Source organism: Nocardioides sp. NPDC058538, from assembly GCF_042719275.1.
Lineage (GTDB): Bacteria > Actinomycetota > Actinomycetes > Propionibacteriales > Nocardioidaceae > Nocardioides.
Window position 1 is genome coordinate 183558 of sequence record NZ_JBHXNY010000003.1, and the last position, 56983, is coordinate 240540.

At 69.1% G+C, this 56983-nt stretch carries 45 protein-coding genes; 11 read left to right on the forward strand and 34 right to left on the reverse strand.

Translation table 11 applies throughout. The features are described 5' to 3' along the window. Positions 1 to 53: 53 nt before the first annotated feature. From ACFWQC_RS04295 to ACFWQC_RS04330, 8 genes are all read right to left on the reverse strand, one after another. Positions 54 to 674, reverse strand: coding sequence for a maleylpyruvate isomerase family mycothiol-dependent enzyme (locus ACFWQC_RS04295; protein WP_378673540.1), 621 nt, complete (start codon positions 672 to 674; stop codon positions 54 to 56). 130 nt (positions 675 to 804) lie between these two features. Continuing rightward, positions 805 to 3960 carry a glycosyltransferase gene (locus ACFWQC_RS04300; protein ID WP_378673543.1) on the reverse strand — a complete coding sequence of 1052 codons (3156 nt, stop codon included), beginning with the start codon at positions 3958 to 3960 and terminating at the stop codon, positions 805 to 807. A gap of 118 nt (positions 3961 to 4078) precedes the next feature. Continuing rightward, positions 4079 to 4531 carry a thioesterase family protein gene (locus ACFWQC_RS04305; protein ID WP_350834662.1) on the reverse strand — a complete coding sequence of 151 codons (453 nt, stop codon included), beginning with the start codon at positions 4529 to 4531 and terminating at the stop codon, positions 4079 to 4081. 18 nt (positions 4532 to 4549) lie between these two features. Further along, a complete protein-coding gene (locus ACFWQC_RS04310; protein ID WP_378673546.1) occupies positions 4550 to 6619 on the reverse strand; it encodes an acyltransferase family protein in 2070 nt (689 codons plus the stop codon). Further along, positions 6616 to 8382: a glycosyltransferase family 2 protein gene (locus ACFWQC_RS04315; RefSeq protein WP_378673549.1), complete on the reverse strand. Its 1767-nt coding sequence runs from the start codon at positions 8380 to 8382 to the stop codon at positions 6616 to 6618. Before ACFWQC_RS04315 ends, ACFWQC_RS04310 begins: the two co-directional genes overlap by 4 nt. Then, entirely contained in the window at positions 8379 to 9479 is a 1101-nt protein-coding gene (locus ACFWQC_RS04320; protein ID WP_378673552.1) for a glycosyltransferase, read from the reverse strand. The genes ACFWQC_RS04315 and ACFWQC_RS04320 overlap by 4 nt, the downstream gene beginning before the upstream one ends. A 214-nt stretch (positions 9480 to 9693) precedes the next feature. Continuing rightward, positions 9694 to 10644, reverse strand: coding sequence for an ATP-binding protein (locus tag ACFWQC_RS04325; RefSeq protein WP_378673554.1), 951 nt, complete (start codon positions 10642 to 10644; stop codon positions 9694 to 9696). Positions 10645 to 10697: 53 nt separating this feature from the next. Continuing rightward, positions 10698 to 11246, reverse strand: a complete 549-nt coding sequence (locus tag ACFWQC_RS04330) for a CGNR zinc finger domain-containing protein (RefSeq protein WP_378673557.1) — start codon at positions 11244 to 11246, stop codon at positions 10698 to 10700. A 26-nt stretch (positions 11247 to 11272) separates the two neighbouring features. On the opposite strand from ACFWQC_RS04330, the gene ACFWQC_RS04335 reads away from it, so the two are divergent. Beyond that, positions 11273 to 11467 (forward strand): hypothetical protein, encoded by a 195-nt coding sequence (locus tag ACFWQC_RS04335; protein WP_378673560.1) that lies wholly within the window; start codon positions 11273 to 11275, stop codon positions 11465 to 11467. Between the two features lie 57 nt (positions 11468 to 11524). Here the strand turns inward: ACFWQC_RS04335 and ACFWQC_RS04340 are convergent, their stop codons facing one another. The 18 genes from ACFWQC_RS04340 to ACFWQC_RS04425 form a co-directional block, all read right to left on the reverse strand. Continuing rightward, the gene (locus ACFWQC_RS04340; protein ID WP_378673562.1) at positions 11525 to 12253 is read right to left on the reverse strand and encodes an AraC family transcriptional regulator; all 729 of its coding nucleotides are present in this window, start codon (positions 12251 to 12253) and stop codon (positions 11525 to 11527) included. 64 nt (positions 12254 to 12317) lie between these two features. Continuing rightward, positions 12318 to 12617, reverse strand: a complete 300-nt coding sequence (locus ACFWQC_RS04345) for a putative quinol monooxygenase (protein ID WP_378673565.1) — start codon at positions 12615 to 12617, stop codon at positions 12318 to 12320. Positions 12618 to 12801: 184 nt separating this feature from the next. Then, entirely contained in the window at positions 12802 to 13566 is a 765-nt protein-coding gene (locus ACFWQC_RS04350; protein WP_378673568.1) for a hypothetical protein, read from the reverse strand. Positions 13567 to 13717: 151 nt separating this feature from the next. Next, entirely contained in the window at positions 13718 to 17257 is a 3540-nt protein-coding gene (gene smc, locus ACFWQC_RS04355) for a chromosome segregation protein SMC (protein WP_378673571.1), read from the reverse strand. Positions 17258 to 17428: 171 nt separating this feature from the next. Beyond that, positions 17429 to 18544 (reverse strand): polysaccharide pyruvyl transferase family protein, encoded by a 1116-nt coding sequence (locus ACFWQC_RS04360; RefSeq protein WP_378673574.1) that lies wholly within the window; start codon positions 18542 to 18544, stop codon positions 17429 to 17431. Positions 18545 to 18807: 263 nt separating this feature from the next. Further along, complete coding sequence (locus ACFWQC_RS04365; RefSeq protein ID WP_141803713.1) at positions 18808 to 19005, reverse strand: hypothetical protein; 198 nt, start codon at positions 19003 to 19005, stop codon at positions 18808 to 18810. Between the two features lie 182 nt (positions 19006 to 19187). Beyond that, positions 19188 to 19991 carry a DUF6576 domain-containing protein gene (locus tag ACFWQC_RS04370; protein WP_378673578.1) on the reverse strand — a complete coding sequence of 268 codons (804 nt, stop codon included), beginning with the start codon at positions 19989 to 19991 and terminating at the stop codon, positions 19188 to 19190. A gap of 85 nt (positions 19992 to 20076) precedes the next feature. Then, positions 20077 to 21276 (reverse strand): glycosyltransferase family 2 protein, encoded by a 1200-nt coding sequence (locus ACFWQC_RS04375; RefSeq protein ID WP_378673581.1) that lies wholly within the window; start codon positions 21274 to 21276, stop codon positions 20077 to 20079. A gap of 38 nt (positions 21277 to 21314) precedes the next feature. Then, on the reverse strand, positions 21315 to 22163 hold the full coding sequence (locus ACFWQC_RS04380) for an FkbM family methyltransferase (RefSeq protein WP_378673584.1): 849 nt from the start codon (positions 22161 to 22163) through the stop codon (positions 21315 to 21317). After that, entirely contained in the window at positions 22160 to 24298 is a 2139-nt protein-coding gene (locus tag ACFWQC_RS04385) for an acyltransferase family protein (protein WP_378673587.1), read from the reverse strand. Before ACFWQC_RS04385 ends, ACFWQC_RS04380 begins: the two co-directional genes overlap by 4 nt. A 17-nt stretch (positions 24299 to 24315) precedes the next feature. Then, positions 24316 to 28452 carry a glycosyltransferase gene (locus ACFWQC_RS04390; RefSeq protein ID WP_378673590.1) on the reverse strand — a complete coding sequence of 1379 codons (4137 nt, stop codon included), beginning with the start codon at positions 28450 to 28452 and terminating at the stop codon, positions 24316 to 24318. Between the two features lie 99 nt (positions 28453 to 28551). Continuing rightward, positions 28552 to 29625 (reverse strand): glycosyltransferase family 8 protein, encoded by a 1074-nt coding sequence (locus ACFWQC_RS04395; protein WP_378673592.1) that lies wholly within the window; start codon positions 29623 to 29625, stop codon positions 28552 to 28554. Positions 29626 to 30069: 444 nt separating this feature from the next. Continuing rightward, the gene (gene mutM, locus ACFWQC_RS04400) at positions 30070 to 30936 is read right to left on the reverse strand and encodes a bifunctional DNA-formamidopyrimidine glycosylase/DNA-(apurinic or apyrimidinic site) lyase (protein ID WP_378673595.1); all 867 of its coding nucleotides are present in this window, start codon (positions 30934 to 30936) and stop codon (positions 30070 to 30072) included. Beyond that, positions 30937 to 31632, reverse strand: coding sequence for a ribonuclease III (gene rnc / locus ACFWQC_RS04405; protein WP_378673771.1), 696 nt, complete (start codon positions 31630 to 31632; stop codon positions 30937 to 30939). Positions 31633 to 31652: 20 nt separating this feature from the next. Further along, positions 31653 to 31838 (reverse strand): 50S ribosomal protein L32, encoded by a 186-nt coding sequence (gene rpmF / locus ACFWQC_RS04410; RefSeq protein WP_008358292.1) that lies wholly within the window; start codon positions 31836 to 31838, stop codon positions 31653 to 31655. 66 nt (positions 31839 to 31904) lie between these two features. Then, positions 31905 to 32459: a YceD family protein gene (locus tag ACFWQC_RS04415; protein WP_378673599.1), complete on the reverse strand. Its 555-nt coding sequence runs from the start codon at positions 32457 to 32459 to the stop codon at positions 31905 to 31907. A gap of 41 nt (positions 32460 to 32500) precedes the next feature. Then, positions 32501 to 33886, reverse strand: coding sequence for a hypothetical protein (locus tag ACFWQC_RS04420; protein ID WP_378673602.1), 1386 nt, complete (start codon positions 33884 to 33886; stop codon positions 32501 to 32503). Beyond that, positions 33838 to 34842, reverse strand: a complete 1005-nt coding sequence (locus tag ACFWQC_RS04425) for a lysylphosphatidylglycerol synthase domain-containing protein (RefSeq protein WP_378673605.1) — start codon at positions 34840 to 34842, stop codon at positions 33838 to 33840. Before ACFWQC_RS04425 ends, ACFWQC_RS04420 begins: the two co-directional genes overlap by 49 nt. Positions 34843 to 34936: 94 nt before the next feature. On the opposite strand from ACFWQC_RS04425, the gene ACFWQC_RS04430 reads away from it, so the two are divergent. The 6 genes from ACFWQC_RS04430 to ACFWQC_RS04455 all read left to right on the forward strand — a co-directional run bounded on the left by ACFWQC_RS04430 (position 34937) and on the right by ACFWQC_RS04455 (position 43627). After that, positions 34937 to 36043, forward strand: coding sequence for a glycosyltransferase (locus ACFWQC_RS04430; RefSeq protein WP_378673608.1), 1107 nt, complete (start codon positions 34937 to 34939; stop codon positions 36041 to 36043). 53 nt (positions 36044 to 36096) lie between these two features. After that, a complete protein-coding gene (locus tag ACFWQC_RS04435) occupies positions 36097 to 36852 on the forward strand; it encodes a class I SAM-dependent methyltransferase (RefSeq protein WP_378673611.1) in 756 nt (251 codons plus the stop codon). A gap of 106 nt (positions 36853 to 36958) precedes the next feature. Further along, entirely contained in the window at positions 36959 to 39739 is a 2781-nt protein-coding gene (locus ACFWQC_RS04440; RefSeq protein ID WP_378673614.1) for a YfhO family protein, read from the forward strand. Positions 39740 to 39804: 65 nt separating this feature from the next. After that, positions 39805 to 41418 carry an acyl-CoA synthetase gene (locus ACFWQC_RS04445; RefSeq protein ID WP_378673617.1) on the forward strand — a complete coding sequence of 538 codons (1614 nt, stop codon included), beginning with the start codon at positions 39805 to 39807 and terminating at the stop codon, positions 41416 to 41418. Between the two features lie 185 nt (positions 41419 to 41603). After that, a complete protein-coding gene (locus tag ACFWQC_RS04450) occupies positions 41604 to 42659 on the forward strand; it encodes a glycosyltransferase family 2 protein (protein WP_378673620.1) in 1056 nt (351 codons plus the stop codon). Beyond that, positions 42656 to 43627 carry a lysylphosphatidylglycerol synthase domain-containing protein gene (locus ACFWQC_RS04455; RefSeq protein WP_378673623.1) on the forward strand — a complete coding sequence of 324 codons (972 nt, stop codon included), beginning with the start codon at positions 42656 to 42658 and terminating at the stop codon, positions 43625 to 43627. The genes ACFWQC_RS04450 and ACFWQC_RS04455 overlap by 4 nt, the downstream gene beginning before the upstream one ends. On the opposite strand, the gene ACFWQC_RS04460 is transcribed toward ACFWQC_RS04455, so the two are convergent. The 7 genes from ACFWQC_RS04460 to ACFWQC_RS04490 form a co-directional block, all read right to left on the reverse strand. After that, the gene (locus tag ACFWQC_RS04460) at positions 43536 to 45080 is read right to left on the reverse strand and encodes a phospholipid carrier-dependent glycosyltransferase (RefSeq protein ID WP_378673626.1); all 1545 of its coding nucleotides are present in this window, start codon (positions 45078 to 45080) and stop codon (positions 43536 to 43538) included. The two genes, ACFWQC_RS04455 and ACFWQC_RS04460, sit on opposite strands and share 92 nt — an antisense overlap. Before the next feature lie 194 nt (positions 45081 to 45274). After that, complete coding sequence (locus ACFWQC_RS04465; RefSeq protein ID WP_378673629.1) at positions 45275 to 47005, reverse strand: hypothetical protein; 1731 nt, start codon at positions 47003 to 47005, stop codon at positions 45275 to 45277. 15 nt (positions 47006 to 47020) lie between these two features. Continuing rightward, positions 47021 to 47719 (reverse strand): class I SAM-dependent methyltransferase, encoded by a 699-nt coding sequence (locus ACFWQC_RS04470; protein ID WP_378673631.1) that lies wholly within the window; start codon positions 47717 to 47719, stop codon positions 47021 to 47023. Between the two features lie 106 nt (positions 47720 to 47825). Further along, on the reverse strand, positions 47826 to 48317 hold the full coding sequence (coaD, locus tag ACFWQC_RS04475) for a pantetheine-phosphate adenylyltransferase (protein ID WP_378673634.1): 492 nt from the start codon (positions 48315 to 48317) through the stop codon (positions 47826 to 47828). Positions 48318 to 48337: 20 nt separating this feature from the next. After that, the gene (gene rsmD, locus ACFWQC_RS04480; RefSeq protein WP_160024539.1) at positions 48338 to 48901 is read right to left on the reverse strand and encodes a 16S rRNA (guanine(966)-N(2))-methyltransferase RsmD; all 564 of its coding nucleotides are present in this window, start codon (positions 48899 to 48901) and stop codon (positions 48338 to 48340) included. Positions 48902 to 48910: 9 nt separating this feature from the next. After that, positions 48911 to 51175, reverse strand: coding sequence for an ATP-dependent DNA helicase RecG (locus tag ACFWQC_RS04485; protein ID WP_378673637.1), 2265 nt, complete (start codon positions 51173 to 51175; stop codon positions 48911 to 48913). 13 nt (positions 51176 to 51188) lie between these two features. Continuing rightward, a complete protein-coding gene (locus tag ACFWQC_RS04490; protein ID WP_378673640.1) occupies positions 51189 to 52832 on the reverse strand; it encodes a DAK2 domain-containing protein in 1644 nt (547 codons plus the stop codon). 238 nt (positions 52833 to 53070) lie between these two features. Here ACFWQC_RS04490 and ACFWQC_RS04495 point away from each other — a divergent pair, with 238 nt between their 5' ends. Both ACFWQC_RS04495 and rpmB read left to right on the forward strand, forming a co-directional pair. Beyond that, on the forward strand, positions 53071 to 54099 hold the full coding sequence (locus ACFWQC_RS04495; protein WP_378673642.1) for a methyltransferase domain-containing protein: 1029 nt from the start codon (positions 53071 to 53073) through the stop codon (positions 54097 to 54099). A gap of 125 nt (positions 54100 to 54224) precedes the next feature. Then, positions 54225 to 54410: a 50S ribosomal protein L28 gene (gene rpmB / locus ACFWQC_RS04500; protein ID WP_141803692.1), complete on the forward strand. Its 186-nt coding sequence runs from the start codon at positions 54225 to 54227 to the stop codon at positions 54408 to 54410. 58 nt (positions 54411 to 54468) lie between these two features. Here rpmB and ACFWQC_RS04505 read toward each other — a convergent pair whose 3' ends face one another. After that, a complete protein-coding gene (locus ACFWQC_RS04505) occupies positions 54469 to 55425 on the reverse strand; it encodes a thiamine-phosphate kinase (RefSeq protein WP_378673645.1) in 957 nt (318 codons plus the stop codon). A 187-nt stretch (positions 55426 to 55612) separates the two neighbouring features. Between ACFWQC_RS04505 and ACFWQC_RS04510 the strand changes: the two genes are divergently transcribed. Next, entirely contained in the window at positions 55613 to 55849 is a 237-nt protein-coding gene (locus ACFWQC_RS04510; RefSeq protein ID WP_091049571.1) for an Lrp/AsnC family transcriptional regulator, read from the forward strand. A gap of 39 nt (positions 55850 to 55888) precedes the next feature. Continuing rightward, positions 55889 to 56845 (forward strand): D-alanine--D-alanine ligase, encoded by a 957-nt coding sequence (locus tag ACFWQC_RS04515; protein ID WP_378673649.1) that lies wholly within the window; start codon positions 55889 to 55891, stop codon positions 56843 to 56845. The last annotated feature ends 138 nt before the right edge of the window (positions 56846 to 56983 follow it).

Genomic DNA, 56983 nt, shown 5'->3' on the forward strand with positions numbered 1-56983 from the left:
GTCGGTTACCAGCCGGTAGAGCGACGGAAACTCCCTGGACTACCCGGCAGGGTTCAGCTCAGCCGGCCGAGAAGCACAGCGACACCGTCTCCGTCCAGGTCCGCCACCACCTCGCGCCGACCGGCCATCGCCATGATCAGGTCGAGCAGGCGGCCGCTGACCTCGGGACCTTCCCCGGCCGCGAAGTCGGTGTCGACCGCGCGGAGCCGAAGCCCCTCGACCAGCGACTTGCTGTTGACCGCGAAGTCCTTGGTGGCGAAGAACCTGGCGACCGCAGCGAGCCCTTCGGGGTCGGGGTCGTGCCGGATGCCGAGGGGCCGCCGGATGTCCTCGCTGTGCACGATCATCTCCCCGAGCCCGCCGACGCTCTCCTTCCGCGGCAGCCCGATGGGTCCGATCCCGGCGTACATCTCGAGCGTCTCCTCCGGCGAGGATCCGCGGAACTCCTCGAGCCGCCTGCGGTTGTGTACGTCCGGATCGAACCGCGCCCCGATCATGCTGCGCAGCCAGGCCGGGAACGAGAGTCGGGAGGCGGCGCCGAGGTGCGCCACGACCTCCTCAGCGTCCCACTCGCCACAGAGCGTGGCCGAGCGCCACTGTTCGGGCGAGAGCGACCTCAGGTCATCGACCAACGCGTCCCGCTCGCGCAGCTGGATCACCGACAGCTTCGTCATGCGCATACTCTGACAGGTTCGTGCGCCGCGAGCAGTGACGCCTCGGCCGACGTACGTGACGCCTCGACCGACGTACGTGACGCCTCGACCGACGTACGTGACGGCTCGACCGACGTACGTGACGGCTCGGCTAGGGGCGGTCGCGCTTGGCGCGCTCCTCGAGAGCGATGTCGAGGAGGGAGCGGGCGCGGGCGTCGAAACCGTGGTCGCGGTGGATGCGGGCCGCCTCGGCGCGGATGTGCTCGTCGGTGCCGAAGACGACCGAGGGGTCGGGCATCGAGGACCTTTTCACCAGGTCCTCGGGGGTCTCATAGACCTGCACGGTGTCACCGAAGACGTCGCGGAGGCCGACGACGTCGTCGGAGATGACCCGGGCACCGGAGGCGACGGCGTCGAAGAGCCGGTTGGAGATAAAGCCGTAGTCGCGCATGTCTGCCCAGTGGTCGTTGAGCACGACCCCGGCGGCCCGGTACTCGGCACCGAGGCGGGTGTTGGACATGTGCTGGGCCTTGACGTAGTGGCGCGGGATGTAGGGCTCCCAGCCGTGGCCGTAGACCGACAGCGGCAGTCCTGCCGAGACCGCGTCGTGGATGATCGGGCGCTCGACGTCGCGCGAGGTGCCGACGAAGAGCACCGCGTGACCGGAGTCGGGCAGCGCCCGGTCGGGGTTGAACAGCTCGGGGTCGGTGGCCTGCAGCAGCGGGTCGATGCGGATGCCCCACCGTGCCGACATCCGCTCGGCCCAGATCGGCCCGGCTGCCAGCAGCCGGTCGAACGAGGCCGCCTCGGCGCGGGTGACCGCGTCGGGGTGGGAGATCACCCAGCCGATGTTGATCCGGCCGTCGGGCGCGGGGAAGTAGCGCGAGAGACCGCGCAGGGTGACCACGACCTCGTCGTCGAGCGCGCTCGGCCGCTCCCACTCGTAGTGGTGGTCGACGACCGCCGACTGGCCGAGCCTACGCAGCGATCGGGCCAGCGCGCGGGCGAAGTGGGTGTCGCCCCACCGCTCGCCCTCCGGCGCCCCGGGCGCGGAGATCTTGATCGACCAGCGGAGCTGCGGGATGCCCTCGACGACCGAGGCGCGCGGCATCGGGGCGAGGATCGGGCGGGTGGCGGCGTACGTCTTAGCAGGGCCGGTCGGGTTCCCGGCCGCCGTGCGGCCGACGACCTGGTAGCCACAGGCCGCCCAGGCGGCTACGTCGTCGCGAGGCTCGGTGCGCCCGGCCCAGCGGTCGAGGTAGATCAACCGGTTGCGCGGGGCGCGGGCGAAACGACCCTTCGACTTCGACTCGTGGTGGACGACCTCGGCGGAGGTCACGACCCGGAACGCTCCCGGTCGCAGCGCGGCGAGCCGGTGGCACAGGTCGACGTCCTCCATGCCGTTGGTGAAGATCGGGTCGAACCCCTCACACGCGACGACGTCGCGGTAGCGCATCACCAGCGCCGCGCCGGTGAGCGCGGAGAACGGGTGACCCTCGAGGCCGGCGGCGTCCTCGGGCGGGTACTCGGCGAGCATGTTGTAGGGCAGCCCGCCGTAGGGCGGGAAGACGACCCCGGCCGATTGCACCGACCCGCTCGGGTAGAGCAGAAGCGGCTGCGCCGCGAGCACCTCGGGGTCCTCGAGAGCCGAGACCAGCGGCTCCAGCCAGCCGGCCAGGGCCGTGGTGTCGTTGTTGAGGAAGACCACGGTCTCCCCTGTGACGTACGGGATGGCGAGGTTGTTGCCGAGCGCGAAGTTGTGGTTGACGGTGCTGTGGACCACCTTCACCTCGGGGAACCGCAGCGGCAGCGAGTCGAGCACCGCCGAGACGCGGGCCGAGGAGCCGTTGTCCCAGACCACGATCTCGAGCCGCTTCTCCCCCGCGCCGTGCTCCATCACGGCCTCGACCGCACCCACGGTCAGCAGCGAGTCGTCGTAGGTGGGGATGACCACCGAGACCACGTCCGGGTCAGGGGTGCGCGAGCCGAGCGCGGCCCAGTCGATGAAGGTCCGGTTGCGTACGACGTCCTCCCACGACTCGAGGTCGAAGGGGTCGAGCGGGAGCCGGTCCTGGCGCGGACGGCGCGGGTTGATGCCCTGACGGCGCTCGACGCCGACCTCGGGCACGACCTCGACCACCGCCCGGGAGGTCAGCCGCAGCACGAGGTCGTAGGCCCAGCCGAAGCCGATGTCGTCACGGGGACCGCCGACATCTTTCAGCAGCGGCACCGAGATCAGCAGTCGCGAGAGCAGGGTCCGCATCAGCGGACCGGGCACGTCAGTCCCCGGCGAGGCCGGAGGTACGTCGACGGCGAACCGTTGCTCAGCCTGCCAGGGACGCTCCAGCACGTCGGCGACCAGCGGCTTCCCGGCCGCCTCGGCCACCGAGACCAGCCGCGCGAGACGGCCGGGCGTCCAGACGTCTCCCCCCGCGACGTACGCGACGAAGTCGCCGCTCACCTGCGAGAACGCCGCGACCACGCCGGGCTCACCGCGATCCGGGTCGCCGAGCACCACCCGGGCGCCAGGGGTGACCTCGAGGATGACCTCGGCCACCGACGGGGTCAGGCCGCGGTCGATGACGATGACCTCGGTGCTCACCCCGGTCTGGGCGGCGACGCTGTCGAGCGTCGCCCGGGCGAGCTCGTCGGAGGCGCCCAGATCGACGATGACGCTGACCGTGCCCGCCGGCTCACGACCGGCGAGGGCGGCAGAGGCGGCCGGGGCGCGGTCGATGTCCGGCCGCCAGGTCTTCGGGACGCCCTGCCGGGCCTGCCACTCCGCGCGCCGGTCGCGGATCCAGTCGCGCAGATCGGGGAACCGGCCGTCGACCTGCTCCAGCCAGTCGTTGGCGCGGCGTCCGTTGCGGGCGCCACGGTCGACGTAGTGACCGATCGCACCGCCGTAGAAGTTCTCGGTCTTGCGCCGCTCGGTGTAGCCGTCGGTATCGAAGAGCGGATGCGTCGGCTGCAGCCACAGCTCGGCGCGCAGCCAGTAGAGGAACGGGTCCTGGTCGCCCATCTGCTTGCGCAGCCGCGGGGTCAGCCGCGCGAGGAAGAACTCCGGGTCGAAGAGCGGGCTGGGCTGCGCCAGCGGCTTGGCCGGGTCCTGCTCGAGATAGTGCCGGGCGGCCCGTTTGCGGTCGAGGCGCTGGCCGACCTGCTCGGCGTACCACTCGTGGTCGAACAGCGGGCAGTCGACGAGCAGACGTACGTCGTCGGCCCGGCTGTAGAGGGGCGAGTCGTTGTAGACCTTGCGAGCAAGGTCTCGCCCCCTGCGCAGTCCGCCACGTGCGATGCGCTTCAACTCTTCGTCCACAGAGGTCCCCCAAGACGCTCTAGATCGTGCTACGGCGGTGGATCAGCCTGTCACAGTGCCGGACAACGGTGAATGGCGCCACGCAAGATTTAGCCAGGCGTCACGGTCAGTTCTGCCGCCACAGCGGCAGGACCGCCTCCCGGATCTCGTCGGGCATCGGTGTCACCGGACGTGACGGGTCGGTGTTGTCGACGTAGACGTGCACGAACCGGCCCTCCGCCGCGGCCTCCTCGCCCGGCCCCTGGAAGAGCCCGATCCGGTAGATCACCGACGAGCTCCCGACCTTGTCGACGACCAGCCCGGCCTCGACCGGCTCGGGGAACCCGATCTCGCGCAGGTAGCGGCACGAGGTCTCCGCGACGATCCCGATCTTCGGCAGCTTCCGCACGTTCACGCCGGTCGTCTCGAACAGGTAGGCGTTGACGGCGGTGTCGAAGTACTCGTAGTAGGTCGCGTTGTTGAGGTGACCGTAGGCGTCGTCATCGCGCCAGCGGGTGGTGATCGTGCGCCAGTGCACATAGTCGGCGCGGGTCGGGGCCTTGCGGTCAGGAGTGCTCATCGCGGCTGATCTTAGATCCTAGAGCTCGTCCTCGACCGCACGGACCAGATAGGGCGCCAGCGTCATCGAGAAGGTCGCGGTGATGTGGCTCCGGTCGCGATAGGCCTGCACGTGGCCGACCACCAGGGGACACCGGTCCTCGTCGCAGTAGGCCGCAGAGAGGTCTATCAGGGAAGCGCCCGGCCCAGCCAGGCGGACCGCCTCGGCGAGCGGGTCAGAGGTGGCGTACGCCTCCTGGCGGGTCATCTCGCACGCGCCGGCGTCCGCGAGCGTCTCGATCTCGTCGAGACAGGTCGCCGCCTCGGGGGTGAGGTACGGGTTGTCGGCGAGCGCGACGATCTTCGTGCCCCGCTCGAGGATCGGCTTCCAGGCCTGGGCGAGCTGGTCGGCGACCGGGTCCGGCTCGCCGGCCGCGAGGTTCGGATTGCGGCGTTGGGTGACCAGCACGACGTCGTACGCCTCCTGGTCGAGCTGCTCGATCAGCGCCTCGCGGTAGGCGCGGCGCGGGTCACCCGCGGTGGCCGGGAGCAGCCCTCCGCCGTTGGCGACCAACGTGTCGACCGACCATCCTGAGCTCTCGGCGACCCGGGTCAGGCCGGGGATCAGCGAAGCACCGTGCGAGTCACCGACCAGCGCGACCCGGAGCGCATCCGGGTCGTCGGAGCCGAGGTGGCAGACCTTGGGGCGGGCGTCGGCGGCGTACGTCTTGATCTCGGGGAGATAGCAACGGTAGGCCCGGCCGGTGTCATCCTTGCGGGCGATCGGCGCAGGGAGAAGTACGCCGTCGAGCTCCGGGTTCCGGCACCCCTCCATCAGGGCGGCGGCGCCGAAGCACTCGGTGTCTCCCGATGCGAGCGCCTCAGCCTGGCCGCGACTCTCCTCGACCAGGTTGCGTCCATGCAGGATCCCCGGGACCGCGGCGGCGACGACCAGGGCCGCTCCGAGCACCCCGAAGAGGAAGGCCCGCGGGGTGCTCCCCAGGATCGGTCCGGTGCGGAACGGCGTCTCCACGAACCGGTAGGTCAGGGCCGCGAGGCCGATGGTGACCAGGAGGATCAGCGGCTCGCGGAGCCAGGTGCCGAGCACGGGGCCGGTCTCGGGGAGCACGACCACGAGCGGCCAGTGCCACAGATAGAGCGAGTAGGAGATCGTCCCGATCCACTGCACGACCGGATGGCCGACGACCCGAAGCCCGAGGCCGCGTGGCGCGCCCGCCCAGATGACCAGCGCGGTGCCGACGACCGGCAGCAGCGCCACCCAGCCAGGGAACGGCAGCGAGTCGTTGAAGAGCAGCAGCGCGCCGAGCACCCCGAGCCAGCCGGCCACTGCTGCGTACGGCGCCCAGCGCCCGGGAACGCGCTTGAAGGAGAGCGGCAGCACAGCGATGAGACCGCCGACCGCGAACTCCCAGGCGCGCGCGTAGGTGACGAAGTAGGAGTCGGCGCCGTCCGCCGCGGTGACATAGACCGAGGCCACGAAGCTGACCACGAAGACGGCGAGGAAGACCGCCCGGATCGCCGTCAGCCGCACCGTGGGCCGTCGCCGGGTCAGGAGCGCAACCGCGGCGATCAGCAGCGGCCAGATGAAGTAGAACTGCTCCTCGACCGAGAGGGACCAGTAGTGCTGCACTGGCGATGGCGGGTCCTCGGCGGCGAGGTAGTCGACCGCCGCCCAGGACAGCTGCCAGTTCTCCACGTAGAACGCGGCCGCGACCGTCTCTCGCAGGAACTGCTGCCACAGCGCCTCCGGCACCAGGACGTACGTCGCCCCCGCACTACACACGAGCACCAGCAGCGCCGCGGGGAGCAGCCGCCGGATCCGGCGGGCCCAGAATGTGCCCAGCCGCACCCCGCCGGGCTTGGCGGCCTCGCGCACCAGGTGGGAGGTGATCAGGAAGCCCGAGATCACGAAGAAGACGTCGACGCCTGCGTAGCCGCCCCGGATCGCCCCCGGCCAGAGGTGGAAGAGCACAACTCCCAGCACCGCGGCCGTACGCAGGGCCTGGATCTCCAGCCGCTTGTCCCGCACCGGCTGCCCGGTCTGCGCGGGCTGCCCGTCCGTGGCGGGCGCGACCGCGACAGCGGTCACCTGCGCACCCGGCGGACGATCCCGCCCGCCACCCGGCGGGCCTTGCGGACGCCGCGCTCGCCGAAGCTCAGCGGGATCTCGATCCCGTGGCGCGGGCGACCGTCGAGCTGGACGATCTGCGCCCCCTCGCCGATCCGCTCGCCGATGACGTCCTCGTGGATGATCACCGGCCCGGCGAACTCGCCCAGCGCGTCGCGGCCCTCGAACCGCATCCGCCAGCGACCACCCGAGAGCGCGGCGGTCGGCAGCGCGACCTCGAGGCTGCCGGAGGCGAGCTCGGTGGCGTCGTAGTCCAGCGTCCGGCGCCGGCGGTCGTGGAGAAACACGACGCGGAGCCTAGCGGGCCCGACCATCGTATGGGCCAGGTGGAGGCGCGCGCGGCCGTCGACGAGCGAGAGCGAGGTCGCGGTCACCGGGTCGGTGGCGCCGGAGACCACCCGGCGCAGCAGCTCGGGGCCGTCCTCGAGGGCGGCCATGATGCGGGCGAGCCGCCAGCCCGGCGCCGCGCCCGCCTCCCCCGCTTCGCCGGTCTCGCCCGTCACGACCGCCTCGGCGACCGCGGTGAACAGGTCACGGTGCTTGAGCACCAGGTCGGCGAGGTCGTCCCCGACGAGCGTCTCGTCGCCCAGCGAGATCGTCGCGACGGCGTTGACCAGCGGCCGCTGGAGCGTACGCAGCGGCACCACGCCGCTGTCGGCGACCAGCTGCAGCGTCTCCAGGATGTCGGCGACCGTCCGATCGCCCCAGCGGACGTCGTCACCGATCAGCCGGGCGGCGGTCGCCCACTGGCCCGACTCGACCAGGCGCCAACCCCACCGCTTGTCGCGCTCCAGGTCGTCGACCAGGTCGTCGATGCCGGCGTCGCCGAAGAGGGCGATCAGCTCGGCGATCAGCGCCCGCGCCGGCTCCAGCGCCACCGGATCGATCACGGACATGCCACGCAACGCGCGGACGATCGCCATCCAGCCGTCGGCGTCGAAGATCAGCGAGGCATACTCCGCGCGCACATCCGGGTCGCCGAGCGCGACGATCCGGCGGGCACAGCGCAGCTCCTGCTCCAGGTAGCTGATGATCCCCGCCGGCGAGTGCGACTTCGCCGTCATCGACCCCGGTCCGGGCCGGTCGCGATAGACGTAGACCGTATCGGTCACGATGTCGAAGCGGGCCGTGGTCAGTGCGTGCACCATCGGCTCGATGTCGTTGGACCGCGAGGCGTCGGGGAACGAGATCTGGGCCGTGTCCCAGAAGTCGCGCCGGAAGACCCGGTTCCAGCAGGCCCGGTTGCGCAGGGCCGACGGCGCGTCGGCCAGCCTCACCAGGGTGCGCTCCTCGTCGAACGCCGGCCACGCCCGCACCGGCCACCAGACCCGGTCGCTGAAGAGCTTGAAGAACCGGCCGACGACCATGTCCGAGCCGGTCTCCTGCGTCTTGCACAGCATCGCGGCGTACGCCCCGCGGGGCACCAGGTCGTCGCCGTCCGCGAACGCGAGGAAGCGGCCCCGCGCCAGCGAGACACCGTGGTTGCGCGCCTGTCCCCCGCCCTTTCCGGGCGAGCGGACCACCTTCAGGCGCGGGTCGCGGGCGGCGTACGCCTCGGCGATCTCGAACGTCTCGTCGCTCGAGGCGTCATCGACGACGATGACCTCCATGTCGACCGGATCGGCAGGCGTGGACTGGTCCTCGAGGATGGAGGAGAGAAGCTCGCCGACCCACAGGCCGACATCGTGCGTCGGGACGACGACGGAGAGCTCAGGTGTGGTCATCGGGCTGCACTCTCCAGGTCGCCGGCCAGATCGCTTGCCAGCCCATCAAGCAGCCGCAGGTAGTCGCGCGACATGTCATAGGGCGTGTACGCACGGGTGAACTCCTGAGCAGCCCGGTGCCGCGACTCCTGCCCGACCAGGGCCTCCAGGATCGCCGCCGCTAGCGCCACCGGCTCATCAGGCTCCGGCGCGTACGTCACCACCCACGGCTGATTGGCGAACTGCCGCGCGACGGGCGTGTCCGCCGGGATCAGGGCGGTGCGGCCGAAGGTGCCGGCGGCCAGCAGCGATCCGGAGTTGAGGATGCGCCGGTACGGCAGCGCCACGACGTCGCTGGCCCGCATCCAGTCGGAGAAGTCGGCCGTCTCGACGAACCCGAGCCGCTTGACGATGTTGGGTGCCGAGAGCATCTCCTCGACCGTCTCCACGTCGGAGACGGGCACCACCTTGCCGGCCACGACGAAGGTCAGGTCGGGCACCTCCTCGGCCGCGATCTCCACCGCCCGGCAGAGCACGTCGAGGCCCTTGTACGCCCGGATCTGACCGATGAAGCCAACCGTCGGCACCCCCTGCGGGACCCCGATGCGTTCGCGCGAGGCGGCGTCGTCACCGCCGTCGGGGTAGACGCCGAGGTAGGACGAGTGCGGCAGGTCGACGACCTTGTCCGGCGGGAGCGCGTAGTACGCCGCGGTCTCCTCGACGGTCGCCGGGTTGAGCTGGATGATCCGGGTCGCGTAGCTCGCCAGCGCCTTGGCGACCGCGAGCTCGACATCGACGTAGTCGGCCTCGTGGGCGATCGAGTTGTGCACCGTCCACAGCACCTCGGCGCCACGGTCGCGCAGGCCGCTCAGCACGTCCTCGAACCGGGCGGCGCTGGCCCACGCGTCCTCGCGGCTCTCGCAGCCGGCGGTCACCGGCGAGGTCCAGTGGACGTGGAGCACGTCTCCCCGCCCCATGTGCTCCACCCGCGCCTCGAGCCGGTGCAGCCCCTGCACTCCCTCGACGACGTCCCAGCCCGCCGCCCGCGGTGCCACGGTGAGCATCGTGAGGTAGGGGTTGCTCCGGTAGTAGGGGAACGACAGCAGGGTCGAAGGCATGTGGGGGGTCCTCAAAGTACTTAACCGTGACGATCCCCCGAACGCCGAGACCACGTCTCGCCGGTGCCCCGGTTGGCCGGTGACCGGAGGATTCTAGGCAGGCAAAAGAACCCACTTTGACCACTCAGAAGGCTTCCCCGCATGCCTTCATCACGGGTTCATCGATGGTTCATCGAACCCACCCCCGCTGGTGGTCAAGCCTCTCGAGAACCCGTCACCCAGCGCCGTCTCTCGCCTTCACCCAGTCGTCGTACGGCACCGGGTCGGCGTCGTTCTCCGCCTGGCCGACGATGCTCTCGGTGAACCAGGTCCGTAGCGACACCATCTCCGGTGTGGAGCGCAGGGTGAGCAGCTGGTGGGTCTCGCTGACCTCGTCGGCCAGGTTGTCGGCGGCCAGCAGCTCACGCAGCATCGGGGCCATCTCACGGGGAAGGGTCATCTCGATGTCGACGTACGCCAGCCCCGCCGCGGCCGCGTCCATAGCGGTCCGACGACCCATGTGGCGTGCGAAGGCCGGCCGGGTCACCAGCCGCTCGATGAGCTGGCCGAGCTCACGCGGAGGGGTCGGGCCGTCGTCGGAGTCGATGAGCTGGAGCTCACGGACCAGGTCGTCGAGACGCTGGTCGATCTGGAGCCCGAGATACACCGGGCACCGGGGCAGCTGGACGGTGACCCAATGCGAGGGCAGGACCACCGGCTCCGGCATCCCCTGCTCGCCGTACCCCACGATGGGAGGTCGTACGTCGTGTTCGACGCCGTCACCGACGAGGTCTGCCCAGATACGCCGGCCGTCGCCGCGCTCCTCGATCCCCCATGACTTCGCCAGCACCGACACGATCGCCAGCCCGCGCCCGGTGGTGCCCTGGCTCTCGACGGAAGGCGGGGCGACGGCGGGGAGCGGGATCAGCGCGCCGTCGTCCTCGACACTGAGCCGTACGCCCGGCTCGAGGTCGCTCATCCGAACCTGCATGTAGGGGCTGCCGCTGTGGAGGGCGGAGTTCGCCGCCATCTCGGTGATACACAGGGCGGCATCGTCGACGAGATGCTCGCGACCCCACTCCCGGAGCCCGTCGCTCACGAACCGGCGCGCACCTGGCACGCTGGCGGCCTCGGCGGCGAGGCGCACCCGCAGCTCAGGACGGCCTCTGTCGGGCACAGAGATCATGGGTCCAGTCTGCCCCGCGTCTCGCCCGCCCGTGACCGAACGCGGCAGGCCGGTCAGTCAGCGGTGATGGAGCGCCGGGCCCGGTGCCGGCGGACCGCAGCCCGGTTGGCGCAGCGGACCGAGCAGTAGCGCTGCCGTCCGTTGCGGGTGACGTCCACGACCACGGCGGAGCAAGGGTCCCCCTCCACCCTCCCCGCTTCGCACCGACCCAGCCGATGGATGCCCCGAGTGGTCAGGTGCAGCGCCGTACCCACGCTGATCACCGCGCGCAGCACGTCGGAAAGCGAGTCGTTGGCGTCGTCGCGGAAGTGGAGATGCCACCCTTCCTGGTCGTGGTCGGTCAGCCTCGGATATGCGGTCGCCTGCGCCATCAGATCGTTGAGCAATCTCGCCCGTTCCGCGGGCTCCGGCGCATCGACGACGCGAAGCCACTCATCGATCACCCGCCGGGTGCGCGCGTGGTCGTCCGGAGACTCGGCGAAGTCCATCGTCATCCCGAACTCCCGGGTCCGAGCCTCGATGCCGACCCGGTCCGCAGGCCAGTCGTCGGCGAGCGAAGCAGCCAGGAGCACGGCGTACTCGCCGTAAGGGTTGAGATGCATAAGACCATTACAACAGAGTGGCGACCATGACCGACAGCGCAACAGAGGAGTCCCGGCGCGTGGGCGCCACCCACGACCACGGCTGGCTCACCGAGTCCAGCCATCAGACCTCGGAGGGCCTCGTCCTCTATGTGCGCTGCGCGCGGTGCGGCGTACGTCGCGTCGACCTCATGCCTCATCCGCTCCTACCGCCGCGGGCGCTGAGCCGCGAGCAGCGGTGAGCGGAGAGCGTCACTTCACCGCGCCCAGGTCCTGATGCCCGCGCGCAGTCCGACCGGTCAGGGACGGAAGGTCGTGCGGTACTGCGTCGGGGTGTGACCGGTCAGGTCGCGGAAGCCGGCGTTGAACGCTGACAGCGAGGTGTACCCGATGCTGTGCGCGATGGTCGCGACGGAGTCCTCACCGGCAGCAAGTTCTTCGATCGCGCGCACCACCCGCATCCGCCGCAACACCGCAGTCCAGGTCATCCCGCACTCGGTCTCGAACCGGCGGGCCAGCGACCGCGGCGCCAGTCCCACGTCGCGGGCGATGTCCTCGAACCGGACGTCCTCGGCCAGCCGGTCGTTGGTCACGGCCAACGCCCGACGCAGCTCCGGTGACCGGCCGGCGGGCACCTTGACGGGGCTGGGATTCTGCGCCAGCCGCCACGCCACCGCAGCCAGCGCGCCGAACATGCTGCGTGCATACGATGACAGCGGCTCGGCAGCGTCGGGCCAATCGACGCATTCCGACACCAGGGCCCGGCCCAAGGGGCTGAGGTCGAACACGGTCAGCGGCGCGGGCGGCGGCGAGGTAAAGCCGACGTCGAACAGCACGGAGGACGTCTTCACCGGTTGCGGGATGGCGACCGAGATCGGCTCGTCCGCAGCAATGAGCGCGGCCCGTGCAGGAGGCAGCACCCACGAGCTGCCGTGCGCCTCCAGCCGCAAGGCGCCCCGGGAGGCACAGAGCAGATAGTGCCGGTCGACGCGAAGCTCGGCTGCCGGTGCTGCCGCGAAGTCCCGCACGAACGCGTACGCCTCGCGTGTCAAGAACGGCCTCGCACACGCTCACCCTAGACCACGATGCCGGTCAGACGGTCTCGAGAAGAGTGGCCCGAAACCGGCGACTCACCGGAGGCGCGGAAAGCAACGGACGGATCACCGTGCCGGATCGATCGAACACATCAGTGGCGAGGTAGTCGGCGAAGGACGACTCGTCGTCCCATTCGTGGATGACGACCACGCCCTCCTCGTCGTCGCGAGCGGCATACACCCTGAACTCGAGGTTGCCCGGCATGGCACGGATCTCCTCGCGCTCGTTGTCGAGATGGGCAAGGACAACGGCCCGGTCGATGGGTGCGGTGCGCAGGTCGAGTACGGCGATGAACATTGAAAACTCCTGACAGTCGAGCCGGCGTTGGTGCCGGTCCTCGCAATCCTTCACCGCCGGACAGGGAGCCGGCTCGCGTCAGCCAGACACGTTCTTGCTCGCAGCGGACAGCCGCAACGCTCGGCTTGATGCTGTTGACCTCGGGTGCCCGAGCTTCCAGATGAACCAATGCCGTTGGCAGCAATCAAGACGCGCGCGCCGTTTCAGGCTGCGCACCGTTGGTCGACTTCCGATCCGTGACACGCGTCGTCGCCGGCCACATGACTATGGCGGCAAGGACGAGGAGCGCGCCAGCGGGAGCTTCAGTCCAGGGGGCTGTGTCGTGGGAGACATAGCCCGCAGCGATTGGACCAACGAGGAAGTATGTCGGCAGCACAGTCGTCGCGGCGATCAGCAGCGCTGTCACCACCATGCTCGCGGGCCGCGCTGTGGACGGCCGGTCTTCGGAAGCCTCGGGCCGTCCAGTCGGGATGTACCCACCCGCTGCGATCGCGGTAGCAATGATCAGCGCGGTGGGCCACAGCACGTTAACGACAATGAGCGCCGTCAGGTAGAAGCCCGGAACGGTGACCGGCCTGCCCGCGATCCCAGATGCCAAGACCAGCACGCCGATGCCGGCGAGCATGGCAGCCGGGATGACGGCGAGCGGCCACAGGATGAGGCGACGAAAGGCGGGCATCAGCAGAAACGGCAGTGCGAACGCCGCGACGGCCAGCAACAGGACCGAGAGCCCGTAGAGCTCAGCCGCATCCCCGATCGGTTGCCACGGGCTGGCCGGCAACTGGTAGTCGTAGAGGTGGTCCTGCCGCTTGAGGCAGGCAGGTTCGTCGAAGCCGCCACGCGGGCACACCCCGGACCAGCGTTGCCACGCTGCCAGGTAGGCAAGACCTCCTGACCCGGCGAGTGCGGCCGAGGTGAGCGCGCGTGCGCCGCGGTGTCCCGGTCTCATGCGCTCACCGAAGCATGCCAGTCAGCCGTTTGAGGTCGGTGCAGCCGTGCCCTCCTCGATGTTGAGGACGGTCTCGCAGTCGCCGCTGGTCGGCCCTTCAGGATCAAGCGTCGTACTCGCTCGCCGCTCGTGGCTCGACGAGCGGGAACACTCAGGCGGGCTGGGCGTCGCGGAGGCGCTGCGAGATGACGGTGGTGACGCCGTCGCCGCGCATGGTGACGCCGTAGAGGGCGTCGCCGACCTCCATGGTGCGCTTCTGGTGGGTGATGACGAGCAGCTGCGAGGACTCGCGCAGCTCCTCGTAGATCTCCAGGAGGCGGCCGAGGTTGGTGTCGTCGAGCGCGGCCTCGACCTCGTCGAGGATGTAGAACGGCGAGGGGCGCGCCTTGAAGAGCGAGACCAGGAACGCGACGGCCACCAGCGACCGCTCGCCACCGGAGAGCAGCGAGAGCCGCTTGACCTTCTTGCCCGGCGGCCGGGCCTCGACCTCGATGCCGGTGGTGAGCATGTTCTCGGGATCAGTGAGGACCAGGCGACCTTCACCGCCCGGGAAGAGCCGCGCGAAGACGTGGTCGAAGGCGACACGTACGTCCTCCCAGGCCTCGGTGAAGACCTGCTCGACGCGGTTGTCGACCTCCTTGACGATGTCGAGGAGGTCCTTGCGGGTCTGCTTGAGGTCCTCGAGCTGCTCGGTGAGGAACTTGTGGCGCTCCTCCATGGCAGCGAACTCCTCGAGGGCGAGGGGGTTGACCTTGCCCAGCGCACGCAGGTTCTTCTCGGCGATCTTGAGCCGCTTGGCCTGCTCGGCGCGGACGTAGGCGATCGGCTCGCGCTCGTTGCCGTCCTCGTCGGGGTGCTGCGGGACCAGCTGGTCGGGTCCGTAGTCCTTCACGATCGCCTCGGCGTCGAGGCCGAGCTCCTCGAGGATCCGCTCCTCGAGCTGCTCGATCCGCATCCGCTGCTGGGCACGGGCCATCTCGTCGCGGTGGACGGAGTTGACCAGCTCCTCGAGCTCCTTGCCGAGGTTGCGCAGCAGCGAGCGGCACTCGCGCAGCGCCTGCTCGCGTCCGGCGCGGGACTCCTCGATCTCGGTGCGGGCGCGAGCGGCCTGCTGCACCGAGGCCTCGAGACGGTCCAGCGCGTACGCCACCGCGGTGCCGACAGCTCGCGCGGCTTCGCCCTCGCGGCGCATCTGCTCACGGCGGGCGGCCGCCTTGGCGCGCTGCTCGCGCTCCTGACGAGCGGCGCGGAGCAGCCCCTCGGCACGGCCGGCCAGCGCGCGGGCGCGCTCCTCGGAGGTACGCAGCGCCAACCGTGCGTCCATCTCGCGCTGTCGCGCGTCGCGGGCCGCCTGGGCCAACCCGTCGCGGGCGCTGACGTCGGGCTCGTCCTCGGGGTCCTCCTCGGCCATCGCGAGGCGCTCCTCGAGCTCGGCGAGCCCGGCGACGGCGTTCTCACGCGCTTCCTGCGCCTGTTCGACGGCGGCCAGCAGCCGCTCGGCCTCACCGCGTGCCGCGCGTGACTGCGCACCGAACTGGCCGAGCTCCTCGGCCACGGCGGCCAGGGTCGCGTCGGACTCGTGCAGCTTGGCCAGGGCGACGTCGACCCGCTTCTGCGCGGCCAGCCGCTCGGCCTCGAGCCGGGATGTCTCGAAGGTGGCGCGCTCTGAGACCGCGTGGGCCTCGGCGAGCTGGGCGGTGGCCTCGTCGACCGCGGCCTGCACCTCGATCAGGCTGGGTACGCTGGAGGAGCCGCCGGAGGCGAAATGGGCGCCGATCAGGTCGCCCTCGCGGGTCACCGCGGTGATCTCGGGGTTCTCCGCCGCGAGCGCCCGGGCCGTGGCGAGGTCCTCGACCACCGCGACCTTGTCGAGCAGCCGCGCCACCGCGGGCCGCAGCACCGGCTGGCACTCGACCACATCCAGCGCGTACTCGGCTCCGGCGGGCAGCGCCGGCCAGCCGCCGGTCTCCTCGGGTGAGCCGCCCAGAAGGAGCCCGGCCCGGCCGAGGTCCTCGGTCTTGAGGTGCTCGATCGCGCCGACGGCACGCTCGGCGGACTCGACGACGACCGCGTCCGACGCGGTCCCGAGCGCCGCGGCGACCGCGGCCTCGTAGCCGGAGCGGACCGCCAGGAGCGAGGCGACCGACCCCAGCACACCCGGAAGGTCGGAGCCGAGCAGCGCCCCGGCACCGTCCTTGCGGTTCAGCCCCATCTCCAGCGCGTCCTTGCGGGCGGCCAGGGTGGAGCGGTCACGGTCGGCCTGCTGGGCCTCGGCCTGCAGCTTGGCCAGTCGCTCCTCGATGTCCTCGAGCGCTGCGGCAGCGGCCTCGTGCTCGGCGTCGAGGCCCTCCTCCCCCGCGTCCAGCCCGGCGACCTTGGTCTCCAGAGCGGTGAAGTCGCGCTGTGCCCGCTCGGCGCGCGCCAGCGCCTCCTCGCGAGCGGCGGTCAGGCGGCCGACCTCGTCATCTGCGGCAGCGGCCCGCGACTTGAGCGCGTTGACCTGACCGGTCAACCGGGCCAGCCCCTCGCGACGGTCGGCGGCGGCGCGCTCGAGCCCCTTGACCCGACGCTCCTCCTCGGCGGCGGCATCCTCCGCTTCCTTGCGAGACTCGACGGCCTCCTCGAGGGAGTAGCGAAGCTCCTCGACCTCGGCGTCGGCGGTCTCCTCCTGCTCGCGCGCCACCTCGGACTGGGCCTCGAGCTCCTCGGGATCGCGCCCCTGACGCACCTCCAGGTCCTCGGAACCGGCCGCGTTGCGCACCCGCTCGAAGGCCAGCGACTGGGTGCCGCGCAGCCGTTCGCGCAGCGAGTTCAGCGCGAACCAGGTCTCCTGGGCGGCGGCCAGCGCCGGCAGGTCCTCGCGCAGCGCCGCCTCGAGCACGGCTTCCTGCTCGCGTCCCTCCGTGATGGTCTCCTCGACCTCGGCACGCCGGGCCAACAGCGCACCCTCGTCGGCGAGCTCCTTGTCGAGCTCGGTCTTGGCGGTGACCAGGTCGTCGGCGTAGATCCGGGCCTTGGCGTCGCGTACGTCCATCTGCACCGTCTGCGCCTGCCGGGCGACCTCCGCCTGGCGGCCGAGCGGCTTGAGCTGGCGGCGGATCTCGACGAGCAGGTCCTGGAGCCGGTCCAGGTTGACCTGCGTGGAGTCGAGCTTGCGCAGCGCCTTCTCCTTGCGCTTGCGGTGCTTGAGGACGCCGGCGGCCTCCTCGATGAAGCCGCGGCGGTCCTCGGGGGTCGCGCGCAGGATCGTGTCGAGCTGGCCCTGGCCGACGATGACGTGCATCTCGCGGCCGATGCCGGAGTCCGACAGCAGGTCCTGGACGTCGAGCAGCCGGCACGGGCTGCCGTTGATGGCGTACTCCGAGCCGCCGTTGCGGAACATCGTGCGCGAGATGGTGACCTCGGCGTACTCGATCGGCAGCGCGCCGTCGGTGTTGTCGATCGTCAGCGAGACCTCGGCGCGGCCCAGCGGGGCGCGGCCGGCCGTACCGGCGAAGATGACGTCCTCCATCTTGCCGCCGCGCAAGCTCTTGGCGCCCTGCTCGCCCATGACCCAGGCGAGCGCGTCGACGACGTTGGACTTGCCCGAGCCGTTGGGGCCGACGATGCAGGTGATCCCCGGTTCGAGCTCGAGGGTCGTCGCGGAGGCGAACGACTTGAAACCCTTCAGCGTCAGACGCTTGAGGTACATCGGCTTCTCCCCCGGCTCAGGACCACGTGGTCGTACACAGTTCGCAACACATCAGCGTGGCTGAGGTGAGCCAGCAAATCTAATCGCCGCTGCTCAGGGGAACCCCAGCGGGTCGAGGATAACCCGCCGGGTCTGTCGATCTGGGGACCTCGGCCCCCACGGCAGTCGGAGTCAGAGTCCCAGCACCTGCTTCACCTGGGCCCGCAGCTCTCGCAGGTGGGCGTCCGCGGCCGTACGCAGACCGGCGACTGCCTCGGGGTCCGGGATGACGCGCTCGGTGAACCGCTCGGCCAGGTCGGGGGCGTCGAAGGCGGAGACGTTGGCCTCCAGCCCGATGCGCAACATGTAGTTGCGGTTCTTGTTGGTCGCGATCATCACGATCGACGGCACGCCGTACATCGTGGCCACCACCGAGCCGTGGAACTTCATGCTCGCGAACGCGGTGCACTCCCCGATCGCCCGGGTGAGCTCGTCGAGGTCCTCGGTGTAGACGACCTCCTTGCCCGGGATGTCGAGGTCGTCGGCGTTGGCCACGTCGCGGCGACCGACCTCCATCGTGCCGAGGATGAGGTGACGTACGCGCCACCCCTCCGCGATCGCCTTGCCGGCCATCTCCTCGACGCGTGAGTAGTCGTCAGGCTCGTCCAGGTTGGGCCGGTAGCGGGTGACCACGCCGAGGATCGGCGCCCCCTCGGGCTTGGTCGCCGGGGGAAGGTCCAGCGAGCAGACCATGTCAGGAGCGACCTTGATGTCGAGGTCGGCGGAGATGTTCTCGAGGATCCAGTCGGCGGTCGGCTGGTCGCGGACGCCGATGAACTTCACGTTCGGGTGCTCGAGGAACTTCTTGTGCCTCTCGATGATGTGGGGCTTGATCTCGGTGTTGCGGTAGATCGGCACTCCGACTCCGACCACGAAGACGGGCTTGGCCAGCATCTTGTGGTTGAAGTAGCGCGGGTCCGCCTGCCACGACTGCAGGATGTCGCCGCCCCCGATGAGGATGGCGTCCACCTCGTCGACGATCTCGGGCAGCGGCCGGTCGTAGTAGGGCTTGGTCATGTTGTCGGCCAGCACCCGCAGCTCGAACTCCTCGCCGAAGTACTGCTCGTAGACCGACAGGAACAGCTCGTCGCCGTAGTTTCCCGCCCCGAAGAACCCGGCGAGCCCGATGACCGGCTTGCGGCCCCTTCGCTCACGGCGGGCCAGCGCCGCCCTGATCTGCTCCTTGAGCGGGTCGGGAAGGCGGCGAGCCGCGGACCGCAGGACCGGGTGATGGCGCAACGAGGACAACGGAGAGCTCCTGGGGGATCACGAAACGGGCCGCCGACGGCGGCGAACCGCGCGAGCGTAGCGACGCCGGGTTGTCCCCGACGCCCATCGGCCGAACCCGAGGTGAACGCTCGGCGACCATCTACCCTCGGTGGTCGAGCTTGTCGAGACCCCGAAGAGGTCGAAACCGACCCTGAGTTACAGAGTCGGTTCCCCCTGAACGAAGCTAGCCGTGAAACACGGAATAGCTCTCGCTCGTGGTGTCTTGCAGAGTTGCCCGCAGGTCAGGCGGGCTGCATCTCCTGCATCGAGGTGTCCAGGTCTGCGGTGTGAGCCGCGACCAGAGCGTCGTTCTCCGTCTTCAGAGTGAGAACGAGATCCTCGAGCTCACGCACACGCGCACGCAACCGAGCATTCTCGGCGGTGAGGTGGGCGGGAGTCCGCAGGTCGCTGCTCATGTAACCGATCAGCGCCTTCGCCATGAATACGTTTCCTTCGTTGGAATCACTAGAAGTTCCCGCGATACCGGGCCGTCTACAAGAGTGACACCGTTATCGACAAGCGTCAACGTCACGCGTCCAAAGCCGGGACCTCCGACCATGCATTCACCGCGAATACGGCCGAAATTTGAGTGGATCGCACTCAACTTCGGCTGATTTCCGCATCAGCCGCGGCGTCGGCGCTCCCGCAGCTGCATGAGCTCCTTCTTCTCCTTGCTGGTCAGGGAGTCGGCCCCCTCGGCGTGGATCTTGTCGAGGAGCTCGTCCATCCGCTGGTCGTCCTTGGAGACGGTCGAGGACTCCCAGGGACCGGTGACCACGGTCGGGCCCGACTTACGCTTCTTGGCCTTGGCGGGCTTCGCGGGCTTCGGCTGGCCGGGGCCGCCGGCCACCTGCAGGATCCAGGGGAACCGGTCGAGCAGCCCGAACTGACGCGCCACGAAGGCGTTGACGAAGAGGCCGACGACGAAGACCAGCAGCATCACCCAGCTGCGGTAGCCGAGGTACTGGATCAGCTGGATGCCGACGAGGATCACGCCGAAGAGCCAGGCCGGGATGTTGAACATGAACATCCGGTCGGGCCACTGCGCGATCCACAGCAGCACCACCATCATCTCGAGCATCCCGAGACCGGCGAGAACGTACGTCGGGTCCAGCACAGCGCCGAAGAGGACAGCTAGGAACGAGAGCACCCCGGTGAACGCCACCAGCAGCCAGGCGAACCGAACCTTGCCGAGCTCGTTGCGCTCGAGGTCGGAGCCGAAGTACCAGAAGAAGAAGATCGCCAGGACGTCGAAGATGCTGAACTGCGGGTAGGCGAACGGCCAGGTGAACAGCGTCCACAGCTTGAGCTCGGCGAGGTTGGGCTGGATCAGAGCCAGCCCGGCCAGCACACCCTGGCCGCCCATCACGGCGAAGAGAATCAGCCCGACGATGCTCGCGAAGACCACGAGCCACGTCGTGGTCACCCCCAATGAACCGATGTGGAACCAAGGCTCGTGGGGGTAACGACCGCCTGGGGTCAACCGGAAACGTTCTCGCACGGGGCCGAGCCTATCCACGCATTGGTTGCCGCGTCAGCAGGGCACTCCCACCGACCTTCTCGATGTTGCCCAGATCTGGGGGCAGCGCCGGATCGTTGCGCCACGGATGCTGCCGAAAGGCCGCCCGCGCGCCGTACCTGTCGATCATCGCGATCAGCGCGACGAGGTCCTCGGCCCGGTCCTGGGCGACCAGCCACGCCATCAGCCGTTGAGCACGTGGGACCGCCGTGTTCTCGAACGGAACCCCGGCGTCGTACCAGAACTCCAGGACGGCGCCGCGCAGCAGCTTCCAGTAGCGGCTCGGGTCCTCGGTGTCGGGGTGGACGGCCGCGCGGAAGTGCTCCCACATGTCGATCGGCAAGACCTCGACGAGCAGGGTCTCCATGAGCTTCGCCGAGCCGGCCGCGCGTACGAGCTCGACGGTCTGGCGCTTGGTGTCGATCCGCTCGACGAGGTTCGCGATCTGCGCACGCCGCTGCGTCGCCGAGGACCGGTCGGAGCGGACCTGCCAGTCGTAGACGATCTCCGTCATGACGTCGAAAGAATCCGCGGCGAGGAACACCTGGGTGAGGGCGACCTGGTCCTGGTAGCGCGTGCGCTCGGGGAAGGCGATCGCGTTCTCCGTCCAGAACGACCGCCGGAAGATCTTGTTCCACACGAAGATGTCGGCGAGCATCAACGGTGCGTCCTCGATCCGGCACCTGAGCCGTTCCTCGGCGTGGTTGCGGCGCATCAGCGGTGTCATGAACCGGCGTTCCACCCCGCCCTCTACCGCGACCCGCTCTGCCGCACCGACCGCGAAGTCCGACCCCGTACGCCGCAGCGACCGCACCATCGCCGACCACGCATCGTGCGGAAGGGTGTCGTCGGGGTCGACGAACGTCAGCAGCTCGCCGGTCGCCACGTCGATCCCGGTGTGGCGCGCTCTCGACACCCCCGAGTTCGGCTGGGTGATGACGGTGATGCAGGACTCCTCCGCGGCAAGTCGCCGCAGGATCTGCGCCGACCCGTCGGTCGAGCCGTCGTCGACGACGATCACCTCGAGCTTCGAGATCTCGCTCCGCGGCTGGTCCAAGATGCTACGCAGGCTCTTCTCGACGTACTCGGCCACGTTGTAGACCGGCACGACCACGCTGAGCGTCGGCCTGCCACGCAGCAGTCCCCTGGCCCGGCGGACCCCGGCCCCGGTCCGATGGCGCCAGTCCGTCATGCCGGTCCGTTCCCCTACGGAGCGCATCCGAGCAGCTCTCACAGCGGGAGGTCCTTCTCTTCGGCGAGCTGCCGATCCCGCTGCTCGTACTCGTTGATCCGGTCGCGGAGCGACCGCTTCAACGCGTTGAGGCCGTAGATCTCCTCGGTCGCCGCCACCAGCGCCGCCACCACCTCTGCCTCCTCGGATGTCCCTGTGGCGGGCCGGAAGACATGGGTCGGAGTGAGGTTGTAGGTGCCTGTCTGGGCGTAGCCCATCCGGCTCATCCATGGGGAGACCTTCTGGTATCCCGCCAGCGTTCCACACTCGACGTACAGGAGAGGGCGATCGCGGGCGATGAGCTCGGCCGCGCCATGAAGCACATCTATCTCGGCCCCTTCGACGTCGATCTTGAGCGCCGCCACGCGGGTCGGAAACTGCTCGTCGTCGAGAGCAACGACCGCGAAGTCGCCCTCGTCGTCGGCGACTGCGACCGACTGCGCCCCCAGATTCGTCGCGTCGAGGTCCGCCAACGTGCCGCGCGCGGACCTGGCGTGGACGCCGACATCGCGGACGACGACACGTTCACCGAGGTCGTTGGCCTCGACGCTGGCGGTGATTCCCTCGACCAGCTCGGGGTTCGGCTCGTACGCGACGACGTGGAGCCCTCCGACCACGGCTAGGTAGAGGGTGTGGTTGCCGATGTTCGCCCCGACATCGACCACGAGGTCGCCCGGCTCGAGAGCAGCGACCATCGCCTCGAGCATCTGTTCCTCATAGGGGCGGCTGGTGCGTACCAGGTTCGACTGGATGTAGTCGGTCTCTGCGTGTGGCACACAGACCGTGTAGCTCCACTCGGCGACCTCGAGCTTCGTCATCTGAGCCGGGGATGTCATGCCGTCAGTCATTCGTCGATCTCTTTCGCAGCGCAAGGATGGACCCCAGCTGGCCTATGGGACTGCGGGGCAGACTCTTTCGACGAGGCGTCACTACAAGTCATCTCGATGTGTTCGAGCGGGCCGAGCCGCTCGGCGAGGTCCTCGCCCACATGCTTCGCCCAACTCGCCGTTACGTGGTTCAGATCCTGGTAGAGGATCGATTCTCCAACGACCAGCGGGCAGCGTCGGTTACACATCAGGTCGACCGTCGGAACGAAACGAGCATCGGTCCCCTCGACTGCACGCCGGGTCAACTGGTTGCGTTCCACCTCGACACCGGCGGCTACGGTCACACACTCCTCAAGCCGGTCGGCCGACGCGAGGCAGTCGGCAGGATCCGGCCGCGAGGGGATATCAGCCAGAACCCGCACATCCGCCGATATCCCCGTCAGCCGATCAACAACGCTCCTCACTCCGGTCTCCCACTGCTCCCCGAGGTCCCTGGGGTCACCTGGATGCGACTTCAGCCCGGCTCTGGTGCCGACGATGATGGTGTCGGGCTGGATCTTCGCCAGCCGCCGCATCGTCCACTCACGGAACGTGTCGCACTCCGCGTCAGGCATTTCGTCGCTGGTCGTGGCAACGTCCCACGTCGGGCACGAGTGTTTGATGATGGCAACGAGCCGTACCCGCTCTCGCTGGGCGATCACATCCAAGGCCGGCAGCCACATGCCTGCGTGCGAGTCGCCGACAACGGCAACGACTCGATCAGCCTTCGCGTCGCCGTAGACGCAGTAGCGCGAAGCCGTTTCCCCGTACGTCGCGGCACACCCATAGCCGCTCCTAGCCCAAACATCGTCGACATCGACAGCCATGCCTGGCGGAACCGGCGCACCCCTGTCGGCAAGCCCCAGGGCCGCGCGAAGCTGCGCACGCAGGGGCGCACTCTCATCGACGGCGTACGCCGCATCGTCGCTCTGGAACCATGCCTCGGCCGCTACCGCACGTTGGTCGGCACGAAACCCGGAGTAGGTCTGCGCGCCGAGTCCTGCGACCAGCGCGATCACCAAGGCGGCCGGCCACAGCACCAGCGTCCGGGGTCCGCCCCTGAACACCGGGAGTCGTCGCTGCAGGAATGGCTGCTCGATCCAGTGGTAGCTCGCCATCGACAGCACGAGCACCAGCACGATCTCACCCAGTGCCACTGACCAGCCACCGCCAGGCAGCAGCTCGGGCACCAGGATGAGCACCGGCCAGTGCCACAGGTACAAAGAGTACGAGAGATCTCCGAGGTACCTCAACGGCGCAACAGAGAGGATCCTGCCCGTCGGTGTTTCCGGACCCGCAACAAGAAGTGCTGCAGCGCCGATCACCGGAACCAGGGCCAGTGCGCCCGGGAACGGAAGGTGTTCGCTGAAGGTGACAGCAGCGAACACCAGCGCGCCGGCACCCAGCAGGCCGAGGACCGCTGCGACATGTCGGTTCAATGGCCCGCGTCGCCTGAGCAAGCAGGCGAGGAGCGCTCCGAGGGCGAGCTCGTGGGCACGCGCGAACGTCGAGAAGTACGAGGTCGCGGGGCTGATTGCTGTGGCGTAGATCGACCAAGCGACGGATGCGACGACAACAGTCGCTGCCATCGTCGCGATCACGGCGGTGGCCGAGGCCCTGGTCGACGACGCCCGGACCAGCAGCACAGCCACGAGCACCGCCAGCGGCCACACCACGTAGAACTGCTCCTCTACCGAAAGAGACCAGTAATGCTGCAGCGGTGACGGCGCCTCGGTGTTGAAGTAGTCGACCGCATCCAGCGCGAAGTGGATATTCGCCATGAAAGCCGCCGACCACACCGAGTCGCCGGCGATGGACTCAGTCCGGTGTTCCGGAAGCAGGAGCGCGCTGGCCACCAGAACCGAGACCATCGTCACCGTCGCGGCCGGGAGGATCCGGAGCGCACGCCGGACGTAGAACCTGGAGATGCTCACGCGACCGTCGCGGTCGATCTCGCGCAGGAGCAGGCCCGTGATCAGGAACCCCGAGATGACGAAGAAGACGTCGACTCCGATGAATCCGCCAGGGGTACCTGGCACCCCGGCGTGACCGGCGATGACGAGGCCCACGGCCAGTGCGCGCAGGCCCTGGATATCGAGCCGTCTGAACGAAGACATGACTAGGTACGGTCCGGCTAGATCAGCGGCGCCGTGTCGACGTCGTCAGGGCCGATCACGCGACCGTCGTCCGCGACACCTCGGATGCGCTGCAGCAAGGCATCGCGGGAGACTCCCACGCCATGCTCGAGATGGTCGAACACCTTCTCCAGCACGAGGTCGTTGTTGCCCTGGAACGCGTTGCGACGCCACAGTGCGACGGTCTGGGCCTCCTGGATCTGCTGGTAGCCGGCGCGCTCGCGCGGCATCCAGACCGGGTAGCCGTTGGCGGTCGCCATCGCCTTGAGCCAGAGGTCGTCTGCGTACAGCGCGGTCTCAGAGATCGCCTCGAGGTCGAATGTCGCTGTGGGCAGCGAGCGCGGCGGGTAGAGCACCCCGCCGATCCCCGTCGGAAGGAGCTGGTAGCTCGCCTTTCCGCGCAGGTAGTTGCAGTCGTAGACCCACCCGTCGTAGGAGCGAAGGGTGCCGTCCGGCCGGAACATGACCAGGTTGGCTCGCTGGCAGATGATGGCCTGCGGGTTCGCCAGGTGGCCCTCGTACAGGGTCTCGACGAGGTTCTCGTCGTAGACGACGTCATCATCGACGGTGACGACGAGTGCGTCGGGATACGCCTGCACCGCGTAGAAGTACTTCTTGTGCGGCGCGATGTCGCCGTCGACCCAGTGGATCTGGAAGCAGTCGTCCTGACGTTCCAGGACCTCGTTCGGGACATCGGCCTCGCGGTTGGGGAAGTTCTCGGTGGAGAGCCACAGGAGCACCTTGTCGGGCCGCTTCGTCTGCTCCACGAGAGAGTCGATGCACCGGCCGATGGTGAGCATCCGGTGAGGAATCGAGGTCAGTGACACCACCACGTCCCGGGTGGTTGAAGGGACTCTTCCACGGCGACGCTCAGCCTTCGTCGTGACCGGCTGGATCCTACGGCCGGCACCAGCGGCGATCCGGCGCTCGAAGAGAGCTCCGAGGTCCTTGGTGTACGCATCCATGCTGGCCCGCTCGTCATACGCCTGGCGGGACGCGTTGCCCATCTTCTCGAGCGTCGAGGACTTCTTGTCCATCATGGCCATGAAGGCGTCGCGGAGGGACATCACGTCGCCGGTGTCGACCACCAGGCCGTTCGCGTCGCTGACCATGTACTTGGCGCCGACGTTCTCCGTCACGATCAAGGGCTTGGACAGCATCGCTCCCTCGAGTGCGACCAGGGAGCACGACTCGTCGCGCGACGCGACGACCACGGTGTCCATCTGTGAAAGGAGCTCGATCTTCTTTCGCTCGTCGGAGATCACACCGTGGTAGTGGATGTTCTCCTCATCTGCGATCTGGCCGAACACGTAGGAGCTGACCGACGTACCACTGTTGATGAACCCACCTGCGAAGTGCAGCTCTGCGCGAGCCTGATACTCCTCTGGCATGGCCTTGTAGGCGGCGATGAAGACGTCGAATCCCTTGCGGTGCTCGATGGTGCCGAGCTGGACGAACCTGAACTTGCCGCCGGCGGCGATCTCGTACGGCTGTGCGTACGCCGAGACGTCGACGACGCTGTTACGCACCACCTCGACAGGCCCTTCGGCGTGCTCGGCGACGGCTGCCGCGGCGTACTCGCTGACCACACAGATGCTGCGGCTCTGGCGAAGCGTCTCCTGACGCTCCGGGGCCGCGGCGAAGAAGTCAGGAAGGTTGGTCGCCTCACGGACGTACCAGACGAGCGGGATCCTGCCCTCCAGTACGCGCACGTAGTCGTCCGTCGCCACCGTGTTGCAGACGACGAGCTCGACGCCACTCTCGATGAGCTTGTTGATCCGCTTCGGACCCAGCTGGCCGGCGCGCATCACCTTCACGGAGATGCCAAGAGCTGCGAACTCCTTCGAGAAGGGACCCGGCTTCGCGGTCCAGACCACCGGCTCGTACCCCAGGGACATCGCGACCTTGCACATCCGGTGCAGACTTCGGGGCGTGCCGGTGTAGGTCATCTCCGGGGACACGAACACGATGCGGCGCGACCGCGAGACCTGAGCGGAGTCCTCCGATGCGGCAACAGGCTCGAGCGCCTGGATCGGCCCACCGAGGTCGAACAGGTCACCGAATCGCTCGGTATGCGTCTCCTCGCCGAACAGAGCTGGTGTGGCGTCGTAGAGGAAGTCCTTGTAGACGTCGTAGGAGTACGACTCGTTCTCGATCGCCGCCTTCAACGGATTGAACGCGACATAGGGAGAGATCGGGCGGATGTCCCGGTAGTTCTTGGAGCGGGCCAAGTATGCCTCGACGAAGTCGACGATCCCGCGCTGCATCTCGGTGATCTGCTCGACGTTGCGCGGAGCGTTGTTCCCACGGACGGCGACAGCCCGGCCTTCCTCGAACCCGTAACCCACAACGCTGGAGGCAACCTCGGTGAACAGATACTCGAGCGGGTGGTGCAGCAGGTCCGTCTTGCGCGCCGCGTTCGGTCCGCCGGGCATCATGAACCTCGCGAGGTCCAGGTTTGCCGTCGGCGAGTAGGCATATGCGCTGATGAAGCCGTCAGAGACCGTGTCGGTGACCTGTTCCGTGCGGCTCGTGCACATCAGAGCGCCGGAGACCTCGAGAGCGCGGTCAGCCAACGCGGTGCGGAAGAAGTGTCGAAGGGCGGTGATGCAGGTGCCGCTCCAGCCGATGTCGACGATCAGAACCCGCTTGGCATCGCCGACGGCCGCGCCGAAGTACTCCTTCGCCGCGTCGACGCTGGTGCGGTTGTGCTCCTCGATGACGTGCTTGTGGTCCCAGAAGAACTGCTCCAGACGTCGCCGAGTGGCGCTGGCCGGGAACAGGAACCGCTCGATGTCTGCCTTGTCGAGGTACGGCAGCAGGTAGTCGAACCCGGTGTCGATCAGGAGCTGCTCGATGGTCTTGGTGTTGTTGGACTCCTTGAACCAGCGGAAGAAGGAGCGTCCGACGAAGTCGTCGAAGTTCAGGTCGAGCGTGATCCCGGCGGCCGCGTAGCGGGAGATGTCGATGTAGACGCCGTCCGCGCTGCCGTAGAAACGGTCGTAGACACGCGAGATCACGTCGCAGTCGCGCCCGCAGAACAGGATCCGGTCGATGCCCTTCTCGCGTACGACCGACTCGAGGAACTCGCAGAAGCCCGCGGCCAGAACGCCGCCGACACGGTAGCCGTGCGTGTAGTGCAGGCCTTCGGTCCAGGTGCCGGAGCCGATCGAGTTGTTGAGGGCAGCCCCGTAGAAGCTGCCCGCGAGCGTCTCCATGTACGGCTCCCGAACGAACCTTCGCTGGTCCTGGTTGTACACGGCCGGAAGACCGACTCGTTCGGACTGCTCGACGTCTGCCTCGAGATTGTCGCCGACGTGGACGATCGACGTCTCGCTGCCGTAATACTCCAGGAGGACCTGCTGCAGGGTGCCGTCGCCCTTACGGCGGAGGTACTCGTTCGACAGGTAGATCTTCTCGTAGCCCGCGAACCCGTTGCGGACGAGCATCTCCTCGATGACCTCCCGCGGGAGGTACATGTCGGAGGTGAACACGATGGGCTTGCCCTGGGCGAGCAGCCGATCGAAGACCTCCTTGATGTACGGGTTCGCTTCGGCCAGCTCGATCTCGAGGTCCCGCTCGAGCATCTCCCACTCCGGATCCGCGCCGTAACGCTCCTCCATCACGGCGTAGATCTCACGGAGGGTGACCTCTCGGGACCCCTTGTGGTTGTCGTTCTCCCGACGCGCGTGGTCCTCCGCCTGCTTGCGGATACTCGGGAATCGGTCGATGCCGAGCCTCGATCCCAGGATCCGGAAGACATCCTTCGGGAACTCCACCGCTCGGTACAGCGTCGTGTCGAAGACGTCGAACGAGACGACGTCATACGCGGCCAGGGTCTCGACCATCTCCTCGACGCTCAGCCGCTCGACACTTTCGGGCTTGAGAAAGTACGGCCGCCCGGTCTCCGGCTCGTCCCCCGCAGGCTCGCCCAGCCGAGCGCGCAGACGCTCGATCTTCGCGTTCAGACCCGACTGTCGGTCCAGGAGCCGGGTGTAGCGGGACAGCACGGGACCGCCACTGGTCGGACGACCGAACAGCACCAGCTTATGTTCGCCGTCCACTTCCGCGACGCGCACCATCCGATGACGCAGCCCGAGCTTGTTGGTCGGCTGCTCGCCCATACCGGCAGGCATGGTTCCTCCTTGTGTTTCTGGGGTGACGACAGTGCGGGCGGTCCCGCGTTTGGTCTGGTTTCGCGATCGAGCCGGCTCACGGCGCGCCGCAGCGCCGGGCTATTTCTCGACGACGCGGGCTCGGGGCTGTGGCGGGCGGACATCTCGCTTGAGCGAGTTGCGGATGACGCGAGGTCCGGACGTCATCAGGGAGCCGATCTTGAAGGACACCGAGCCGCGGGTGTCGGCGAGCTCCTGATCACGGCCCTGGAGCTCCTGCTCGAGGGTGACCACCCGATTTCGCAGCCGCTTGCGGACGGTCGAGGCGGCCCCGGCCGCCTCGGCGACCGCGTCGGCGAGATAAGTGGCCACGATCTCGGTGCACATCGGGCTCATCGCCGCGTACTGCCACCATCGTTCTGCGAAGTCGGCCGAGACATCCATCCACGGCTTCCGCTTGTCCGCGAAGTGGATGATGACCGGCGAGCTCATCGCCTCGTCGTACTCGTCGCGGGACCAGACCCGCTGGACGGCCGGTCTGCTCCAGAACTCCTCGACGTTCTTGGGACCGTACTTCGTCATCAGGTTGAAGCGGAGCGGAAGATGGCGGAGGCCGTCGTAGCAAACGATGTTGATGATGTCCTGATCGTCGGAGTCGAACTCCTTGGCGGAGAGCTCGAGGAACTCCTCGACAAGGCCGTCCTCACGCATCTTCTCCAGGTTCATCACCATGACACCGGAGTTGACGTAGCGGTCGAATGACGGGATGCCCATCGCCCGGGCCGCCTCTGGCGACCGGAGGTGGTAGACGGCAGCCGGCACCGCGGCGACATAGACGTCCTGCACGTCCTGCGCGTAGAGCGGCGACAGATCGCTCTCGATAACCGTGTCGACGTCGAGATAGATGATCTTGTCGATGTCTGGGAAGAGGTCAGGGAGCTTGAGCCGGAAGTACGCAGGTGCGGTCAGGTGCGACGTGCTCACCTTGACGTCGGCGAAGCCGTCCACGACGACGAACGTGATCGTGTTGCCTGGATAACGATTTTCGAAGCTGAGGATCTGGTCGCATACGTCCGCCGGGTACTCCTCCGCCACCATGATCCTGAGGTCGTAGCTGGTGTCGGTCCCGGAGTTCTCCAACAGCGACGTGATCGCCACCGACATGGGCTTGGCGTAGTTGAGGTCGGCGGCCATGGCGACCGGGATGGTGCGAGTCTGCTCGTCTTGAGCGTTGGCTACGCGGGGTTGCGGTAGTTCCAGATCCTGCGGGCGCGTTGTGGGCGCATGATCGGATACGGCGAGCTTGTGGGGAGCCACCTGTTGTCCTTGTCGAGCTGTTGACCGACCCCGATGGCGCGGGCGTGTGGTTCACGCCTGTGCCGGTATGGTGGGCCGTGGTTTGTCTTCCCCGAGATCCGGATGACCACGTCGCCACCCGGAAAACCGCCAGCCCGAACAAGGCGGTGTGTCGTCTGCTGCCCCCCGGCTGGTGCAGAGCTGCACCCAGGACGAACGACCGAGAGATTAACCCAACCGAATGCGGATCACTTAACTTTCGTCGACGATTTTCGGAAGCGTCACAGGCCTGCAATATTCGCGGCCGCGAAAGGGCCGTGAGCAATAGCCCAGATGGACTATTTATCCCTGGATTCGGCGGACTCGAGGTGCCGGCTGGCAGGCGGGGCAGAAGTAGGAGGAGCGGTTCATGAAGGCGGTGCGGCGCATCGGGGCACCGCACCGGTCGCAGGGCTCGCCCTCACGTCCGTACGCAGCGAGCGACCGCTCGAAGTAGCCCGACTCGCCGTTCACGTTGACGTAGAGCGCGTCGAAGGAGGTGCCGCCCTGGGACAGCGCCTCGGTCATCACGTCGCGTACGTGACCGAGCAGCTCGCGCACCTTCGGGCCGGTCAGCCGGTCCCCTGGCCGTTCGCCGTGCAGCTTGGCACGCCAGAGGGCCTCGTCGGCGTAGATGTTGCCGACGCCGCTGATCACGCTCTGGTTGAGCAGGATCCGCTTGATGCCGCTGGAGGAGCGGCGTACGCGGGCCACGACCGCCTCCGCATCGAAGGCCGCCTCGAGCGGGTCGGGGGCGATGTGGGCGATCTCGGGCGGGAGCTCGGCTCCCCCGGGGCTGATCGAGAGGCCGCCGAACATGCGCTGGTCAACGAAACGGAGTTCGCGCCCTTCGGCGGCGCCGTCGAGACGGATCCGGACGCGCAGGTGCCGCTCGTCAGGCGACTCCGGCGGCTGGACGAGCATCTGGCCGCTCATCCCGAGGTGGGCCATGAGGGCGTCACCCGAGTCCAGCGGAAGCCACAGATACTTACCGCGGCGGCGGGCGCCGACGAGGACGCGGCCCCTCAGCTCCTCGGCGAAGGCCGAGGAACCGGCGAGGTGGCGGCGTACGGGCCTGGGGTGCAGGACCTCGACGGCGATGATCCTCGCGCCGAGTACGTGGCGCTCGAGGCCGGCGCGTACGACCTCGACCTCGGGGAGCTCAGGCATCTAGGCTGAAGCGGCTGCCGCTTGGATCTCGCCGTAGGCCGTCTCCGCGGCGGCCTGCTCGGCCTCCTTCTTGGAGCGGCCGACGCCGTTGCCGTAGAGCTGCTCGCCGACTCGGACCTTCGCGGTGAAGGTCTTCATGTGGTCGGGGCCCTCGTCGGTGATGACGTATTCGGGCACACCGAGGGCACGCTCGGCGGCGAGCTCCTGCAGGGAGGTCTTCCAGTCGAGCCCGGCGCCGAGGTCGGAGGCCGCCTCGATGAGGGGATCGAAGAGTCGGTGGACGAGGACGGTGGAGACCTCGATGCCACCCGAGAGGTGGACCGCTCCGATCACCGCTTCGACGGTGTCGGAGACGATCGACGCCTTCTCGCGCCCACCGGTGGCCTCCTCGCCACGGCCCAGCTTGATGTGCTGGCCGAGGCCGATGGCCTGACCGACCTCGGCCAGGGCGCGGGCGTTCACAACTGCCGCCCGCAACTTGGCCAGCTTGCCCTCGGGCAGGTCGGGATGGATGCGATACAGGGTCTCGGTGACCACGACGCCGAGCACCGAGTCGCCAAGGAACTCCAGGCGCTCGTTGGTGGGCAGGCCACCGTTCTCGTAGGCGTAGGACCGGTGAGTGAGCGAACGCTCAAGCAGCTCGGGGTCCAGGATCGGATCCCCGAGCGCTTTGCGAAGCTCGGCGTAGTTGGTCAGGAGACTAACCGCGTGTCAGATCAGAGGACCTGGCGACGCTCGGCGCGAGCGCCGTACTGGCCGCACTCGCCGCACGCACGGTGCGGGATGTGCTTGGCGCCGCAGGCGGGGTTCGCGCACGTCACCAGGGTCGGCGCAACGGCCTTCCAGGCCGAGCGGCGGTGACGGGTGTTGCTGCGCGACATCTTCCGCTTCGGGACAGCCACTGTTTTCTCCTCTTATTCGGCCGGTCGGATCTCGACCGGCTACTGAAGCCTAGTTACTGGCGAACTCTAGTTGCTGGGCTCATCATTCAGCGAAGCCAGCCCCGCCCAGCGCGGGTCGACCTTGTCACCGTGGTTGTGCCCGGGATCGTCCGCGAGCCGCGCCCCACACTCGGGGCACAGTCCCGGACAGTCATCCTGGCACATCGGCTGGAACGGCAGTGCGAGCACCACCGCATCCCTGAGCACCGGCTCGAGGTCGATCAGGTCGCCCTCGGTCCGGCTGGTCTCGTCGTCCTCGTCAGGGGCCTGGCCGTCACGAGAGTCGTTGTAGACGTACAGCTCCTGGATGTCGACCTTGGCTTCGTCCTCGATCGGCTCCAGGCACCGCACGCACTCGCCCTCGAGGACAGCAAAAGCCGTCCCCGTGACCAGCACACCCTCCATGACCGCCTCGAGCCGCAGGTCGAACTCGACCGGCGAACCCTCGGGGACGATGAGGACTTCGATACCAAGATCCGTCGGCGCCGGCGCCGTCAGCTCCACGTGACGCTCGGACCCCGGGCGGCGGCCGAGCTCGCGTGTATCGAGCACGAGCGGCGCTCTCGGGTCCAGGGCAGTCATGTTTCACTTCCGGATGAGGGCACGACAGATCAGATGAGATCCTACCGGGACCGAGCTACGGCGACCAAAAGGACGGTCACCACACCGGCCACGCACGCGAGACCGGCGACGCCCGTCGCGACCCAGGCCGCCGACTGGAAGACCGGTGCGGTGGCCAGGTCGCCACCGGAGGGGTTCGGCGGAGCGATGTGGGCGGCGAAGACCGCGAACGCCGCCGCGGCCCAGACCGCGACCGCCGGCCCTGCCACGCGCGGAGTCACGGCGAGCCCGAGCGCGGTGAGCAGGCTGGTCACGACGGTGAGCGGGATCAGATAGCGCCAGTACGCTCCCCCGCCACCGGCCGCATAGTTGAGCTGGATCCCGACGATGACCACGGTCAGGGCGAGCAGCAGCAGCGCCGTCGCTCCCCGGACGGGCTCGCGTCGCGACGTGATCTCCCAGAACGCGCGGAGGCCGACGATCAGGCCGAGCACGAGCGGGGCGAGGGTGAGCACGGCACCGATGGTGACGTGCTCCTGGAGAGCCGGCGGGATGAGGAGCTGGCGCCAGATGTCGGGGTCGGAGGCGACATCGAGCACAGGGCGTACCTCCCGTTCCTGCAGGGGGCCGCCGGGCTTGCCGACGAGGTCGGTCTGCATGCCGGACCAGTTGCCGGTGGCGCGGAAGTTGCGGAGGTAGAACCATGCGTTGACGGCGACGGCGAGGAGCACCGAGATGCCCAGACGCAGGATGCCGGACCAGTCGCGGCGCGGGCCGAACAGCCAGACCAGGCCGAGGGCCGTCGCGCACAGGCCGAGGAAGACGACACCGGGGAGCCGGGTGCCGAGGGCGGCCGCGGCGTAGAGGCCGAAGAGCACCAGCCCGCCGGTCCGGGGCCCGTGGCGGAGCAGCCAGACGGTCTGACCGACCAGGAGGGTCGCCCACAGCACGAACAGGTTGTCGTTGAAGACGACGCCACCGAGCCTGGTCAGGGCCGGGCTGAGTGCGGTGACCAAGCCGGCTGCGATCGACACCTCGGGGCGGCTGGGGACGATCTGGCGCGTCGTCCACATCACCGCGGCCACGATCAGGCAGGTGATCACGAGGACGATGCCGCGGGCGGCCATCCCGGCGGCGAGCAGGTGGCCGGCGTCGGTGAGCGGTCCGACCACGGGCGCCAGCAGCAGGTAGAAGAGCGGTGGGTGCTGGCCGGTCCAGTCGAAGGGCAGCGTGTAGCCCCAGATCTGCGGCATCCGCATCGGGTCGCCGATGCTGATCAGGGTGCCGTGCCATAGCTGGTAGGCGTGGTCGACATGGGCCACCTCGTCCTTGGTGCCGTAGAGCGGCGAGGAGAGCGCATAGCCGGCGCACACGCCGGCGCAGGTGATGAGGTTGGCGATCAGGCCGGCGGTCCAGAGCTGTGGTGCGGTGGGCCGTGCGGTGGGCACAGAGATCTCCCGAGTGGTTCGTTGGCTTGTGGGGCTGGTGAGGGGATGTCGCCGGCGCGACGGGTCAGGAAGACGGCGACCAGGGCGACGACGACGTCGGCGAGGACGGCGATCCCGCGGGCCAGCAGGGCGACCAGCAGCGCCAGCCCGGGCGAGAGGACGCCGGAGAGGGCGACCACCAGGACCGCCTCGCGCAGCCCGGCGCCGGCCGGGAGCCCGATCGCGGCCATGCCCAGGCTGAACCCGAGCGCATAGCCGCCCACGCTGGCCAGCAACGAAGGCAGCGGGTCGCCACCCAGGCCGACCACGACCACCCAGATCTGGAGGCCGAGCAGGAGCCAGACCACGCCCTGCAGCGCGAGCGCCGTGCCGATCCCCCGCCAGGTCGGCAGCACCTCGAGCGGCTCACGACGCAGCAGCCGCAGCCCGGTGTCGGCGACCTTCGCGAAGACCGGCGGATGCAGTGCGACCAGGATCAGCGGCAGGAGCAGGACGGCCCACCAGTAGCGCGCGAACGTCTCCTGGCCGAGGAACGGCATCAGCAGCACCGACACCATCACCCCGGCGCCGACGGCGATCGCCAGCACGAGGACACCCTGGGTCAGGGACGTACGCCGCGGCACCCGCTCGGCGCGTGCCAGCTCCATCTGCCCGACGATCGTCCACACCGAGCCGGGCAGGTACTTCCCCAGCTGACTGACGTAGAAGATCCTGGCCGCGGGCACCAGCGGCAGCGGCGAGCCGAGATCGGCCAGCACCACCCGCCACATCAGCAGCGCGACACCCTGGGCGAGCACGGTCAGCAGAAAGGCGACCCCGAGCACCCGCAGCGGCAGCTCCTCGAAGCCCCGCACGAGCGCGTCCCAGTTGCGGTGGACCGCGTACGCCGCCACCAGGACGACGATCACGACGACCACCGCCTTGAGCGGCACCGCCTTCGTCCAGCCTCGGCCCACGGGTCCTCCTTGGCAGCACTTTTCGGGTGCCGACATCTCAGCTGCGGGGTGTGCTGCTCGATCTTTCCTTGACCTCGAGCCTAACGTTGAGGTGATGCACATCGTCGCCTTCGGCACCTACGACGTGGCCTCCCATCCGCGGGTCGCGGTACTCATCGAGGGCTTACGCGCCCGTGGCGCGGAGGTCACCGAGGTCAACCGCCCGCTCGGCCTGGACACCGCGGCGAGGGTGGCGATCCTGCGACAGCCGTGGCGATTGCCGCTGCTCGTTCTGCGCCTGCTGACCTGCTGGAACGGGCTCGCCGTCGAGTCGCTGCGTCGCCGACGGCGCGGGCGTCCCGACGCCGTCCTGGTCGGCTATCTGGGCCACTTCGATGTGCACCTGGCCCGTCTCCTCCATCCGCGTTCGACCATCCTGCTCGACCACATGGTCTCGGCGGCCGGGGTCGCCACCAACCGGCGGCTGGCCGGCTCCGGCGGGTTGAAGCTGCGCCTGATGAAGGCGATCGACACGATGGCGCTGAAGCAGGCCGACGTGGTCATCGTGGACACGGTCGAGCAGCAGGCCGGACTGCCCGAGGACGTACGCCGGCACTCGGTCGTGTGCCCGGTGGGTGCCACCACGGAGTGGTTCGACGCGGGTGCCAGGGCGCTCGAGCGGCCGACCGAGGAGCCCCTGAAGGCTGTCTTCGTCGGCCTCTTCTCCCCCACCCACGGCGCCCCGGTGATCGCCGACGCCCTCGACATCCTCGCCGACGACGAGCGGATCGAGGTGACGATGGTGGGGCAGGGCCAGCAGTACGACGAGGCCCGGCGCCTCGCGGCCGGCAACCCGCGCGTCTCCTGGGTCGACTGGGTCGACGCCGAGGACCTGCCCGACTTCGTCGCCGGGTTCGACGTCAGCCTCGGCATCTTCGGCACCGTCCCGCAGGCACGCCGGGTGGTGCCCAACAAGGCGTTCCAGGGCGCCGCCGCCGGCGCGGTCGTCGTCACCTCCGACACCGCGCCCCAGCGGCGGATGCTGGAGAGCGCGGCCATGCTCGTCTCCCCCGGAAGCGCGGAGGAGCTCGCCTCCGCCCTGACCGAGCTCGCCGACGACCCGGACGAGGCCCAGCGCCTGCGCGAGGCCGCCTACGAGCAGGCGCGGGAGCACTACACCCCGCAGGCCGTCGCCTCCCCCATCCTCGAATGTCTTGGCTGAAGCGAAGCCCGAAGCAATCAGCACAGCTGAACCCACCCCGACCCAGGACCCAGATGACGCTCAACGCCACCGACCGACCGCTGCCTCCGCTCGCACCCCGCGCCTGGCTCCGCTACGACATCGTCAGCCGGACCATCGACCGGCTGGCGCCGACGACAGCGCTGGAGATCGGCTGCGGCCAGGGCGCCTTCGGAGCCCGCCTGGCCACCCGCGCCGACTACCTCGGGATCGAGCCCGACGCGGACTCGTTCGCGGTGGCGTACGAGCGGATCACGTGCCTGGGCGGCACGGTGCTCAACGCGATGTCCTCGGAGCTGGAGTCGGGCAGGACGTACGACATGGTCTGCGCCTTCGAGGTGCTCGAGCACATCGAGGACGACAAGGGCGCGCTGGCGGAGTGGGTCACCCACATCCGCCCGGGCGGGCAGCTGGTGCTCTCGGTGCCGGCGTTCCAGGAGCGGTTCGGGCCGATGGACCGGCACGCCGGGCACTTCCGTCGCTACAGCCCCGAGGAGCTCACCCACCGGCTGGAGGAGGCTGGTCTGGGCGAGGTCGACATCACCGTCTACGGCTGGCCGCTCGGCTACGCCCTGGAGGCGGTCCGCAACCGGATCGACGCCCGGAAGCTGGAGAAGGTGGACGACCTCACACCCGAGGAGCTCACCCGGGCGACCGGACGTACGTTCCAGCCCAGCGGTCAGCTCAAGGGCGCTGCCATCGCCCTCGCGACCAGCCCGTTCATGGCCCTGCAGCGGCTACGGCCCGACACGGGCACCGGTCTGGTCGCCGTCGCGACCAAGCGCGACTGACACTCCGGCCGGAACGACCGAAAGACAACTTGAACGAACTACCGCGCGCGCTACCGGCACCCGTTCCCGACTACTCATAGATTTCCGGATTGTGCCCTCCCCTGTTGTGACTGGATCCGATCGGTGGCGCTCGGGCGTCGTCCTGGCACTTCTCGCCCTCTTCGTCGCGGTGACCTTCGGTCCCGCGCTCGTGGGTCAGGGGATGCTGCTGGACACCGGATGGCTGCACGCGATGATGCCGTACGCCGCCGACGGCCCGATCCCGCAAGGGACGCTGTGGTGCCGCGGCGACACCTGGGACTACTACCTGCCCGGCGTCGAGAACATCGTCGAGGGCGTGCGCCACGGCAACTGGCAGACCTGGGCGCCCTACGAGGTGGGCGGCGCGCCGCTGGCCTCGCTGCCGAACCACGCGGTGCTGAGCCCGGTCTCGTGGCCCTACTGGGTGATGCCGATGTGGCTGGCGCCCGCCTGGGTGAAGCTCACCGAGCTGGTCCTGGTGCTGACCGGGATGGTGCTGTTCCTCGGCCGGCTCGGGGTGCGGCGCAGCATCGCGCTGGTCGCCGGGCTGGTCTTCTTCACCTCCGGGTTCATGATGATGTGGACGAACTGGCCGCACACCAAGGTCGCCTGCCTGGTCCCGCTGCTGCTGTGGGCGCTGGACCGTGCGGTGCGGGAGCGTGGCGCGCGCGACCTCGCCGCCGTCGGCCTGGTCGTCGCCGCGATGCTGCTCGGCGGGTTCCCGGCGGTGACGATGTTCGCGCTGACCCTGGGCGGGATCTACGTGGTCGTCCGGGCGCTGGCGCTGCGGGACGTGCGGCGCACGCTGATCGCGGGCGGCATCGCCGCCGGCGGAGTCGGGCTCGGGGTGGCGCTCTCCGCGGTCCAGGTGCTGCCCTTCGCGCTCAACATGAGCGCTCTCGGGCTCGACGGGCGGGTCCCCAACGAGGTCAAGCCCGCCAGTCTCGTGCTGACGACGGTCGCCCCTGACGCCTACGGCACGTGCGTCGACGGGCTCTGGTTCGGCGAGGACAACCCGATCGAGTCGATCTCCTTCATCGGCGTCGCGGCGCTGATCCTGGTCCTGTGCGCCCTGAGCGTCAGGCTCCCCGGCGGTCGCCGCCCCTCGACGCCCGCCCTGTTCGCGGTCGTGCTGGCCGCGGTCGTCTGGCTGCTGTGGATCGGCGGGCTGCCGCTCGAGCTGCTCCAGAAGCTGCCCGGCTACAGCTCCAACAGCTTCGGGCGGGCTAACTCGATCTTCGGGTTCCTGTGCGCGGTGCTGGCCGGGATCGGGCTGGAGCGTCTCCTCCAGCGGGCCGAGGTGTCGCGGTCTGCTGATGAGGAGGGTCGGTCCTGGCGTCCGCGTCTGGTGGTGTCGCTGGTCCTGCTGGTGGCGGCCGCGGGGGTGGCTGCGTACTTCCTGTATGCGGCGTACGCCTACATCGACGGCGCCCCTCGTCCGATCCCCGACATCGCCGCGAAGCTGCGGGTGCCGGCGCTGCTGGGAGTGGTCTCGGTCCTAGCGGTGGCGGCGACGCTGCTGCTGCGAGGCCGGCTGCGACTGCTGGGCCCGCTGGTGCTCGTGCTGGCGGTGCTCGCGCAGAGCACGATGTTCGCGCGCGAGGTGCTGCCGCTCACCGACCGCGACGAGTTCTACCCGGTCACCCCGGCCCACCAGTTCCTGAAGAAGAACCTGGGCGAGGAGCGCTACGGCGCCTCCGCGTGGGAACACTCGGGGGTGGCCGACCACTACCGGCTGCGTACGCCGACGGGCCATGAGTTCACCTCGGCGGAGTGGAAGGCGCTGATCGCCGCGGTCAGCCCGGACGCCCAGCTGTCCCCGACCTACAGCGACTTCCCCGCCAACGTGCCCACGCCGGGGCGTCAGCCGGTGCTCGACCAGCTCTCCGTCCGCTACTGGGTGACCCAGCCGATGGAGGTCATCGGCGTCTCCGAGCCGACGCCGGTGCCGGTCGGGCAGCGGCAGCCGCTGACCGTCATGCCCGGCCAGCAGGCGACGTGCCAGGTCCCGCAGGGCGACCTGCGCGGGATCGAGGTCACCGTCCCCCACGGCCTGAAGCCGCGGGCACAGACGCCGACGGTCGTCCGGGTGAGCGTCGGAGCCGGCGCAGAGAAGGTCACCTCGGAGCGGGCCATCGCCGTGAACCGGCCGCTCAAGCGCGGAGAGAAGCTGCGCGTCGCCGTGCCCGACCACCGCTTCGCGTCCGGTCCGGTACCGGTCACCATCTCGTTCTCGGGGAAGAAGAAGCCTGTCCGCCTGGCCGGTCGCACCGACGGTTCCGCGGTCTGCGCCGCGGTCCGGCCGGAGAAGGGCGACGGGCTGCGGGTGGTGCACGCCTCGGCCGGCGCAGTCGTCTACGAGCGCGCGAGCGCGCTGCCGCGGATCCGCTGGGCCGGCACCAGCGAGGTCGTCGCCGACGGGCCCACGCGAGTGCGGCGCCTGACCGAGGGCGTCGCGCCCGGCACGGTGCTCCTCGACGAGGACTCGACGCCGGCCGCGTCCGGCTCGACGGCCCGGGTCGACGTACGCCGAGACGAGGCCGAGACGATCTCGGCCGAGGTCACCGCGGACGGAGCCGGCTACCTCGTCGTCGCCGACTCGATCGCCCGCCCGGGCTGGTCGGCGACGGTCGACGGCCGCCCGGTGGACCTGGTCGCCGGCAACCACGCCTTCGCCGCGGTGCCGGTCCCCGACGGTGCACACACCGTCACCCTCCGTTATGACGCGCCCGGCCTGCGGTCCGGGGCGGTGATCTCCGCAGTCGGCGCTCTTGTTCTACTTGGCCTCCTGTTCGTCCCGACCGTGTTCCGCAGATGGCGGCGAAGCAGGAACGACTCCTTGGTCCCGAAGGATGCCGACGCCTAGAACACGTTCCACCCAGCGACACCGCAGGCGTGACACCGGTCCGTCTACGTACCAGGGTCTCGCTCATGGCTGTTCAGATCGCCGACCTGTTCGAGCACGTTGTCGACGCCGTCCCGGAGCGACCGGCGCTGATCGCCGGCGAGGCGCGCTACACGTACGCCGAGCTCGACGCGAAGGCCAATCGCTTCGCTCATCACCTGCTCGGTGCCGGGATCGAGCCGGGCGAGCATGTCGGCCTGATGGCCCGCAACGTGGCCGAGCACGTGGTCGCGATGCTGGGGTGCTTCAAGGCGCGGGTGGTGCCGATCAACATCAACTACCGCTACCTCGAGGCGGAGCTCGACTATCTCTTCGAGAACTCCGGGATCGTCGGCCTCGTCCACGAGGAGCGCTATGCACCGGTGCTGGCCGGGGTCGTGTCGCGGCACGAGCACCTTCGGCATGTGGTGTCGATCCGCGACGGCAGTGGCGAGAGCGCGGCGTATGAGTCCATCGACTGGCGGACGGCGCTCGATCGCGAACCCGCGACGAGGGGGTTCGGCGAGCGCAGCGCTGATGACGTCTTCATCATCTACACCGGCGGGACGACGGGTTACCCCAAAGGCGTGGTGTGGCGGCAGGAGGATGCCTGGCGGGCGCTGGGAGGCGGCACCGACTTCGCGACCAGGGAGCCGATCGAGGAGTACGCGCCGTCACGGGCCGCGGCCGAGAATCCATCGCCACTGGTCTCACTCCAGCTCGGGCCGATCATGCACGCCAGCGGGCAGTGGGCGATGTTGATGCGGTTCATCACCGGGCAGACCAACGTACTTCTTCCCAAGTTCGACCCGCCGACGATCTGGCGGACCTTCGAGGCCGAACGGATCAACACGATCTCCTTGGTCGGGGATGCGATGGCACGACCGCTGATCGAGGAGTTCGAGCGCGGCACCTACGACGGCAGCACGCTGACGACCGTGACCAGCGCGGCCGCGCTCTTCTCCGTCGAGGTCAAGGAGCGGTGGATCAAGACGTTCCCGGACGCGGTCGTGCTCGACGTCATCGGCTCCTCCGAGACCGGGATGACAGGCAACGGACGGATCGAGCACGAGACGCTCGCGGACAAGGGGTCGCTGGTGCACCTCGGCCCGGGAACCGCCGTGGTCGACGAACAGCACCGGATCATCGATCCGAACGAGGTCGGTGCGATCGGGCTGATGGCGCGCTCGGGCACCATCCCGATCGGCTACCTCGGCGATCCGGAGAAGACTGCGCGTACGTTCATCGAGATCGACGGCACCCGGTACGCCGTGCCCGGCGACTATGTCCAGATCGAGGAGGGCCATCGGCTGACCCTGCTCGGACGCGGCTCGGGATGTATCAACACCGGCGGTGAGAAGGTCTATCCCGAGGAGGTCGAGGTCGCCCTCAAGTCGCACCCGGGAGTCTTCGACGCCCTCGTCTTCGCGCTCCCCGACCCGACCTATGGCCAGCAGGTCGCAGCCCTCATCGAGCCCCGGCCAGGTGTCGCACTCGACGTCGAGGACGTCCGCGCGCACCTGCGCACCCGGCTCTCGGGCTACAAGGTCCCGCGCACCGTGCACGTCGTCGAGGCGGTGCCACGACACGTGACCGGCAAGGCCGACTATCGCCGTGCCCGGGAGATCTCCGACGCTCTCTGCGCCGAGAAGGCGAGCTGACCATCATCGCAGGAGCGGACACGGCGTAGACCGGTGTTGAACACCAGGTTGCCTTAGCACATACGCCGGATGACACCCGCGAGGGGGCGTGGGGCCGCGGAATCCACGCGGTAATGTGGCAGTTCAGAAGCCCCTCATCTGCCCCGAATCCCGTGTTCGGTCCCACTACTTGCCCTGAGGTCCCTGTGAAGCTTGTCGTTCAAGTCCCCTGCCTCAATGAGGAGGAGACACTCCCGTCCGTGCTCGAGTCGATTCCGAAGCAGATCCCCGGAATCGACGAGATCGTGATCTTGATCGTCGACGACGGGTGCACCGACCGGACGGTCGAGGTGGCCAAGGAGCACGGCGTGCGCGAGTTCGTGCACCACTCCCGCAACCAGGGGCTGGGCCGTTCCTTCCACGACGGGGTGGTTCGAGCGCTCGAACTGGGCGCCGACATCGTGGTCAACACCGACGGCGACAACCAATACCCGCAGGACCGCATCACCGACCTGGTCCAGCCGATCATCAACGGCCAGGCCGACATCGTCATCGGCGACCGGCAGGTCGACCGGATCGAGCACTTCTCCGGGCTGAAGAAGAAGCTGCAGAAGGTCGGCTCCAAGGTGGTCAACATGGCCGCCGAGACCGACCTGCCCGACGCGGCCAGCGGCTTCCGCGCCTACTCGCGCGAGTCGCTGATGCTGCTCAACACCGTGACCCGCTTCTCCTACTGCATGGAGACGATCATCCAGGCGGGCAACAAGCGGATGAAGATCGCCTCGGTGCCGATCGAGACCAACGCCAAGACGCGTGAGTCGAGGCTGTTCAAGTCGATGCCGGAGCACATCATGAAGTCGGGCGCGGCGATCGTGCGCTCCTACATGATGTACAAGCCGTACGCCATCTTCGTCTGGTTCACCGCCTTCTTCTTCGTCCTCGGGGCGATCCCGTTCGTCCGCTACCTCGTGCTGTGGATCAGCGGCGACAACGGCAACCACATCCAGTCGCTGCTGCTCGGCGGCGTGCTGATCAACCTGGCCTTCATGTCCGCGATGCTCGGCGTGATCTCCGACCTGATCCGCACCAACCGGGTGCTCATCGAGGACGACCTGGAGCACACCAAGAAGGCTCGCTTCGGCAAGTCCGGCACCGAGATGCTCCGCGACCAGACCTCGGTCGCCGAGTTCGACCTGCCGCACACGCCGCGCACGAGCAAGTCATCTGCCCAGTCCGGCGAGACGTGGACGACCAGCCTGTGACGACAACCCACTCCGGCCCGGTCTCCGCCACGGGGGCCGGGTCGTCGGCTACGCCCGGCCCGACGAAACCCAGCCTTGCGAAGCGGCTGCTCAAGATCGCGCTCGCCCTCGTCGTCGTGCTCGGCGGCGCCTACCTGGTCTGGCGCCAGCGTGCCGACCTGGCCACCGCTGTCCAGGAGCTGAGCCTCGGCCGCGTCGCGATCGCCGGGGTCCTGGCGATCCTCGGCACCATGCTGATCGGCCAGACCTGGGTCGCCCTCCTGCACGGCATGGGCATCCGGCCGTCGCTGCGCGAGTCCCACTCGGTCTTCTACGTCTCCCAGCTGGGCAAATACCTGCCCGGCTCGGTGTGGCCGGTCGTCGCGCAGATGCAGTTCGGGCTGCGCTGGGGCGTCGCGCGCCGGACGATGCTCGGCGCCAACATCCTCTTCATGGGTGTAGTCGTCGCCAGCGGCATCAGCGTCGGCGCACTTCTGCTTCCCTGGTCGTCACCGGAGGGCCTCGACCGCTACTGGTGGCTGCTGCTCCTGCTGGTGCCGCTGGCCGTCTGCCTGCACCCACGCGTCGTCCCGGGCGTGCTCGACTGGCTCTTCGCCCGGCTCGGCCGGGAGCCCCTCGGCGTACGCCTCACCGCGCGGGGGCTCTTCACCGCGATCGGCTGGGCGGTGCTCGCCTGGGTCGCCTTGGGCCTCCACCTGGCCGTGATGATGCAGTCGTACGCTTCGATCGGCCTGCTCGAGGTCGCGGCCGCGACCGGTGGGATGGCCCTGGCGTGGGCAGCGGGGATCGCGTTCATCCCCGCCCCGGCCGGCGCCGGGATCCGCGAGGCGCTGCTCGCCCTCACCCTCGGCCCCATCATCGGCGTCCCCGAGGCGCTCACCGTCGCGCTCGCCTCACGGGTCCTCCTGCTCGTTGCTGATGTGCTGCTGGCTGCGCTGGGAGCGGTGCTCGGGCGGCGTACGTCCTGAGCGGCCCGGCCGCGAGGCAGACTGCGACCAGAGCACACACAACGCCTGCGGCGACCACGAGCTCGGCCCCTCGCGACTCGGAGTTCGGCAGCCGGCCGGCGTAGGTGGCCGAGCTGATGAACCAGTCGAAGATCAGCAGGGCGTACCCGCCCAGCGTGAGGGTCATCGCGGCCGCCGCCAGCTGGGCCCGCGACTCACGGGAGCCGACCGGGATCAGGTCGACGAGCGCCATGAGCCCGACGGCGAGAGCCGTGGCCAGCAGGGGCATCAGCGGCATCAGATAGCGGTCGTTGGGGTTCCCGCCACCTGCGACGAACCCGACCAGGTTCGCCAGGATGACGGCTGCGTGGACCGTGAGCAGCAGCCACCCGGCGCGAGAGGTGGGCAGGTGCGTCGGCCGGGTGGCTCTGCGTCGGACGAGCAGCACGAGAAGGCCGATCACCGCGACGACGGCCAGCACGTCGGCCGCCACCGCGTACCCCTCGGCCAGCACCGGCGCCCACAGGCGCTCGTACCAGTCCTTCCAGAGCGAGCCGTCCGTCAGGATCTGCCACCAGGTCCCGTTCGGCTCCCGGTCGAACTTGTCCAGCAGCGCATCGGTGGCGGTCGGGTCGCCGTAGAGGGCGATGTTGCGGACGTAGAACCATCCGGTGGCGAGCGCGGGAACGCCGGTGGCCACGGCCGAAGCCGCCAGGGCGCGGATCACCCCGCGGCGCGAGTGGTCCCTCAGCAACAGAGCCACCGCGATCGCCGCCCCGCACAGGACGACGGTCAGGACCCCCGGCGCCTTCGCCCCTGCCGCGGCCGCCCCGGCCAGCGCGACCAGTGCCAGGCGCCCCGGCGACAGGCCCCGGTTCAGGATCCGGATCGTGGCCAGCAGGGTCAGCGACGACGCTGCCACCGCGACCCCGTCGTTGGCGATGTGCCCTCCGGCACTCACCAGCACGGCACACGAGGCGCTGATCCCCGTGGCCAGGAACGCGACCGTCTCCCGCCGGGTCACCTCGAAGGCGATCAGGCCCACCAGCAGTACGCACAGGGCCGAGCCGACCGCATTGATGAGCCGCATCCCGACGACCATCACCTGAGGTGCGTCCAGCGCCCCGGCCGCGGCCACGAGCGGCACCGACATCAGGTAGTAGAGCGGAGGATGGTTGGCGGTCCAGATGTGTCGGTGCGGCTCGTCCACCATGGTTGCCAACCCCTCGACGACCTGGGGATATCGGCGGGCATCCGTCGTCACGGGCGTGTCGATGGTCGGCAGCCGCCCCGAGGCCAGCTCCACCGCGTAGCCGGCGTTCGGCCCCTCGTCGCGGGTCTGGTACTGGAGCGACCGGGTCAGCGCGACGTAGCTGCTCAGGCTCAGCGCGAAGAACGCCATCAGCACCATCGCAGCCAGGAGCCGTCTTGGGAGACGTACGTCGGCGTGGTCCTCGTCGGTGGAGTGGAGCATTCGGGACCTTCGGGTGGATTTTGCGGACTGACGGTGAGCCTATGCGCGGTTCCTCTGCGGCGAACGAATTTTCGTTGGCTCACCACCCCTCCCGCGGAGAACGGGCTCTGGGCGGAAGGAAAATTCCTTCCACCGGCCGGCTCGACCGCCCAAGCCCCCAAACCCCTGCCGCCGACCACAAGGAAACATCCGTCTCAGCGCGTCGGAACGATCTCCCCACCCCGAACGCTGAGATCACGCCGCTCAATACTTCCCCGAGACTTGTGAGTCCAGATCGTCACAGTCGTCGCCTGCTTCTCGATCCTCACCACCGAGCAGGGGACGTAGTTGGCGCGGATGGCGTCGGTGAGCCAGGGCTGCGGCGTGTGCAGCGGCATCGTCTCGACGATGACCGGGATCGACCCGTCCTCGAGCTGTGGCACCAGCACGTCCTCGTACTGCGCGAAGTCGTAGTGGAACAGGTAGTAGGGGGTCGGGTTGGTGATCTCCAGAGCGTCGTAGAGCTCGAGGTAGTTGGGCATCACCAGTGCCTCGCGGGTGCCGGCGCTGCAGCGTTCGTACTCCGGGCCAGCCCAGCGGGCGATCGAGTCGCTCACCGCGAAGGACTTCGCGTCGCGGCGCATGTCGTCGAGGTGGTCGACGGCGGCTAGAGCAGGTACGCCGCCCAGCACGACCAGCGCGCCGGCCGAGACCGCTGCGGTGGCTCCCCGGAGACCGTGCTTGTTCCAGCCCAGGGCCCCGAGGACCGCCCCGGCGATCGCCAGCGTCACCAGGAGGACCGCGCCGAGCATGCTCTGCAGGCCGAAGCCGATCCAGAGGGTGGCGGCTGCCCAAGCGGCGCCGAGCGCGGCGAGAGGTAGCGCGATCACGGGCCGCGGTCGCGACTCGGTCGGCGGGATGCGGCGCTCGTAGAGCTCGGCCACCGCCAGGACGACGGCGAGGAGGACGAGGGCGGAGACGGTGGTGGTGTGGGGGTTGTCGACGCGCCGGATCGGGACGACGACGAGGACCAGTCCGGCCAGCGCGATCAGCCGGGTGGAGTCCGAGATCCGCTGCCACACCAGCGGCACGAAGGGGATCAGCAGCGCGAACGGGTAGAGCGCCAGGATGAAGAAGCGCCCCGACTCGGTCGGTAGGTCGAAGAAGTTCCACACGGCGTACTGCGAACCCTCGTGCGTCTCGGTCTGCCCGAGGATCACCTGTCGGTTGAAGTCGGCGAAGGAGAGCCCCCACAAGACCTTGTACACCACCGCTTGGACGACCAGCCCGAGCACGAATCCACCGGCCAGCTGCACACAGTTGAGGATCCGGGTACGCCAGCGCGCCGCGCGCCGCGCGAACAGCTCGAAGAGGCCCGAGGCGCCGGTGAGGAGCACGGCCAGCTCGACGTACTGCCAGAAGACGAGGGCCGGGAGGAGCACCCGCGCGGCCGCGGCCAGGCGTGGACGGGACTCGAGCCAACCGGTCGGCAGCAGGACGAAGACCCACAGCAGGCAGATCGTGTACTTGATGTGCAGCGGGGTGGCCAGCAGGAGCACGCCGAGTGCGAGCGCGATCATCACGGCCGGGTGCAGCCGCAGGCGGAGGCCGATGGCGGCGGCGAGGACCGCGCCGAGGCCGGCGCCGAGCAGGCGGCCCCAGAGGAAGTACCAGATCGTCGGGCTGCCGCTCGCGATCGCGTAGAGCGCCGCATTCACCCAGAACGAGCCGGCGTTCCAGCCGTGCTCGAAGTCGACCAGCGGGATCGCGCCGTGGGCGGTGATCTCGGCCAGGTGGTACTGCGCGCCGAAGTCCTGGGTCAGGAACGACCCGTTCTGGGCGCCGACCGAGTAGGCCGCCCAGACCAGAGCCACGACGCAGACCCCGGCGAACGTCGCCCAGCGCACGGTCCCCACACGTTCGCTCTGCTCCCCCGATGTCGCCATGAGGAGGACCCTAGATCACCCCTTGGTCAGGACCGAGGTGCGCTCCGGGTAGGGCAAGGTCGGGGTGAGACCGGCGTGGATGGTCTCCTTCATCCCCGAGGCGGCGATGGCCTCGACGTAGCGCTTGCGACGGCTGTTGTCGAAGACGATGATGCCGCCGGGAGCGAGCCGGTCCTTGGCCTTCTCCAGGCACGCTTCACGGGCACGCCCGTCGATCACCACGAGGTCGAACTCGCCGTCGACGTCGTCGATGGAGTTGACGTACGCCTCGAAGTCGAGGCCCGCATGGCCCTCCTTCTGCGAGGCGACGACGGGGTTGTCGCTGGCTACCGGCTCGATGACCCTCAGCGAGATCTTCTCCTCGCCGGCGAGCTCGGCCTGCATCATCTCGCCGAAACCCTTGTGGTGCTCGACGGAGTGGATCTCGTCGGCGCGACGGGAGAGCCAGATGGTGGAGGCGCCGGATCCGTACTCGTAGATCCGGATCGGGCGCTCACGCTCGCCCAGCCAGGCGTCGACCGCGGCGATCGCGTCGTAGGTCCACCACGGCACGTCGAGCTTCGCCATCGCCAGGGAGTCGTAGACCTTCGTGAGCGAGTGGGCCCAGTGACGCCAGCGCTGCTCGACCGGCGGCGCGGTCTCCTTCGCGAGTCCCGTCTTCGTCAGCCCCCGACCGACGGCCTTGAGGGAAGCGGCATAAGACTGCTTGGCCAAGGAAAGCGGTGAACGGCCTGAGGTGGACATTGATCTCCAGAGAAGGGATTGTCGGGGAGCCCTTGGGAAGGGCTACCCAATGAACGATACCGGCGAACGGTGCCCCTTACTCGGAACGCTCTGCCAAACGCTTGGTGAGTCGTGCAAGAACATCCGGCGGCAGGAAAGCCGACACATCCCCACCGAAATGGGCCATCTCCTTGATCAGCGAGGAGGAGACCGCGGCCCAGCGCGGGTCGTTGAGCAGGAAGACGGTCTCGACGCCGGTCATGTGGGCGTTCATCTGCGCCATCGGCGCCTCGTACTCCAGATCGGGCGCCCCACGCAGCCCCTTCACGATCGCCTGGGCGTCGATCTCGACGCAGAAGTCGGTGACCAGACCGGTGAACCCCTGGACCCGTACGTTGCCCAGCGGAGCGGTCACCTCGGTGATCATCTCCATCCGCTCCTCGGCGGTGAACAGGCGCTTCGACTTCGACGGGTTGACCCCGACGGCGACGACGACCTCGTCGAACATCGCCGAGGCGCGGCTGAAGATGTCGAGGTGGCCGAACGTGGGCGGGTCGAACGAACCAGGGCACACCGCACGTCGCGTCATTGTCTTCTTCTTTCTTTGGGTCAGTCCGGCGCGTGGCCGTACCAGAGCGTGGTCTCGCCGTACTTCTTCGACTTCTGGTCGGTGAACCCGTCGGGCCAGACCGGCTCGGGGCTGCGTGCGGACCGCTCGACGACGACCAGGGCGCCCGGAACCAGCCAGCCGTGCTTGACCAGCAGCGCGATGTCCTCGGAGACGGCGTCGTCGGAGAGCGGGTAGGGCGGGTCGAGGAAGGCCAGGTCGTAGGGAGCCGGCGGTGGCGTCACCAGAGTGCTCGCCACGGTGGCCGCGACCACGTGGGCCCGCGGGAAACCGAGCTCCTTCGCGTTGGACCGGATCACCCCGGCCGTACGCCGGTCCGACTCGACCAGGGTCACGACCCCGGCGCCGCGGGACCATGCCTCCAGCCCGACCGCGCCGGTGCCGGCGTAGAGGTCGAGGAAGCGCAGTCCGGCCAGGGAGCCATAGGAGGACTCGATCGCCGAGAAGAGCGCCTCGCGGACCCGATCGGTGGTGGGACGGGTCCGCACCCCCTTGGGAGCGAGTAGGCGTCGCCCTCCTGCGACGCCACCGATGATCCGAGTCATTGGGATACCTTAGGACTTTTCCAAGTAGTCGGCGGAAGCGGACTCCTCGATCTCGGTGACCCGCTCGGCCAGGAGCGGTGCGGTCGCGAGCTCCGGGTCGGCCTCGAGGAGCGCCTCGGCCGCCTCGCGCGCCTCCAGGATCGTCTCCTCGTCGCGCAGCACACGCAGGCTCTCCAGGCTCGATCGCCGGCCCGACTGGGAGGCGCCGAGCACGTCTCCCTCGCGACGCTGGTCGAGGTCGACCCGGGACAGCGCGAACCCGTCGGTGGTCTCGGCGACCGCGTCGAGGCGGGTCCTGGCCGGGGTGCCGGCCTCGGCGTGGGAGACGAGCAGGCACAGCCCGTGCAGCCCGCCACGGCCGACCCGGCCACGCAGCTGGTGGAGCTGGGAGACCCCGAAGCGGTCGGCGTCGAGGATCACCATGGTGGTGGCGTTGGGTACGTCCACGCCGACCTCGATCACGGTGGTGGCGATCAGCACATCGATGTCGCCGGCGGCGAAGGCGCTCATGGTGCGCTCCTTCTCCTCGGCGGGAAGCTTGCCGTGGAGCTTGGCGACGTTCAGCCCCTGCAACGGACCGGTGGTCAGCTCCTCGGTGACCTCGTCGACGGCGGAGAGCTGGGCCGGAGCGGCCTTGACCTCGTTGCCGTCGGCGTCGAAGTCACGCTGGTCGCTCTCCCCCTGCTCCGACTCGTCGCCGCTGATCCGCGGTGCGACGACGTAGACCTGGTGGCCTGATCCGACCTCTTCCTTGACGCGCTCCCACACCCGGGAGATCCACGCGGGATGCTCGACGAGCGAGACCAGGTTGGTCTGGATCTCGGCGCGGCCGGCCGGGAGCTCGGTGAGGGTGGAGACCTCGAGGTCGCCGAAGACGGTCATCGCGACAGTGCGCGGGATCGGCGTCGCCGTCATCACCAGCAGATGCGGCGGGGTTCCGGCCTTGTCGGTCAGGGCGGCCCGCTGCTCGACGCCGAAGCGGTGCTGCTCGTCGACGACGACCAGGCCGAGGTCGTCGAACATCACCTGGTCCTGGAGCAGGGCGTGGGTGCCGACGACGATCCCGGCCTCGCCGGTGGCGATCCTGCCCAGCGGCCCCTTGCGCTGGGTCTTGGTCATCGAGCCGGTGAGCAGCTCGACATGGGTCTGCTCCTGGTCGCCGGCGAAGAGCCCTCCGGCCAGGCCGCTGGCGGCCAGATCGCCGAGCATCGCGGTGATCGAGCGGTAGTGCTGCTGGGCGAGCACCTCGGTCGGCGCCAGCAGCGCGGCCTGGCCCCCGGAGTCGACGACCCGCAGCATCGCGCGCAGCGCGACCAGCGTCTTGCCGGAGCCGACCTCGCCCTGGAGCAGGCGGTTCATCGGGTGAGGCTGGGCCAGCGCCGCATCGAGCTCCTTGCCGATCTCCTCCTGTCCCTTGGTCAGGGTGAACGGCAGCCGCTCGTCGAAGGCCGCGAGCAGGTGGTGGACGCCGCCGGTGCGGGCTGTCGTGCCCAGCGCCTGGAGCGCCCGCCGCCGGCGTCCCAGGACCAGCTGCAGCCCGAGCGCCTCCTCGAACCGGAAGCGGTGCAGGGCGCGCTGGACGTCCTTGAGCTCATGGGGCGCGTGGATCAGGTCGAGCGCGTCGCGCAGCCCCGGCACGTCGTACGTCTCCCGGAGCTGCTCCGGGAGCACGTCGGTGACATCCTCGACGACCTGCCGGGCGAACCGCACCGCGCGCATCACGTCCCAGTGCTGGAGCCCGGCGGTGAGCGGGTAGATCGGGAAGAGCTCGGTCAGCTCCTCGACCGCCATCTGGTTGTCGGCCGCCTCGGCGGCGTTCTCGGAGTCGGACGGGTCGCCGAAGACGACCATCTGCGGGTTGGCCAGCTGCCACTCGCCCCGGAAGGACCCGGCCTTGCCGACGAAGACGCCGCGGACACCCGGGGCGAGCACGCCTCGGCGCCACTCGGCGATCCGCTGCGACTTGGAGAAGAAGGTGAGCTGCAGGTCGGCGTCGCCGGCCTTGAGCTGGGTCTCGACGCGGAAGGCGGGCCGGCCGGTGCGGCGGTCGGTGTGCTGGCGTACGACGCTGCGGACCACCTCGCCGAGCACCGTGAGCATCTCGCCCTCGTGCAGCTGCGGCGTCTGGCTGAGGTCGGCGGTGCGCAGGTGGCGCCGCGGGAAGTGGTAGAGCAGGTCGCCGACGGTGCGCAGCCCGAGACCCTTGGTGAACTTCGTGGCGTGCTTGCTGTTGCCCAGCACGGCCTCGATCGGCGACTCGAGGGTGATCGGCACCGTCTCTTCTCCTCTACTCCACCGACATCAGGAGGGGGTAGCGCTCCTGGCCTCCGTCGTACACCATCACATCAACGGCCGGGTGGTTCGCAGCCAGCCACGCCGCGACGGCCCTGGCGAGCTCGCCCGTGGGGTCCTCGAGGCCGGAGACCAGCGTCACCAGCTCGCCACCACCACCGATGAGCCGGGCGAGCACGTAGGTCGCACATTTCTCCAGGTCCTGGCCGACCTTGACGAAGTCTCCGTCGAGCACCCCGAGCGCGTCGCCCGGCATACACGGCCCGGCCATCGTAATCGCTCGGGTGTTCGAGATGGTGACCGCACCGTGCCGCGCGTGTCGCGCGGTGGCGGTCATCTCGAGCACGTCCTTGTCGAACTTCCGGCCGGGCTCGTGGACCGCGATCGCCGCCAGCCCCTGCACCTGGCTGCGGGTCGGGATCACCGCGACGTTGATGTCGAGGTCGTCCTCGGCGGTGCGGGCCGCGGCCTCGGCCGACTGCCGGGTCGGGGCGTCATTGGGGAGCACGATCACCTCGGTGGCACCGGAGGCGGTGATCGCCTCGAGCAGCTCGGAGGTCGTCGGGCGCCGGTGCGGACCGCCCTCGATCACGATCGCGCCGGCACCGCGGAAGAGCTCGGCCAGACCCGGCCCGGCCGCGAACGCGATCACCGCCCGGCCGCCGCGAGTCGCGTGGCGATGGGCCTGGCCGGCGATCTGCTCGGCGAAGTGGGTCACGTGGATCCGGTGCGGCCGCCCGGCGTTGATCCCCGCCTCGATCGCGGCGCCGACGTCGTCGACGTGGACGTGCACGTTCCAGATGCCCTCGCCACCGACCACGACCAGCGAGTCGCCCAGCGGCTGGAGCCGCTTGCGAAGAACGGGGATCGCGGCGTCCTCGGCGTCGAGCAGGTACATCACCTCGTACGCCGGCCCGCCGGGCTCCAGCGCGTGGCCGTCGGCCGCGCCCATGCCCGTCTGGATCGGGATCGGGATGTGCGGAGTGCTCGCCATCGGCGTCTGCGGACTCGGACGGCGTCCGGTCAGGGCGGTCTCGAAGGCGTCGAGCAGCACACAGATCCCACGGCCACCGGCGTCGATCACCCCGGCGGCGGCGAGTGCGGGCAGCTGCTCCGGCGTACGGGCAAGAGCGGCGCGGGCCGCGCTGGCGGCAACCGACATGACGTCGCGGGTGCGTGCAGTCTCGTCGATCTCGACGCACGCCTCGGCCGCGTCCGCGGCGGCCCGGAGCACGCTGAGCATCGTGCCCTCCTGGGGCTCCCCCACAGCGGCGTACGCGGCGTTGCCGGCGCTGCGCAGCGCGTCGGCGAAGACCGTGGCGGTGCGCTCCTCCTCGGTGGCCTGGATCAGGCGGCGCAGCAGGGCGCCGATCATCTCGGCCAGGATCACGCCCGAGTTGCCGCGGGCATCCAGGAGCGCGCCGCGCGAGAAGGCACGCAGCCCCTCACGCCAGTCGGAGCCGGTGAACTCGCGCAGCCGATCACGGGCCGCGGCGATCGTGAGATAGAGGTTGGTGCCGGTGTCGCTGTCGGGCACAGGGAAGACGTTGAGCGCGTCGATCTCCTCGCGGTGCGACGCGAGCGCGTCGGTCGCCAGGTCGCCGAACCGGCGGAACAGATCGAGCTTGACCTCGGCCACGCTGCCCTCCCTACTCCTCTACACCCCTGCATACACCCAGACACCGTGACGCCGGACACACTTCCCGGTATCGCGGCCCCCAGGGTAGGCGGTGCCTGGGTACGGGGTAAACGACGGGTGAACAAATCCGAGGCTCCAGCAAAGACACGAACGAGTAACACCTTCTGCCGAGTTGCGCCCCACCTCGGTGACGATCATCCCTAGTGTTGAGGTGTCCCCAACGCCGAAGGACTCACGGATGTCGATTCCGACCCCGACCCCACGCGCGAAACGCGTCAACGAAATCTTCGACTTCTCGGCCGGGCGCGGCCTGGAGATCGGACCCCTGCACCAACCGCTCGTCCCCCGAGATTCCGCGGAGGTCTCCTATCTGGACCTCTACGACCGCGACCGGCTCTACGAGTCGTACGCCGAGCATCCCCAGGTGAACCACGACACCATCCCCGAGATCGACTATCCGATGTGGGACGGCACCCGGATGCGTACGCTCGAGGAGGCTGCCAAGGAGGGCGCCCCGTTCGACTGGGCGCTGGCCAGCCACGTCGTCGAGCACGTCCCCGACCTGGTCGGATGGCTGGCGCAGGTCGAGGCCGTCGTCGCTCCGAACGGAGCTCTCGTCCTGGTCGTCCCCGACCGGCGCTACACCTTCGACGCCCATCGCCCGCCCACGACGATGGGCCAGATCCTGCAGGCGTACGAGGCGGGCGACACGACCCCGTCGGTGCGCGCCGTCTTCGACCACCACCGGAGTGCGGTCAACACCGACGCCAAGCGCCTCCACCACCGCGGGCCGAGCGAGGCCGAGACCTGTATCCACGACCTCGGCTACACCAGGGCCCAGGTCGAGCGCGCCCGCCGGGGCGAGTACGTCGACTGCCATGTGTGGACCTACACCGACCGCTCCTTCCCCGAGGTCATCGCCGAGCTACGCCGCCTGGGGCTGACCGGCTGGTCGGTCGAGTCCATCCTGCCCGTGCCGGAGAACGACATCGAGTTCTACGTCGTCCTGCGCCGCGGCCTCTCCCCCGACCTCCCCGCCGTGCCCGCCATCCCGGACTGGGTCGAGCACGGCCTCGAGCTGCGCGACGAGGTCGCCAAGCTCCGTGAGGTCGTCGCGGACCAGCGGCGGCGGCTCGAGTCGCAGCGCAAGCAGATCGCCGGCCAGCGCGCCGAGATCGACGATCTGCGCGGGTCCAAGCGGTGGAGACTGGCCACCGCACTGGCCGCGCCGCTGGACAGATGGCGGGATCGCCGCGCGGACGACTGACGATTTCGCCGGGCACAGCCGGACGGGCTACGCTTGTTCGGTTGTCTCGGCAGGGCAGCCGTTCATCGCGCCCGCCGACACTATCCAATCGACCTCGATCATCTATTCAACCTCAGGAGTTCACGGTGGCTGCCGTCTGCGACATCTGCGACAAGAAGCCGGGCTTCGGCAACAACCGGCCGTGGTCCAAGAAGGCGACCAGGCGCCGCTTCGACCCCAACATCCAGCGCGTTCGCGCCGTCATCAACGGCACCCCGAAGCGCATGAATGTCTGCACGACCTGCATCAAGGCCGGCAAGGTCGCTCGCTGACCCGGGATCTTCCTCGCACGAAGGCCGCTGCCCACTCGGGCAGCGGCCTTCGTCGTTCTCAGAAGTGCGTCCACCCCGTCGACCCCTCATAGACCTCCCCGTCAACGGTGACCGGCTCCCCACCAGGCTCGCCGATCGTGCCGATCACGATCCACCCGTCCGGCAGTTCGACATCAGGCGGGAACGCGGCGAGCAGGGAGTGGTCCTCTCCCCCGCCCAGCACGAACGCGAGCGCGTCGGCGCCGGTCGCCGAGGCGACCGCGTTGAGCTCGTCGGGGATGGTCAGCGCGGCGGTGTGCACGTCGATGGAGACCTCCGAGGCATCGGCGATGTGCCGGGCCTCGGACAGCAGCCCGTCAGAGACGTCGATCAGCGCCGAGGCACCCGCTGCCGCGGCGGCGGGGCCGGCCGCGTACGGCGGTTGCGGGTGGCGGTAGGCATCTACCAGCACCCGTGGTGACCGGAACCCTCGCTTGAGGATCGCCAGGCCGGCCGCGGCCCACCCCTGGCGACCACACAGCGCGAGTATGTCGCCGGGCTCCGCGCCCGAGCGCAGGACCGGTGCCTGGGCGACCGCGCCGATGGCGGTCACGGAGATGACGATCTGGTCGGCGCCGGTGACGTCACCGCCGACGACCGAGGCCCCGACCAGCGCGCACTCCGCGGCGAACCCCTCAGCGAAGTCGACCGCCCACTCGGCGGGAAGGTCCGAGGGAAGGGCGAGTCCGAGGGTCATCGAGTGCGCGACACCACCCATCGCGGCGATGTCGGCGAGGTTCTGGCCCGCCGCCCGGTGGCCGATGTGGGACGCCTCGGCCCAGTCCCGCCGGAAGTGGCGGCCCTCGACGAGCAGGTCGGTCGAGACCACCACATGACCCTGTTTGACCCGCACCAGCGCGGCGTCGTCGCCGGGGCCGACCAACACCTGCTCCCCCTGGGCGAAGTGCTTGGTCATCTCGGTGATCAGCCCGAACTCACCGATGTCGGCGAGCGTCGAGTCCCTCGGAAAAGCCATGGCTCCATCCAACCCTCCTCGCGACGCGCGGAGATACCGGGACACGCATCACCGTGTCTCCGAGCTCCGCTCGGCCTCACTCCGGTCGTCTTATCCCCAGGGTCGGTGTAGGTCGATCGATAGATAACGCGATAGGTTACTTGCCTGACGTTGTGCCAAGGAAGGCACGGAGAACAGGAGCAGCACCATGGTCGTACAGGCGTACATCCTCATCCAGACCGACGTCGGCAAGGCCGCGGAGGTCGCCACCGAGATCGGCAAGATCCAGGGCGTGACCCTGGCTGAGGACGTCACCGGTCCGTACGACGTGATCGTCCGCGCCGAGGCCCGCAACGTCGACGAGCTCGGCAAGCTGGTCGTCGCGCGCGTCCAGAGCCTCGAGGGCATCACCCGCACCCTGACCTGCCCGGTCGTCCACATCTGAGATTGACGGCTCTTCCCGGCCGTCTGTTAGAACGAACCCATGAGCACACCTCCTCTTTCCGGACCTGTCGCCGTCATCGCCGGCGGGCTCAGCCACGAGCGCGACGTGTCGCTGGCCTCTGGCCGCAACCTCGTGCGCGAGTTGTCGGCGCTGGGCGTGGAGGTGGCTGCGTACGACTTCGACCGGGCGCTGCTGCACAACCTCGAACGCGACAAGGCGGTCGTGGCGCTGCCGGCTCTGCACGGCCAGTTCGGTGAGGACGGCGAGATCCAGACGCTCCTGGAGCTGATCGGGATCCCGTACGTCGGCACCCTCTCCACCTCCTGTCGCGTCGCGTTCGACAAGACGGCTGCCCGCGAGCTCCTGCGCCGCGGGGGCATCCCCGTGCCGGACTCGGTCTCGCTGTCGTCCACGACGTTCCGCGATGTCGGCGCGCCGGTGCTGATGGAGCACGTCATCTCGCGGCTGGGCGAGCGGGTCGTGGTCAAGCCCTCGCGCGGCGGCTCGGCGCTCGGCGTCACCGGCGTCGACGGCCTCTCCGCCCTCCCCGCAGCCCTGGTCAAGACCTACGCCTACTGCGACGAGGCGCTCATCGAGCGCTTCTACGCCGGCATCGACGTCTCCGTGGTCGTCCACGAGACCGATGAGGGGGTCAGGCCGCTGACCCCGATCGCCATCGACTTCAGCAAGGGCCACGAGTTCGACTTCGCCGCGCGCTACACCGCGGAGTTCGTCGGCTTCGGCCGCCCCGACCTCCCCGACGCGCTGCTCGCCGAGCTCGGCGAGACCGCCGTACGCGCCCACGAGCTGCTCGGCATGCGTGACATCTCCCGCACCGACTTCATGGTCACCCCCGACGGCGGCTTCGTCGTCCTCGAGGTCGCCATCACCCCCGGCGCCACCGAGACCAGCGTCTTCCCCTTCGCCTCCAAGCACGACGGCACCTCTATGGGCGAGGTCACCCTGGCCCTGCTCAAGCGCGCCCTCTCCCGCTGACCCTCACCCGCTGGTCGAGCCGCTGGGCGGAGGCGTGGGGGGGGGGGGCCACCCCCCCCCCGCGGGGGGGGGGGGGGGTGGGCGCGGGCACGGCGGGGGGGGGGTCTGGAGGTGCGCGGGGGCGCCGGGGGGCCGGAA

Excerpts from the sequence above, each read along its gene's own strand:
- ACFWQC_RS04295 (WP_378673540.1), bottom strand. The coding sequence starts at position 674 with ATGACGAAGCTGTCGGTGATCCAGCTGCGCGAGCGGGACGCGTTGGTC.
- ACFWQC_RS04305 (WP_350834662.1), bottom strand. The coding sequence starts at position 4,531 with ATGAGCACTCCTGACCGCAAGGCCCCGACCCGCGCCGACTATGTGCAC.
- ACFWQC_RS04315 (WP_378673549.1), bottom strand. The coding sequence starts at position 8,382 with ATGACCACACCTGAGCTCTCCGTCGTCGTCCCGACGCACGATGTCGGC.
- ACFWQC_RS04320 (WP_378673552.1), bottom strand. The coding sequence starts at position 9,479 with ATGCCTTCGACCCTGCTGTCGTTCCCCTACTACCGGAGCAACCCCTAC.
- ACFWQC_RS04325 (WP_378673554.1), bottom strand. The coding sequence starts at position 10,644 with ATGATCTCTGTGCCCGACAGAGGCCGTCCTGAGCTGCGGGTGCGCCTC.
- ACFWQC_RS04330 (WP_378673557.1), bottom strand. The coding sequence starts at position 11,246 with ATGCATCTCAACCCTTACGGCGAGTACGCCGTGCTCCTGGCTGCTTCG.
- ACFWQC_RS04335 (WP_378673560.1), top strand. The coding sequence starts at position 11,273 with ATGACCGACAGCGCAACAGAGGAGTCCCGGCGCGTGGGCGCCACCCAC.
- ACFWQC_RS04345 (WP_378673565.1), bottom strand. The coding sequence starts at position 12,617 with ATGTTCATCGCCGTACTCGACCTGCGCACCGCACCCATCGACCGGGCC.
- ACFWQC_RS04350 (WP_378673568.1), bottom strand. The coding sequence starts at position 13,566 with ATGAGACCGGGACACCGCGGCGCACGCGCGCTCACCTCGGCCGCACTC.
- smc (WP_378673571.1), bottom strand. The coding sequence starts at position 17,257 with ATGTACCTCAAGCGTCTGACGCTGAAGGGTTTCAAGTCGTTCGCCTCC.
- ACFWQC_RS04365 (WP_141803713.1), bottom strand. The coding sequence starts at position 19,005 with ATGGCGAAGGCGCTGATCGGTTACATGAGCAGCGACCTGCGGACTCCC.
- ACFWQC_RS04375 (WP_378673581.1), bottom strand. The coding sequence starts at position 21,276 with ATGACGGACTGGCGCCATCGGACCGGGGCCGGGGTCCGCCGGGCCAGG.
- ACFWQC_RS04380 (WP_378673584.1), bottom strand. The coding sequence starts at position 22,163 with ATGACTGACGGCATGACATCCCCGGCTCAGATGACGAAGCTCGAGGTC.
- ACFWQC_RS04385 (WP_378673587.1), bottom strand. The coding sequence starts at position 24,298 with ATGTCTTCGTTCAGACGGCTCGATATCCAGGGCCTGCGCGCACTGGCC.
- ACFWQC_RS04390 (WP_378673590.1), bottom strand. The coding sequence starts at position 28,452 with ATGCCTGCCGGTATGGGCGAGCAGCCGACCAACAAGCTCGGGCTGCGT.
- ACFWQC_RS04395 (WP_378673592.1), bottom strand. The coding sequence starts at position 29,625 with ATGGCCGCCGACCTCAACTACGCCAAGCCCATGTCGGTGGCGATCACG.
- mutM (WP_378673595.1), bottom strand. The coding sequence starts at position 30,936 with ATGCCTGAGCTCCCCGAGGTCGAGGTCGTACGCGCCGGCCTCGAGCGC.
- ACFWQC_RS04415 (WP_378673599.1), bottom strand. The coding sequence starts at position 32,459 with ATGACTGCCCTGGACCCGAGAGCGCCGCTCGTGCTCGATACACGCGAG.
- ACFWQC_RS04430 (WP_378673608.1), top strand. The coding sequence starts at position 34,937 with ATGCACATCGTCGCCTTCGGCACCTACGACGTGGCCTCCCATCCGCGG.
- ACFWQC_RS04435 (WP_378673611.1), top strand. The coding sequence starts at position 36,097 with ATGACGCTCAACGCCACCGACCGACCGCTGCCTCCGCTCGCACCCCGC.
- ACFWQC_RS04445 (WP_378673617.1), top strand. The coding sequence starts at position 39,805 with ATGGCTGTTCAGATCGCCGACCTGTTCGAGCACGTTGTCGACGCCGTC.
- ACFWQC_RS04460 (WP_378673626.1), bottom strand. The coding sequence starts at position 45,080 with ATGCTCCACTCCACCGACGAGGACCACGCCGACGTACGTCTCCCAAGA.
- ACFWQC_RS04465 (WP_378673629.1), bottom strand. The coding sequence starts at position 47,005 with ATGGCGACATCGGGGGAGCAGAGCGAACGTGTGGGGACCGTGCGCTGG.
- coaD (WP_378673634.1), bottom strand. The coding sequence starts at position 48,317 with ATGACGCGACGTGCGGTGTGCCCTGGTTCGTTCGACCCGCCCACGTTC.
- rsmD (WP_160024539.1), bottom strand. The coding sequence starts at position 48,901 with ATGACTCGGATCATCGGTGGCGTCGCAGGAGGGCGACGCCTACTCGCT.
- ACFWQC_RS04495 (WP_378673642.1), top strand. The coding sequence starts at position 53,071 with ATGTCGATTCCGACCCCGACCCCACGCGCGAAACGCGTCAACGAAATC.
- ACFWQC_RS04505 (WP_378673645.1), bottom strand. The coding sequence starts at position 55,425 with ATGGCTTTTCCGAGGGACTCGACGCTCGCCGACATCGGTGAGTTCGGG.
- ACFWQC_RS04510 (WP_091049571.1), top strand. The coding sequence starts at position 55,613 with ATGGTCGTACAGGCGTACATCCTCATCCAGACCGACGTCGGCAAGGCC.
- ACFWQC_RS04515 (WP_378673649.1), top strand. The coding sequence starts at position 55,889 with ATGAGCACACCTCCTCTTTCCGGACCTGTCGCCGTCATCGCCGGCGGG.